Annotated in this window: 53 protein-coding genes (1 of these 53 cut by a window edge); 33 read left to right on the top strand and 20 right to left on the bottom strand. The window is 60.4% G+C overall.

Features of this window, described 5'->3' with window-relative positions:
• Positions 1-178: 178 nt before the first annotated feature.
• The 8 genes from IV89_RS16945 to IV89_RS16910 form a co-directional block, all read right to left on the bottom strand.
• Complete coding sequence (locus IV89_RS16945) at positions 179-544, bottom strand: response regulator (RefSeq protein ID WP_005848967.1); 366 nt, start codon at positions 542-544, stop codon at positions 179-181.
• 9 nt (positions 545-553) lie between these two features.
• A complete protein-coding gene (locus tag IV89_RS16940) occupies positions 554-2,206 on the bottom strand; it encodes an ATP-binding protein (protein ID WP_037941981.1) in 1,653 nt (550 codons plus the stop codon).
• A 135-nt stretch (positions 2,207-2,341) separates the two neighbouring features.
• Positions 2,342-5,458: a CHASE domain-containing protein gene (locus tag IV89_RS16935; protein ID WP_235183699.1), complete on the bottom strand. Its 3,117-nt coding sequence runs from the start codon at positions 5,456-5,458 to the stop codon at positions 2,342-2,344.
• A 269-nt stretch (positions 5,459-5,727) separates the two neighbouring features.
• Positions 5,728-6,990: a glycerate kinase gene (locus IV89_RS16930; protein WP_037941986.1), complete on the bottom strand. Its 1,263-nt coding sequence runs from the start codon at positions 6,988-6,990 to the stop codon at positions 5,728-5,730.
• A 58-nt stretch (positions 6,991-7,048) separates the two neighbouring features.
• Positions 7,049-8,026, bottom strand: coding sequence for a nitronate monooxygenase family protein (locus IV89_RS16925; RefSeq protein ID WP_037941987.1), 978 nt, complete (start codon positions 8,024-8,026; stop codon positions 7,049-7,051).
• A gap of 101 nt (positions 8,027-8,127) precedes the next feature.
• A complete protein-coding gene (locus IV89_RS16920) occupies positions 8,128-9,288 on the bottom strand; it encodes an acetyl-CoA C-acetyltransferase (protein WP_037941990.1) in 1,161 nt (386 codons plus the stop codon).
• Between the two features lie 24 nt (positions 9,289-9,312).
• Positions 9,313-10,074 (bottom strand): SDR family NAD(P)-dependent oxidoreductase, encoded by a 762-nt coding sequence (locus IV89_RS16915; protein ID WP_037941991.1) that lies wholly within the window; start codon positions 10,072-10,074, stop codon positions 9,313-9,315.
• A 124-nt stretch (positions 10,075-10,198) separates the two neighbouring features.
• Positions 10,199-10,879 (bottom strand): DnaA N-terminal domain-containing protein, encoded by a 681-nt coding sequence (locus IV89_RS16910; protein WP_037941993.1) that lies wholly within the window; start codon positions 10,877-10,879, stop codon positions 10,199-10,201.
• 504 nt (positions 10,880-11,383) lie between these two features.
• On the opposite strand from IV89_RS16910, the gene IV89_RS16905 reads away from it, so the two are divergent.
• The 4 genes from IV89_RS16905 (at position 11,384) to IV89_RS16890 (ending at position 14,515) form a co-directional block, all read left to right on the top strand.
• Entirely contained in the window at positions 11,384-12,682 is a 1,299-nt protein-coding gene (locus tag IV89_RS16905) for an AAA family ATPase (protein ID WP_005848979.1), read from the top strand.
• Positions 12,682-13,827, top strand: a complete 1,146-nt coding sequence (locus IV89_RS16900; protein WP_037941995.1) for a ParB/RepB/Spo0J family partition protein — start codon at positions 12,682-12,684, stop codon at positions 13,825-13,827. Before IV89_RS16905 ends, IV89_RS16900 begins: the two co-directional genes overlap by 1 nt.
• Before the next feature lie 164 nt (positions 13,828-13,991).
• Positions 13,992-14,213: a type II toxin-antitoxin system CcdA family antitoxin gene (locus tag IV89_RS16895; protein WP_037966680.1), complete on the top strand. Its 222-nt coding sequence runs from the start codon at positions 13,992-13,994 to the stop codon at positions 14,211-14,213.
• A gap of 8 nt (positions 14,214-14,221) precedes the next feature.
• Positions 14,222-14,515 (top strand): CcdB family protein, encoded by a 294-nt coding sequence (locus tag IV89_RS16890; protein WP_009824373.1) that lies wholly within the window; start codon positions 14,222-14,224, stop codon positions 14,513-14,515.
• Positions 14,516-14,528: 13 nt separating this feature from the next.
• Here IV89_RS16890 and IV89_RS16885 read toward each other — a convergent pair whose 3' ends face one another.
• Positions 14,529-15,164: a glutathione S-transferase N-terminal domain-containing protein gene (locus tag IV89_RS16885; protein WP_037942000.1), complete on the bottom strand. Its 636-nt coding sequence runs from the start codon at positions 15,162-15,164 to the stop codon at positions 14,529-14,531.
• 96 nt (positions 15,165-15,260) lie between these two features.
• Here IV89_RS16885 and IV89_RS16880 point away from each other — a divergent pair, with 96 nt between their 5' ends.
• Positions 15,261-16,010, top strand: a complete 750-nt coding sequence (locus tag IV89_RS16880; RefSeq protein ID WP_037942002.1) for an SDR family oxidoreductase — start codon at positions 15,261-15,263, stop codon at positions 16,008-16,010.
• Between the two features lie 72 nt (positions 16,011-16,082).
• On the opposite strand, the gene IV89_RS16875 is transcribed toward IV89_RS16880, so the two are convergent.
• Complete coding sequence (locus IV89_RS16875; RefSeq protein ID WP_037942005.1) at positions 16,083-17,768, bottom strand: thiamine pyrophosphate-binding protein; 1,686 nt, start codon at positions 17,766-17,768, stop codon at positions 16,083-16,085.
• Positions 17,769-17,960: 192 nt separating this feature from the next.
• On the opposite strand from IV89_RS16875, the gene IV89_RS16870 reads away from it, so the two are divergent.
• From IV89_RS16870 to IV89_RS16815, 12 genes are all read left to right on the top strand, one after another.
• Positions 17,961-19,592: a hypothetical protein gene (locus IV89_RS16870; RefSeq protein WP_037942006.1), complete on the top strand. Its 1,632-nt coding sequence runs from the start codon at positions 17,961-17,963 to the stop codon at positions 19,590-19,592.
• 56 nt (positions 19,593-19,648) lie between these two features.
• On the top strand, positions 19,649-24,511 hold the full coding sequence (locus IV89_RS16865) for a cytochrome P450 (RefSeq protein WP_152553137.1): 4,863 nt from the start codon (positions 19,649-19,651) through the stop codon (positions 24,509-24,511).
• A 192-nt stretch (positions 24,512-24,703) separates the two neighbouring features.
• On the top strand, positions 24,704-25,696 hold the full coding sequence (locus tag IV89_RS16860) for a transferrin-binding protein-like solute binding protein (RefSeq protein WP_235183700.1): 993 nt from the start codon (positions 24,704-24,706) through the stop codon (positions 25,694-25,696).
• 164 nt (positions 25,697-25,860) lie between these two features.
• Entirely contained in the window at positions 25,861-27,141 is a 1,281-nt protein-coding gene (locus IV89_RS16855) for a surface lipoprotein assembly modifier (RefSeq protein ID WP_037942009.1), read from the top strand.
• A gap of 220 nt (positions 27,142-27,361) precedes the next feature.
• Positions 27,362-28,849 carry an aldehyde dehydrogenase family protein gene (locus tag IV89_RS16850; RefSeq protein ID WP_037942011.1) on the top strand — a complete coding sequence of 496 codons (1,488 nt, stop codon included), beginning with the start codon at positions 27,362-27,364 and terminating at the stop codon, positions 28,847-28,849.
• Between the two features lie 30 nt (positions 28,850-28,879).
• A complete protein-coding gene (locus tag IV89_RS16845; protein ID WP_037942013.1) occupies positions 28,880-29,761 on the top strand; it encodes an NAD(P)-dependent oxidoreductase in 882 nt (293 codons plus the stop codon).
• Between the two features lie 88 nt (positions 29,762-29,849).
• The gene (locus tag IV89_RS16840; protein ID WP_037942016.1) at positions 29,850-30,830 is read left to right on the top strand and encodes a TRAP transporter substrate-binding protein; all 981 of its coding nucleotides are present in this window, start codon (positions 29,850-29,852) and stop codon (positions 30,828-30,830) included.
• Positions 30,831-30,882: 52 nt separating this feature from the next.
• Entirely contained in the window at positions 30,883-31,404 is a 522-nt protein-coding gene (locus IV89_RS16835) for a TRAP transporter small permease (protein WP_037942018.1), read from the top strand.
• Positions 31,397-32,680 carry a TRAP transporter large permease gene (locus IV89_RS16830; RefSeq protein WP_009824360.1) on the top strand — a complete coding sequence of 428 codons (1,284 nt, stop codon included), beginning with the start codon at positions 31,397-31,399 and terminating at the stop codon, positions 32,678-32,680. Before IV89_RS16835 ends, IV89_RS16830 begins: the two co-directional genes overlap by 8 nt.
• 126 nt (positions 32,681-32,806) lie before the next feature.
• A complete protein-coding gene (locus IV89_RS16825; protein ID WP_005849004.1) occupies positions 32,807-33,478 on the top strand; it encodes a sigma-70 family RNA polymerase sigma factor in 672 nt (223 codons plus the stop codon).
• A gap of 1 nt (position 33,479) precedes the next feature.
• Complete coding sequence (locus IV89_RS16820) at positions 33,480-34,928, top strand: flagellar hook-length control protein FliK (protein ID WP_037942020.1); 1,449 nt, start codon at positions 33,480-33,482, stop codon at positions 34,926-34,928.
• Between the two features lie 13 nt (positions 34,929-34,941).
• Entirely contained in the window at positions 34,942-35,613 is a 672-nt protein-coding gene (locus IV89_RS16815; RefSeq protein ID WP_037942021.1) for a flagellar hook assembly protein FlgD, read from the top strand.
• Between the two features lie 9 nt (positions 35,614-35,622).
• Here the strand turns inward: IV89_RS16815 and IV89_RS16810 are convergent, their stop codons facing one another.
• The 5 genes from IV89_RS16810 to IV89_RS16790 are packed head-to-tail and all read right to left on the bottom strand — an operon-like array spanning position 35,623 to position 39,061.
• Positions 35,623-36,078, bottom strand: coding sequence for a hypothetical protein (locus IV89_RS16810; RefSeq protein ID WP_037942022.1), 456 nt, complete (start codon positions 36,076-36,078; stop codon positions 35,623-35,625).
• Positions 36,079-36,092: 14 nt separating this feature from the next.
• Complete coding sequence (locus tag IV89_RS16805) at positions 36,093-36,830, bottom strand: flagellar basal body L-ring protein FlgH (RefSeq protein WP_005849010.1); 738 nt, start codon at positions 36,828-36,830, stop codon at positions 36,093-36,095.
• A complete protein-coding gene (gene flgA / locus IV89_RS16800; RefSeq protein WP_037942023.1) occupies positions 36,827-37,510 on the bottom strand; it encodes a flagellar basal body P-ring formation chaperone FlgA in 684 nt (227 codons plus the stop codon). The genes IV89_RS16805 and flgA overlap by 4 nt, the downstream gene beginning before the upstream one ends.
• Positions 37,511-37,522: 12 nt before the next feature.
• Positions 37,523-38,308 carry a flagellar basal-body rod protein FlgG gene (flgG, locus tag IV89_RS16795; protein WP_005849013.1) on the bottom strand — a complete coding sequence of 262 codons (786 nt, stop codon included), beginning with the start codon at positions 38,306-38,308 and terminating at the stop codon, positions 37,523-37,525.
• 21 nt (positions 38,309-38,329) lie between these two features.
• Positions 38,330-39,061: a flagellar hook-basal body complex protein gene (locus IV89_RS16790; RefSeq protein ID WP_235183701.1), complete on the bottom strand. Its 732-nt coding sequence runs from the start codon at positions 39,059-39,061 to the stop codon at positions 38,330-38,332.
• 118 nt (positions 39,062-39,179) lie between these two features.
• On the opposite strand from IV89_RS16790, the gene IV89_RS16785 reads away from it, so the two are divergent.
• The 4 genes from IV89_RS16785 to IV89_RS16770 all read left to right on the top strand — a co-directional run bounded on the left by IV89_RS16785 (position 39,180) and on the right by IV89_RS16770 (position 44,963).
• The gene (locus tag IV89_RS16785; protein WP_235183702.1) at positions 39,180-40,997 is read left to right on the top strand and encodes a hypothetical protein; all 1,818 of its coding nucleotides are present in this window, start codon (positions 39,180-39,182) and stop codon (positions 40,995-40,997) included.
• 129 nt (positions 40,998-41,126) lie between these two features.
• The gene (locus tag IV89_RS16780) at positions 41,127-42,428 is read left to right on the top strand and encodes a flagellar hook-basal body complex protein (protein WP_005849017.1); all 1,302 of its coding nucleotides are present in this window, start codon (positions 41,127-41,129) and stop codon (positions 42,426-42,428) included.
• Between the two features lie 26 nt (positions 42,429-42,454).
• Complete coding sequence (gene flgK / locus IV89_RS16775; RefSeq protein WP_037942028.1) at positions 42,455-43,873, top strand: flagellar hook-associated protein FlgK; 1,419 nt, start codon at positions 42,455-42,457, stop codon at positions 43,871-43,873.
• A gap of 10 nt (positions 43,874-43,883) precedes the next feature.
• Positions 43,884-44,963, top strand: coding sequence for a flagellin (locus IV89_RS16770; protein ID WP_037942030.1), 1,080 nt, complete (start codon positions 43,884-43,886; stop codon positions 44,961-44,963).
• On the opposite strand, the gene IV89_RS16765 is transcribed toward IV89_RS16770, so the two are convergent.
• Positions 44,964-45,668, bottom strand: a complete 705-nt coding sequence (locus tag IV89_RS16765; protein ID WP_005849021.1) for a response regulator transcription factor — start codon at positions 45,666-45,668, stop codon at positions 44,964-44,966. It lies immediately after the preceding gene.
• A gap of 174 nt (positions 45,669-45,842) precedes the next feature.
• Here IV89_RS16765 and IV89_RS16760 point away from each other — a divergent pair, with 174 nt between their 5' ends.
• From IV89_RS16760 to IV89_RS16745, 4 genes are all read left to right on the top strand, one after another.
• Complete coding sequence (locus tag IV89_RS16760; RefSeq protein WP_009824349.1) at positions 45,843-47,000, top strand: flagellar basal body P-ring protein FlgI; 1,158 nt, start codon at positions 45,843-45,845, stop codon at positions 46,998-47,000.
• Positions 47,000-47,302 (top strand): hypothetical protein, encoded by a 303-nt coding sequence (locus IV89_RS16755; protein WP_037942032.1) that lies wholly within the window; start codon positions 47,000-47,002, stop codon positions 47,300-47,302. The genes IV89_RS16760 and IV89_RS16755 overlap by 1 nt, the downstream gene beginning before the upstream one ends.
• Positions 47,299-47,790 carry a hypothetical protein gene (locus IV89_RS16750; protein WP_037942034.1) on the top strand — a complete coding sequence of 164 codons (492 nt, stop codon included), beginning with the start codon at positions 47,299-47,301 and terminating at the stop codon, positions 47,788-47,790. Before IV89_RS16755 ends, IV89_RS16750 begins: the two co-directional genes overlap by 4 nt.
• A 131-nt stretch (positions 47,791-47,921) precedes the next feature.
• Positions 47,922-48,761, top strand: coding sequence for a flagellin (locus tag IV89_RS16745; protein ID WP_037942037.1), 840 nt, complete (start codon positions 47,922-47,924; stop codon positions 48,759-48,761).
• 98 nt (positions 48,762-48,859) lie between these two features.
• On the opposite strand, the gene IV89_RS16740 is transcribed toward IV89_RS16745, so the two are convergent.
• Positions 48,860-50,251, bottom strand: coding sequence for a FliI/YscN family ATPase (locus tag IV89_RS16740; protein WP_037942039.1), 1,392 nt, complete (start codon positions 50,249-50,251; stop codon positions 48,860-48,862).
• A gap of 62 nt (positions 50,252-50,313) precedes the next feature.
• Between IV89_RS16740 and IV89_RS16735 the strand changes: the two genes are divergently transcribed.
• Genes IV89_RS16735 through IV89_RS16700 form a run of 8 tightly spaced genes read left to right on the top strand, consistent with a single transcriptional unit; the run spans position 50,314 to position 56,503 of the window.
• Complete coding sequence (locus tag IV89_RS16735; protein WP_037942041.1) at positions 50,314-50,667, top strand: flagellar basal body protein; 354 nt, start codon at positions 50,314-50,316, stop codon at positions 50,665-50,667.
• 14 nt (positions 50,668-50,681) lie between these two features.
• Complete coding sequence (gene flgC, locus IV89_RS16730; RefSeq protein ID WP_074636865.1) at positions 50,682-51,092, top strand: flagellar basal body rod protein FlgC; 411 nt, start codon at positions 50,682-50,684, stop codon at positions 51,090-51,092.
• A gap of 9 nt (positions 51,093-51,101) precedes the next feature.
• Positions 51,102-51,419, top strand: a complete 318-nt coding sequence (locus IV89_RS16725) for a flagellar hook-basal body complex protein FliE (protein ID WP_005849033.1) — start codon at positions 51,102-51,104, stop codon at positions 51,417-51,419.
• Between the two features lie 39 nt (positions 51,420-51,458).
• On the top strand, positions 51,459-51,728 hold the full coding sequence (locus IV89_RS16720) for a flagellar biosynthetic protein FliQ (RefSeq protein WP_005849035.1): 270 nt from the start codon (positions 51,459-51,461) through the stop codon (positions 51,726-51,728).
• Between the two features lies 1 nt (position 51,729).
• Positions 51,730-52,518, top strand: coding sequence for a lytic transglycosylase domain-containing protein (locus IV89_RS16715; protein ID WP_235183703.1), 789 nt, complete (start codon positions 51,730-51,732; stop codon positions 52,516-52,518).
• Between the two features lie 2 nt (positions 52,519-52,520).
• Positions 52,521-54,611 carry a flagellar biosynthesis protein FlhA gene (gene flhA, locus IV89_RS16710; protein ID WP_037942043.1) on the top strand — a complete coding sequence of 697 codons (2,091 nt, stop codon included), beginning with the start codon at positions 52,521-52,523 and terminating at the stop codon, positions 54,609-54,611.
• A gap of 6 nt (positions 54,612-54,617) precedes the next feature.
• Positions 54,618-55,373 (top strand): flagellar biosynthetic protein FliR, encoded by a 756-nt coding sequence (locus IV89_RS16705; protein ID WP_037942046.1) that lies wholly within the window; start codon positions 54,618-54,620, stop codon positions 55,371-55,373.
• Positions 55,374-55,375: 2 nt separating this feature from the next.
• A complete protein-coding gene (locus tag IV89_RS16700; RefSeq protein WP_005849043.1) occupies positions 55,376-56,503 on the top strand; it encodes a flagellar type III secretion system protein FlhB in 1,128 nt (375 codons plus the stop codon).
• On the opposite strand, the gene IV89_RS16695 is transcribed toward IV89_RS16700, so the two are convergent.
• The 3 genes in view from IV89_RS16695 to IV89_RS16685 are tightly spaced (at most 3 nt apart) and all read right to left on the bottom strand, a layout consistent with a single transcriptional unit that may run on beyond the window.
• Complete coding sequence (locus IV89_RS16695; protein ID WP_005849044.1) at positions 56,500-57,162, bottom strand: hypothetical protein; 663 nt, start codon at positions 57,160-57,162, stop codon at positions 56,500-56,502. The genes IV89_RS16700 and IV89_RS16695 overlap by 4 nt on opposite strands.
• Before the next feature lie 3 nt (positions 57,163-57,165).
• A complete protein-coding gene (locus tag IV89_RS16690; RefSeq protein ID WP_037942048.1) occupies positions 57,166-57,540 on the bottom strand; it encodes a hypothetical protein in 375 nt (124 codons plus the stop codon).
• Positions 57,521-57,671 carry the end of a flagellar motor switch protein FliM gene (locus tag IV89_RS16685; RefSeq protein WP_005849047.1) on the bottom strand. The gene runs 806 nt beyond the window's last position, so 151 of the gene's 957 nt are visible here — the last part of the coding sequence; its start codon lies off the right edge, out of view — the gene reads right to left on this strand; its stop codon occupies positions 57,521-57,523. Before IV89_RS16685 ends, IV89_RS16690 begins: the two co-directional genes overlap by 20 nt.

The raw sequence follows: 57,671 nt of genomic DNA, 5'->3' as shown, positions 1-57,671 counted from the left end.
TCAGATGGCTTCACCGGCAGGGTTTAAGCGCTCGCCATTATTTAACATAACGTTGACTAAAAATTTCTAATTCCCAAACAAACGCCCCACCCGTATCAACCTGACAAACCACGAAACCCACAAAGCAAAAAACCGCAGCATTTCCGCCGCGGTTTCTTCATCTAACGTCTGGCCCTATTCAGGCGATGGCTGCCTTGATCTGGTCGGCGAGCGACATGGGATCAAAGGGTTTGCTGATCACCTCTGTCGCGCCGATGCCGCGCAGTTCTTCCAGCTCGTTCGGTTGGGCACGGGCGGTCATGAAGATCGCGGGCACATTCGCGAAATCCGGATTCTCGCGCAGTTTCTCAAGCGTTTGACGGCCGGTCATGCCGGGCATCATCATATCCAGCAAAAACACGTCGGGGATATAGTCCAGCGTCTTTTCAAGCGCCTGTTCGCCGCAATCGCATTGCTCAACCACGAAATCACCCGACAGTTCGAGTGACATTTTGGCGATTTCGCGAATATCGGCGTCGTCTTCTACGTGAAGCAATTTAATCATACGGGACTCTTATCCAACGTTCTCTAGTCTTTCAAAATCAGTCTCTGGCCCAGAATGGCGCGTTTTGACAGGTAAAGTGAAGGTGAAAGTTGTCCCCCGCCCTTCTTTACTGACAAAATCGATCGTACCACCCAAACCTTCAACAATTGCTTTACAGATGCTCAGCCCCAAACCGGTACCGCCTTTGGTCGCCCGGTCGGAATTCGCCATATCTGCAAACCGCTGAAAGATCTTATGCTGGTCTTCGGGCGCAATGCCCATACCCTCATCGCGTACAGACACACATACGTTTTCGGGCGTTTTATCGACGGAGATCTCTACCGTGCCGCCTGGCTTGGAAAACTTCGCAGCATTCGACATCAAGTTGGTTAAAACTTGAATGATACGGTTGGCGTCGGTCTCGATATAGGTGGGCATATCCACCCCGTGGCATTTGATCTGCAAGCCGAACCGCTGATGCGCAGTCGCATTGGCGCGCAGGGATTCGGCCACCAGTTCTGACAGGTCGGCGGTTTCCAGTTCGAAATCCAGACGCCCGGAGGAGATCTTTTCCATATCCAGAATGTCGTTGATGATCAGCACCAGACGATCGGCATTGCGATGCGCGATCTCCAACAGGCCCTCGGCCTTGGGCGGCAGCTGCCCCGCGGCCTTCGACAACAGCAACCCCATTGACCCTTTGATCGAGGTCAAGGGCGACCGAAGTTCGTGGCTGACCATAGAGATGAAATCCGCCTGAAGTTGCTCTTGTTCAAGCCGTTCGGTGATGTCGTGCAGCATGATCAGCAGACGCCCATCGACTGTCCCCTTGTTGAGCCACTTGATCGACCCTTCAAAGTTCGTGCCCGATATCGTTGCGCTGAACGTCATATAGGTGTCGCCGATATCCATCATCCGTAGACAGGCGTCGAGCACATCCTCGCAGCCGCGTTCGGCCGCCATATCGCGCACCGTTTGCCCGTTCTTGGGCCGCGTCGACCAGCCGAACCGTGCCTTGGCGGCGAGGTTCATATAGCGCAACTCAAGGTTGTCTTCGGACACGATCCAGATGTCGTCGCGCAGCTCGTGCAAGGTCATCGCCGTGTCGCGCCGCGCGATCAGCTTGGTGGTAGAGGTGATGTCCGTCCGCGCCGAGATCGACCCGATCCAGCGGCCATTCGCATCCAGCAACGGGGTCACTGTCGTCTGTGTCACGCAGTTTGACCCGTCGCGATTGCGCAGCGTCGTTTCACCCTGCCAGCTTTTGCCCTGCCGCAGCAGATCGCGGATTTCAGTGGCGGTGGTTCTATTGTCCTTGGAATACAGCATCGCGACCGGTTTGCCGATCAGCTCTTTGCGGGTATAGCCGGTTGCCTCGAGCAACAGATCGTTCACCTCGACCAGCAGGTTATCGGTGTCGACCACGTTTACCATCGTGTGCATCTTTAGCACACGCAGCTGTTGGGCGACGCTGTCATCAACCGTCGCACGCGCCGGCGTGGCCCGCACGTTCGCGGCGATCAGCGGCACCAGACTGGCAATGGCGATGGCCCCGATAACCGGAACGGTTTGCGCCGGTGCGCCCGACAGCAGCGCCGAGGTCGCGGCGTACCACCCCCCAGCCAAGGCCGATCCGGCGACGAAACCGGTGGCACTATGGCGCTTCTTTCCGTTCCAAGACATATCGCGTCCTTACTTACAAAAAGAAGGCACCATCCCTAGCCAAGCACCCTCTCCATCCCTTGCGCCATCATAGACAAAAGTATCTAGACATTTTTAAGGCGATTTTTAGCAACTTTAGAAACAACCATAAGGAGATCAACTCGCTCTTTGTGTCGGACCTACAATACTTTCGATAATGTGGTTCAGATCGGTCTGCGACTTCACCAGATGGGTGCCCACCCGACTATCCTTCTCGCGCGCCGCGTCAGAGGTCAGCCCGACCACCCGCGCCGTTGGCTGAAGCTCAGCGATATCGTCCAGGACGGCAGCGGCGTCGCCATCTGGCACGGTCCAGTCAAGGATAATCACATCCAGCGGCCCCGCGCTCAGCGCTTCGTGGACCTCGTTCAGCCGCGTGACGTTATGGACATCGGCAAAGGGTCTCAGCCCTTCGCGCAGCACCTCTGCAAATTCTTCGTCATCCTCAAGGTGCAACACCCTAAGATTGTTCCTCGTGCCGTCGATCACTTCGAACGTGCGGGCATCGGGCAGCACGTCATACCCTTCGGCATCGGTGGCCAGCGGACAGGTGAACCAGAAAACCGTGGTCCCGCTCGGCTTGCTTTCAAAGCCAATGTTGCCGCCCTGACGCCAGACGATCTGTCGCGTGATATTCAGCCCAAGGCCTGTCCCGCCCTTGGCCCGCGTGTCTGATCCATCGGCCTGAGAAAACGCCTGAAAAATCCGGTTCTTGAAATTCTCGGGCACGCCGGGGCCGAAGTTCTGAACGTAAACAATCGCCATGTCGCCAATCGTCTCGGCCTTGATCGTGACGTCGGTGCCTTCGGTCGAGTACTTGCACGCATTCGACATCAGGTTCGCCAGCACCTGCATCATCCGTGACCAATCGGCGGTTACATTGATGTCGGTGTCGGGCAGATCCATCACCAGTTTGGTGTTATGGGTGACGGCAAAGGGCATCATCTCTTGCACGGCCGAAGAGATGACCTCGTTCAGGCTCATCGGGCTGAGGTCAAACTCGATCTTGCCCGACGATATCTTTTCGAGGTCGAGAATATCGTTGACGATGGTGGTCAGACGGTCGGCGTTGTTGCGCGCGATCTCGATCAGGCGCAGCGCCGAGGCAGGCATGGTATCACGCGCCGACATCTCGATCAGGCCAAGCGCCCCCTTGATAGAGGTCAGCGGCGTGCGCAATTCATGGCTGACGGTGGACACGAATTCATTCTTGATCTCGTCGATCTTCTTCTGGTCGGTGATATCGTTGACCTGCGCGATAAAGACATAAGCCCCTTCGTTTTTGTCGAAGGTCCAGGTGATGTTGAACAGCCCCCACCGCTGGCCGCCGTCCTTGTGCAGGATCGGATGTTCGCCGCGGTAAACCTCGTTCGACCCGCTTTCGGTGAACTTGGTCACGATATCACGCATCAGCTTCACATCTTCCTCGGGGATGATCTGCGCAAGGTTGAACCGGTCGGTCATTACCTTTTGCGAATATCCCGTCAGCTCGCACATGGCGTTGTTCACGCTGGTGAACTGTCCGTTGCTGTTCAGGGTCGCCATGCCAACGGGGGCCGCATCCAGCACGGTGCGGAATCGCTTCTCGCTCGCCTCAAGCGCGTTGCGGGCGTGACGCAGCCCGGTAATGTCGCTTTGCGTCCCGACCATCCGTATCGCCGACCCGTCGTCGGCGCGGTCCACGACCACGGCATCCGACCGCATCCAGCGCCAGCTTTCGCCGAACTGCATCCGGTATTCGGTCCGCGACCGTTCTGCCTTGCCGGTGATACAGTGCTGATCCGCCTCGATCAGACGGGGCAGATCGTCGGGGTGGATACGGCTCAGGAACTCTTCCTGCGTATCCTCGACCTCCGGACCGACCTCCATGATCTTGCGCCACGTCGGCGAGACCACCGATGTGCCCGACATCAGGTCGATCTCGAACACGCCAATCTCTGACCCCGCGAGTGCATGGTCATAGCGTTCCTTGATCCCGGCCAGTTCCCCGACGGCCCCGACCTCGACCGATACATCCCGCACAATAGCGGTGATGCGTTTGACGCCATTCAGCGTCTCCCATTCGTTATAATGTAGATCGAGGTGCAGCGTGGATCCGTCATGTTTGGTGCCCGTGGCGTTATAGCCTGCCTCTGCGGGCAGCCACCCCGCCTCTTTCACGAATTTCTTCAGGGGCAACCCGCCCATCCCGTCTTCACGCTTGTCGAAAATCTCAAGCGCGGCGTGGTTGGCAAACAGGATCTCGCGGCGTTCATCCAGAATGAAGATGCCCACGACACTGTTCTCGATGATCGACCGGTTTTCCTCTTCGCGGGCGCTGATCTGCTGTTCGCGCAGCGCGGCCACCTCGGCCAGAGAATCCCCGCGTTGGCGAATAGCGCGCAACACCACGATCAGCATCGCGGTCAGGGCAATCCCTGCGATCAGCGCGAGCAGCGGTGTTCCACCGGGGAACAACGCCTCGAACAAGGGGGTGCTTTCATATTGGACGGTCCAAGTCCGCCCGAAGAATTCGGTGGCATAGGCCACACTATACTTACCCGCCGCATGTTCGTGATCCTGACTAGCATAGATCAGAGCCTCGGGGTCGGTCGTGTCGCCGTCATAGACGTGGAAATCATACACATTGTTCTGGTTCGGCGTCAGATCCTGCAACAGGTTGCGGCCGATGAACGGCGCATAGACCCAGCCGCGAAACGTCCCCTCGCGCGGGCCGGAGGCATAGAACAGCGGGCGCAGCAGCAAGAACCCCGGTTCCTTCATCGCGTCCTGCACCAGCAGGATGCGCGGTGTCAGCTGCGGGGTGTTGGTTTCGCGCGCCCGATCCGCCGCCTCGCGCCGCCCTTTTTCAAAGCTGATGTCCAGCCCGACGGCTTCCTTGTTGGGCAGCACCGGCGCGATATATTTGATCACATATTTCTGGTCATGGTTCGTTTCAGGCCTGATCTCGAACCCCGGCGTCCCATTGGCACGCATATCGGCGACGAAAGCATCCTCGTCCACCTTGGCCACGGGTTCGACAAAACCGATGCCGTTGATGCCGGGCAGGTAGTTTTCGAAATCCAGACTTTCGACAAAGGTCTCGAAATCGTCGTATTCAATATTCTCCGACGATTGCATCATCCCTGCGGCGCCGTTCAGACTTTGCAGATAGATGTTCATCCGACGATCCAGCGCCTGAAGCCCGTCTTCGGTGATGCGGGCGAATTCGGCCTTGGCCGCGGCGCGGTTCATTCGCGCGCCTTCAGCGTAGATCCCGAAGGTCACGAGAAGGCAGGCAACGACCAAAATCAAATCTAAGCGCTTGAACAAAACTATACTCTCACATTTCGCGAAACTGAAAAAAGCGCCTAATCGATGAAAGCCACCCGCTGATCATGTTACCGGCATCCCTCACTTATAAGTAGCACCGGTTTCCCTGCCAACGTTAATTATTACTTGCGCACAGGATAAAGACAGAAACCTCAAGAGAATCTAAAGACGCCCCAACTCAGGGTTGCTGATCATACGGGATGCACAATCATAGCACGGAAGTCGTTGACGTTCGTCAGCGTCGGTCCCGTCACCACCTGACCGCCGATCCGGCCAAAGAAACCGTGGGCGTCATTTACCGCTAACGCCGATTCTGCGTCGAGGCGCGCGGCCCCGCCCCGTGCCAATGTGTCGGGCCCGATGATCGCCCCCGCGACCTCTGCCGCACCGTCGACGCCGTCGGTATCGCAGGCCAACCCCCAGATACCTGCCGCCCCGTTCAGGGCCAGCGTCAGCGCCAAGGCATATTCCGCATTCGGTCCACCAACGCCATCCCCGCGCCGCGTGACCGTCAGCTCGCCGCCCGACAGGATTACAATCGGCGCATCGCCGGGATGTAGACGCGCCTGTTCTTGCAGGGCCAAAGCGGCATGGACGCGGGCGACCTCGCGGGCCTCGCCCTCTAGGTCATTGCCCAGACGGATCACGCGAAACCCCTCTGCCTCGGCCAAAGCCTGTGCCGCATCCAGCGATTGCTTGGGGGCCGCATAAATCCGGTTCATCACACGCGACAGCCGCGCATCATCCGGCGGCACGACCTGCGACCCCGCAGCCAGCGCCCGCGTGACCGAGGCCGGAACCGCCACGCCCCACTGCGTCAAAATCGCCTGCGCGTCCTGCGATGTGGTGGCATCGCCGACCGTGGGGCCCGACCCGATCATCGCCATATCATCCCCCGGCACATCCGAGATCATCAACGTGTGCATCGCCGCCGGATAGGCCGCCGCCGCCAGTTGCCCGCCCTTGACCTGCGACAGATGCTTGCGCACCACATTCATCTGCGTGATCGGCGCGCCAGAGGCCAGCAACCCCGCGTTCACCGCTTGTTTCTCGGCCAGCGTAATTTCCCCCAAGGGCGCGGTCAGCAGCGCCGACGCCCCGCCCGAGATCAACGCCAGCACAAAGTCGCCCTCCCCCAAGCCGCTCAACAGCTCTAACATCCGCGCGGTTGCGGCCTGTCCGGCGGCATCGGGCACGGGGTGGGCGGCCTCGACAATCTCGATCCCCTGACAGGGGCGGGCGTATCCGTAGCGGGTGATCACCAAACCGTCGCAGGGGCCCCAAGCCGCCTCGACCGCCTCGGCCATGCGCGCGCTGGCCTTGCCTGCACCGATCACCACCACACGGCCCGCCGGTTTCGGCGGCAGATGCGCGGCCAGCGATTGCATCGGATCCGCCACAGCGACCGCGCGATCGAACAAGCGGCGTAAAGTCGTCTCCGGCGCGGTGTGCATGGCGATCCCTATCCCGTCATCAAAAAAGCCGCCCCCGAAGGGACGGCCTGTTTTACACTCACGCGGTCTGATCGAACAGCCTTTTGCGTGCCGCAGCGTATTCTGTCGCCATCCGCTCGACCACGTCGGCGGCGGGGCGCACATCCTTGACCGCACCGATGCCCTGACCGGCTCCCCAAATCTCTTTCCAGCTTTTGGGCTTTTCGCGATCGGCACCGAAGTTCATGTTCGACGGGTCGGACCGTTCAAGATTGTTCGGGTCCATGCCCTGCGCCTCGATCGAGGCTTTCAGATAGTTGCCCCAAACGCCGGTGAACAAATCGGAATACACGATATCCGAGGCCCCCGAATCCGCGATCATCTGCTTGTAGCGTGCATCGGCATTCGCCTCTTGCGTGGCGATAAACGCCGACCCGGCATAGCCGCCATCCGCGCCCATGGCCTGCGCCGCAAGAATGCTGTCCCCCTTGGCAATCGCCCCCGACAGGAACAGCGGCCCGTTGAACCATTCGCGGATCTCCTGGATCAGCGCCAGCGGCGACAAGGCACCGGCGTGCCCCCCTGCCCCGGCGGCCACAGCGATCAGACCATCAGCCCCTTTTTCAATCGCCTTATGGGCAAAGCGGTTGTTGATGATGTCGTGCAAGACAACACCGCCCGCGCCATGCGCCGCATCGTTCAGCCATTCCTGCGCCCCAAGCGACGTGATCCACAGCGGCACCTCGTGCTTGACGCAAATCTCTACGTCCCGTTCAAGCCGCGCGTTGGATTTATGCACGATCTGGTTCACCGCATAGGGGGCGGCGGGATTGTCGGGGTTCGCTTGGTTGTGACGGTCCAGCTCTTCCTTGATGCGCGTCAACCAGCGGTCCAGCTCAATCGGCTCCCCTTCCGCTTCACGTGCGTTCAGCGCTGGAAAGCTGCCCACTATACCGGCCTTGCACTGTGCAATCACCAGATCAGGGTTCGAGATAATGAACAGCGGGCTGCCAATCAGCGGGATACGCAAATTGTCGAAAAGGGCGGGTAGCGTCATCTTGTTCCTCCGGGACGTATTATTTTCCTGCAACTTGTCAGGATGTGCGCGCTTTGGAAATGACGAACGTTGCGTCCGTCACCCCCTTCTTGTGATCGGGGCTACAGCGCCTCGATGATGGTGACATTGGCGATGCCGCCGCCTTCGCACATGGTTTGCAACCCGTATCTTTGGCCGCGCGCATGCAGGCTGTGCACCAGCGTCGTCATCAGCCGCGCTCCAGAGGCCCCCAGAGGATGCCCAAGCGCAATCGCGCCGCCGTTTACATTCAACTTGGCCGGATCGGCCCCGGTGTGTTTCGCCCAGGCCATCGGGATCGGCGCAAAGGCTTCGTTGACCTCGAACAGATCGATGTCGTCGATCTTCATACCGGCCCGCTCCAGCGCGCGGTCGGTGGCGGGCAGCGGTTCCTCCAGCATGATCACCGGATCGCCTGCGGTCACCGTCAGGTTCACGATCCGCGCCTTCGGGGTCAGCTTGTACTTCTTGAGCGCGGCTTCGGACACGACCAACACGCCCGCCGCCCCATCGCAAATCTGCGACGCATTCGCGGCAGAGATCATGCCGTCCGGATCCAGCAGTTTAACAGAGGAAATCCCGTCAAGCGTCGCATCATCGCGGATACCTTCGTCGCGGGTGTGCATCCCGCCCTCGATGGCCAGCGGAATGATCTCTGCGTCAAAGGCCCCACCATCCCGCGCAGCGGCGGCGCGGCGGTGGCTTTCCAGCGCATAGGCGTCCAGTTCGGCGCGGGTGAACCCGTGCTTTTGCGCGACCATTTCCGCGCCGATGAACTGGCTGAAATTCTTGGTGCCGTAGCGCGCCTCGATCCGGTCGCTGAACGGGCCCTCGCCCAACCCCGCCTTGGCATAAAGCGATACATTCGACCCCATCGGCACCCGTGTCATGCTTTCGACGCCCATGGCGACAACCACATCCTGCGTGCCCGACATCACCGCCTGTGCCGCGAATTGCACCGCCTGTTGCGAGCTGCCACATTGCCGGTCGATGGTGACCGCAGGCACCGATTGAGGCAGATTCGACGCCAGCACACAGTTGCGCCCGAAGGCAAAGGATTGCTCTCCGCCCTGGCTGACGCAACCGACGATCACGTCATCAATCACCGCGCCGTCGATCCCGGATCGCGCCACCAGCGCATTCAACACCTCGGCCCCCAGATTGGCAGGGTGCCAGTCGCGCAGCGCGCCGCCACGGCGCCCCCCTGCGGTGCGGGCTGTCTCTACGATATAGGCATGTGCCATAACGCTTTCCCCTCTATTCAGTCTCTATTTCGGTGCCATGCGGATCGCGCCATCAAGGCGGATCGTTTCACCGTTCAGCATCGGGTTGTCGATAATCGCCCCAACCATCTTGGCGTATTCCGACGGATCGCCCAAACGGCTGGGGAAGGGCACCTGCGCGCCGAGCGAATCCTGTGCCTCCTGCGGCAGACCCTCCAGCAGCGGTGTGAGGAACAGCCCCGGTGCAATCGTCATCACCCGGATGCCATAGCGCGCAAGCTCGCGGGCGACGGGCAAGGTCATGCCCACGATCCCGCCCTTCGATGCCGCATAGGCCGCCTGCCCGATCTGACCATCAAACGCTGCGACCGACGCCGTGTTGATGATCACGCCGCGTTCCTCGCCCACGGGCTCTGCCTTGTGCAAGGCCGCGGCGAATTTCGACAACACGTTGAACGAGCCCAGCAGGTTCACATTCACGACATTGGTAAAGCTTGCCAAGGGCAGCGCCGCGCCGTCACGATCCACGACCTTGGCAGGTGGGCCGATGCCCGCGCAGTTTACCAGAATACGCGCCTTGCCGTGCAGCCCTTCGGCCTCTGCGATCGCGGCCTCTACCGCGCTTTCGTCGGTGACATCAACGCGCAGGAACTTGCCCCCGATGGCGGTGGCTTTTTCCTCGCCCAGTTCGGCGTTCATATCAAAGATGGTGACCTTGGCCCCGGCCTGCGCCAGAAACGCTGCCGTGGCCCCGCCCAACCCCGAAGCGCCACCGGTGACGATGGCGGCCTGTCCGTTCAATTGCATGGTATCCTCCCCTTCCCTGCTGACGCAGGGGCAACAGTTTAATTGCGGGGAATGTCGCCTGCGGTTTCGCGGATTACAATGGCAAAGCGTGGGGCCAGCGGCCCCCCCGTTCAGCCGATCCGGTTCAGGCGGTGATCACGACCTCGGACACGTCACTATCTACGGCCTGCAATGCGGCCAGCACGCGGGTGGTCAGATGGGTCTGCACATAGGCCCCGTGAAAACGGCTAGGGGCCTGAAGCGTGACACGCCCCCCTGCCCGATCCTGCCGCGTGAGATTGTGCAGCCAACTGCCATAGACACCGGCATCTTCGGCATGAAGCACAGCCTGCGCCAACGCCCATTCGCTGCCCCCTTCGACAGGCGGCGTCGGGGCGGTGCCACGCACGGGCAAAGGCACCACCCGCGTCGGTTCCGGCGCGCCCTGCATGCGCAGATCAAAGTCCGGGCCGACCTGCGGCCATTGCGGGCGGGTCTTTTCAAGGATCGCATCAAGGTCGAGCCCGTATTCCGTCACCCGTCCGCGTGCGCCCTGACGTTTGATCACCAGCCAGCCACAGCCGCGCAGCTTTGCCATCTCGCGTTTGACGGTGCGTTCATCAACGGACCAGAGCTGCGCGATCTCGCGCTGACCCACGGCCAATTCATTGCGCGCCCAGTTGTAGCGCGCCGTTACAAGTGTAATGAAGCGCAGCACCAGACGGTGATCATGTTTCCCGCCGGCAAGGGCATAGGCCCCCAAGGCGGTGATGATATCATACTTGCGCGCGGCGGCGTCACGCCCCACGGGTTTCGGTGAAAGCATAGCTGCTCCGATCTGGCACGGTGTGAATGTGCAGCCTCAGTTCGATCTCTTGATGGATCCTCGGGGCGTAGACAACGTCTTTTCCGCCTCTTCCCTGATTTGCGTCCGGAAACCCGATTCTGTCAAGGATTGGTTTTGCACCGACCCTCTTTCTTCCCCATTCAAATTTGAAAGTTGAGGTATCATTGGTATAGGGGGTCATCTAGAGCGTCCCCTATTACAGCGTTTTTGTCCCCCAATATGTCGCGGGGCCGATCCTGCTGTCCCCCTATATTTCCGCCCCGGAGCTATAGAGCCGCGCCTATCGCCCGAATCGCGCGGAGGCCCTGTGGTATAAGGGATATTGAAAACCTGTTTATAGAATAAATGTCTTTCCATAAGATGCAAATTCAGCGTAAATCCAAATTGAGTAGTAATTAGCGTTCTCTTTCGGGTTTTCCGGTGCCGCCACAGCGTGCGGGGCGGCGGTTCCCCGCGGGGAACGGGTAGGGAAAAGGACAGCTTATGTTTACCTATGCGGACCTGGCAAAGCTTCAGGCGCAGTCGCTCAAGATGCAGGGGCACATCCGGCATCAGACCTATTCGCCCGAGATGGAAAAGACCCTGCGCCGGTTCTCAAGCTGGGAAGTGGCGGAGCTGATCTTCAAGACCAACCCGTCGACCCTGCGCGGCCGGCTGGCCGCCGACCCGTCCCTGCCCGAGGGGCAGGTGGAAGAGGAAGGCCGCCAGCGCTGGTATTCGCTGGAAGAGATCAACGAGCTGCGGCGCAAGCTGAAGATCAAGAACCGGTCGCTGATGCCGCCACGCCCTGCGGGCAAGCGGGCGGTGCGTGCCGCGATTGCCAACTTTAAGGGCGGCGCGGGCAAGTCCACCGTGGCGCTGCATTTCGCCCATGCGGCCGCGCTTGACGGCTACCGCGTGCTGGCCGTGGATTTCGATCCGCAGGCCACGCTCAGCCATTCGATGGGGCTGTCGGATGTCTCGGAAGAGGTCACCGTCTGGGGCATCATGGCCCGCGACCTGATCCGCGAGACAGAGCGGATGAACGCGGTGCAAGGCGGCGCGGAAAGCGGGGCCACCCTGCCCCAACGCAAACTGCCTGCCTCTGTCACCGGCATGGGGCTTAGCGAATTGCGCGCCACCGATTTCATCAAGCCGACCAGCTGGCCTACGATCGACCTGATCCCCAGCTGTGCCAATGCCGCCTTCGTTGAATTTGCCAGCGCGCAGTATCGGCACCTGAACCCCGAATGGTCGTTCTTTGCCGCCGTGTCCCGTTATCTTGATACGATCCCGCCGGACGCCTATGACCTGATCATCTTTGATTGCCCGCCCGCCATTGGTTACCAGTCGATGAACGCGGTCTTTGCGGCGGATGTTTTGTATATTCCGTCCGGCCCCGGCTATTGGGAGTATGACAGCACCACCAGCTTCATCGGCCAGCTGTCTGAGGCGCTTGAGGATCTGGGCCGCTTCCGCGGGCGGCTGCCGTCGGGCACCGATCCGGTCAAGGCCTTTGCTGACATCAAGTTTCTATTGACCCGTTTCGAGCCTAATAACGATCTGCACCGTGCGATGCAGTCAGCATTTAATCAGGTCTTTAAGCCACATGTAGCAGAGCACCCGATTGAAATGACCCGCGCGGTTGAACAGTCAGGCCGGTTCCTGTCGTCGATCTACGAGATGGATTACCGCCAGATGACCCGCGAGACCTGGCGCCGCGCGCGGGCCTCCTTTGATCGGGCCTATGATGAATTCCGTGCCACGCTTGTCGATGCGTGGGATAAACTGGAGGATGAATAATGGTTAAGAAACGCTCTGTTTTCGATATCAACTTCGATCTGGATGAAGAGGAAGACGCGGGGTTCCCCGCGGGGAACGCACCTGCCGAACCGCCCGTTGTGAAAGAGTACAACATTCAGGGCCACCCGTTGCAGAACTCTGATCCTGTGCCCAACCCCCCTGCCCCGTCGCGACGCGGCCCGATGGCGAGCGCGATCTCGGAAACGCTTGAAGCCACTTCCGAGCGCGCCAGTGCAGAGGCCGCCATTCGCGCGGAAAACGACGCGCTGGCGCATGAGCATGTGCGGCTGAAACGGCTGGGGTTGATCACCGATCTGATCCAGACATCGGATGTGCATACCGACAAGCTGACCCGCGACCGGTCGGCCAATGTCGACCCCGAACTGGCAGAGTTGAAACAGTCGATCCAGTCGGTCGGCCTTTCCAACCCCATTCGGGTGGAGCAGACGGATAACGGGTATGAGCTTATTCAAGGCTTCCGCCGCCTCACCGCCTTCCGCGAGCTTGCGGCCGAAACCGGCGATCCGCGCTATTCCCGCATCCCGGCCGCGCTGGTTCCCCGCGGGGAACCCCTCGCGGATCTGTACCGCAAGATGGTGGACGAGAACCTTGTGCGCAAAGATCTGTCCTTTGGCGAGATGGCGCGGCTGGCCCTGTCCTATGCGCAGGATTCGGGCGTCGAGGTGAGTGACGCGGTTGGCACGCTCTATGCCTCTGCGCTGAAACAGAAGAAGACCTATATCCGGCAGTTCGCCCGTGTGCTTGCCGATCTGGACGGCGCGCTGCGCTACCCCGAGGCGATCCCGCGGGCGCTTGGGCTGGATGTCTATCGGTTCCTTGATGCGCAGGCGGGCAATGCGATGACGCTAAAAAAGGCGTTGATCAAACAGCCTGAACGGGATGCTGATGCCGAACTTGCGATTCTGCGGGCAGGGATCACGGCAAAGAAAGCCGCGCCAAAACCTGCCGGGCGAAGCTCTGCCAAGACTTCCTTGCGGCTTGGGTTGCCACAGGGGGAGATGCGGGTGATCGCGTCGGACGGGAAAGTAGAGATGCGCTTGCCGCGCGATTTCTCGGCTGTCAGCAAAGCGCGATTACAGCGCGGGATCGAGGCGTTTCTTGCAGCGCTGGATCAGAAAGACTGAAACTCGAAGGGGGCAGGGCGGATCGCCTTGCCCCTTCTTCTTTGCGATGTGTCGGGCCTAATGCCCGCGATAGGCCCACATATACGCGCAAACCCGCGCCACCTTGCCCGAATCCTCAGCCTCAACTATACTCCTGCCCTATACGCATAATGCGAGAGGGTGTCATGGGCCGTGTCAAAGTAAATCTTACATTGGATGCCAGCGTCGCCGAGACGGCGCGCGCGCTTGGGCTGAACATGTCGCGGTTGGCCGAGGCCGCGATTTCGGACGCCGCCAAGGCAGAACGCAACCGCCGCTGGCGGATCGAGAACCAGCAGGCGCTGGATACCTATGCGCAAGAGGTAGAGGCCGAGGGCCTGCCGCTTGAACGCTTTCGCAGTTTCTAGGGCGCGTTATGGCGCAGTTTGATGTGTACCGGCTTGCGGGCGGACAGCTTGTGGTGGATCTGCAAACCGACCTGATTGGCATCGACGCCTCGCGCGTGGTGGCACCGCTGCGCGAGGCGGGGCGGTACGCTGCCTTTCCCGGTCTGACCCCGCAGGTAGAGGTCGACGGCACCGCATGGATCGTGCGGGTGCAAGAGCTGGCCGCCGTGCCCGGCACCGCGCTGCGCGACAAGGTGACCTCGCTTGAGGCAGAGCGCGATGCGTTGAAGCGGGCCTTGGATATCCTGATCGACGGGCTGTGACACTGCCCGCGGCTTACGGTTCCCCGCGGGGAACCTCGCCCACATCTTTCGGCACCTGATACCCTTTGATCACCGCGTCGCGGGCACGCAGTGCTTTGTACCAGCGCAACACATTGGGGAATTGCGTCAGGTCCACCCGCTGCCATTCATAGCGCGCGACCCAGGGCCAACAGGCCATATCCGCAATCGAGTAGGCGCCGCAGATGAAGTCCTGCCCCTCGAGCTGTTTGTCGAGCACGCCGTAAAGCCGCTGGACCTCTGTCGCATAGCGGGTTTCGGCGTAGGGGGCCTTGCCCGGGTTGAACTGCAAGAAGTGATGCGCCTGTCCGGCCATCGGGCCCAAGCCCCCCATCTGCCACATCAGCCATTCATGCACCTTGGCACGTCCGATCGCATCGCTCGGCAGGAATTTTCCATATTTATCAGCGAGATACCACATGATCGCGCCGGATTCCATCAGGCAGAGGCCGTTGTCATGGTCCTTGATCGCGGGGATCTTGTTATTGGGGCTGATTTTCAGGAAGTCGGGCGCGAATTGGTCGTCCTTGGTGATGTCGATGGGGTGGGCGGTATAGGGTACGCCCAACTCCTCCAGCAGGATAGAGACCTTGCGGCCGTTCGGGGTGGTCCAGGTATAGAGGTCGATCATTGCGGCGTCCTTCGGCTTGCGTCAGGGGGGAAAACGGGTTGCTATGCCCTTGGTATAAATCAGCTTGCGCGGATCACAAAGGCGCAGATCGGGGGGATGATGGAGAGGAAGATTGCACTGGTTACCGGCGGGGGCAGCGGCGTCGGGCGCGCCTGCGCCGCGGCGCTGGCAGAGGCGGGATTTACGCTGGTGCTGACGGGACGCCGGATGGCCCCGCTAGAGGAGGCCCGCGCCGCGTTGGCGGGGGAGGGGCATCTGGCGATCACCGCGGATGTCGGGGTCGAGGCGGATGTGCTGGCGCTGTTTGACCAGATCGAGGCGCAGTTCGGGCGGTTGGACCTGCTGTTCAACAATGCGGGCGTCAACGCCCCCGCGGTCGAGATTGACGACCTGTCGCTGGACGACTGGAACGCCATTGTGGCCGCGAACCTCACGGGGTCGTTTCTATGCGCGCGCGCGGCCTTCGGGTTGATGAAACGGCAGTCGCCCAAGGGTGGGCGGATCATCAACAACGGGTCGATCTCTGCCCATGTGCCGCGCCCGTTCTCGGCACCCTATACGGCGACGAAACATGCGGTGACAGGGCTGACGCGGTCGCTGTCGCTGGACGGGCGGGCGCATGACATCGCTTGTGGTCAGATCGACATCGGCAATGCCGCCAGCGAGATGACAGAGCAGATGGCCCAAGGTGTGCTGCAACCGGATGGGTCACGTCGGGCGGAGCCGCGCATGGATGTAGAGGATGTGGGCCGCACGCTGGTCTATATGGCAAGCCTGCCACCCGGCTCAAACGCTATGTTCGTGACCGTGATGGCGACCAAGATGCCCTTTATCGGGCGCGGCTAGGGGAGGGGCCCCGCCCACGTAAAAACGAGCGGGCGGGGTGTCGATATGTGGCTCTAATCCGCTGTTTAGAGCCTACTTCTTTGCCGCATCGCGCAGTTTCGTGATCGTGGTGCGGGTAGAGATCTGTTCGGGGTTGGTAACCAGTTCAATCAAGGCCGGGCGACCGCTGGCGCGGGCACGTTCAAACGCGGCGGCGAAGTCGGCGGTTTTGGTCACGCGCTCCGCATGCGCGCCGTAGCCCTCGGCCATTTTGCAGAAGTCCTGATTGATCAGCGTGGTGCCTGAAATGCGTTCGGGGTGGTCGCGTTCCTGATGCATGCGGATGGTGCCGTAGATGCCGTTGTTGAACAGCAGCACGATCGGCGTTGCCCCGTATTGCGCGGCGGTGGCGAGCTCTTGCCCGCTCATCATGAAGCCGCCATCGCCGACGAATGACAGCACCAGTTGATCCTTATGCGCCAGCGCTGCAGAAACGCCCGCCGGAACGGAATACCCCATCGCGCCACAGGTCGACCCAATGATGCGCCCCGGGCGGCCAAAACGCAGATAGCGTTGCGCCCAGCCGGTGTGGTTACCCGCGTCCAGCGTCACGATTGTATCTTGCGGCAGGCTGTCGCGGATCTGGCAAAGGGCGACGCCCATGTCGAGCTCCCATTCCGCGCCATTGGGGCTGTCGGTGTCGGTCAGGTAATCGCCATGCAGCTTAGCGCACCAATCCTGCCAATCGTCGGCGCGGCCCAGATCAAGCTCACCAAGCGCCGATGCCGCAGCGGCGGGGGAGGCGGCAAAGCCGAGGTCGGGGGAATAGACGCGGCCGATCTCGTCCGCGTCAGGGTGCAGGTGCACCAGACGGGTATCGGGGTTGGGCGATTGCAGCGTGGTGTAGGTCTTGGTCGTCATCTCGCCCAAGCGGGCCCCGATGACGATCAGCAGGTCGGCCTCTTTCTGGTGGGCAAAAAGCGCCGGCGCGGTGGAGGTGCCGAAATCGCCCGCAAAGACGGGCGACAGGTTGTGCACGATATCCTGTCGCCGGAAGGAGGTGGCGACGGGGATGTTGTTGGTCTCGGCAAAGCGGGTGATCGCGGCGGCGGCATCCTCGGTCCAGCCGGAGCCGCCAAGCAGCATCAGCGGGCGTTTGGCCTGTGCGATCTCGTCTTTCAGCGCGTCTACATTTGCCGTGGAAAGCTGAGCCTGCGTGGCGGTATAGGGCCGCGCATCGGCGACTTCGACGATATCGGTGAGCATGTCTTCGGGCAGGGCGATGACAACCGGCCCGGGCCGGCCAGAGGTGGCGACGCGGAAAGCGCGGGCCATATATTCAGGCACCCGCGACGCATCGTCGATCTGGGTCGCCCATTTGGCGATAGGGCCAAACATGGCGCGGTAGTCGACTTCCTGAAACGCTTCGCGGTCGGTGGTGTCGCGGGCGATCTGGCCCACCAGCAGGATCATCGGCGTGCTATCTTGTTGCGCGATATGCACGCCAATGGCGGCGTGGCAGGCGCCGGGGCCGCGGGTGACCATGCAGATGCCGGGGGTGCCGTGCAGCTTGCCGTAGGTTTCGGCCATATTCGCCGCACCGGCCTCGTGGCGGGCGTTGATCAGGGTGAACCGGTCTTGCACGTCATGCAGCGCGTCCAGCACCTCGAGGTAGCTTTCACCGGGCACGCAATAGGCGGTGTCGGCCCCGTGGATCAAAAGCTGGTCCACAAGGACCTGTCCGCCGGTCCGGCGTTTGAGGGGGGCGTTCTGGGTCATTGGTCGGGCTCCGTCCATGTCATCTGGTATTTTCGATTGCCGAAGATGCAGCACGCCGGGGCGGGTTTTGCAATGCCGTTAGGGAAACATCGGCGTTGAAAAAAAATTGACGGATGGAAACGTATCCCGCACACTCAACCATGACGAAAGTGGTGGGTAGTTTTGGCGGATGGTTCTCATAAAACTCTAGGATTGCAGCTAAATGTCATCGGGCCGTTCGATTTGCGGCGCACCGATGGGTCACGTGTCACCATCACCTCGAAGAAGGCGCGCGCTGTGTTGGCGATGTTGGCGGTCGCCCCCGGTGGCAGGCGCGAAAGACGTTGGTTGCAATACAAGCTATGGAGCGAACGCGGAGAGCGTGAGGGTGCGGCGAGCCTGCGCCAGACGCTGTCTGCCCTGCGCCGTGCGCTTGCCCCGATGGGCGATGTGCTGCAAGCGGATCGCACCACGGTCACGCTGTCGCTGAGCGAGGTCGCGGTAGATGCGCTTGAGCTTTCGTCAGTGGCGCAGCGGTTGCCGGGGCAGGCGGAGTTCCTTGAAGGGCTTGATATCAGGGACCCTGAATTCGACAACTGGCTGCGCGAGCAACGCGCCTTCTGGTCCCGCCAGCTAGAGACCTCGCAGGGCGGTACCGACCCATCAGAGGTTGACTTCGCCCCGCCGCTGGATGTGCCTTGTGTGACACTCATGCCCTTTGCCAGTGCCGAGCCGCTGACCCCTCAGGCGCAAGAACTGGCAGAGCAGGTGTTGGACCAGCTGGCGCGGCATCGTTGGATCAGCTTTATGGATTGGGCCGTGCACAGTGGCCGCAGCGCCGCCGGTGCCGCGCGGCCTGCGACGGCGAATTACGTGGTGACCGGCCAGTTGCGCCAGAGCGGCGGGCGGTTGGTCTTGATGGTGGAGCTGACGCATCTGACCACGGGGCAATCGGTGAAACGTGCGCAGTTTACCGCGCCGCTGGCCGATGCTGCCGATATCGGGGCGGGGTTTGCCGCCGTCGCGCGGGATATGGCGATCGAGGTGGCGGGGAATTTTAGCTGTGCCTTGGCGCAATCCTACGAACAGCGGTCCCAGTCGCGGCCGGCACAAAGTGACGAGGCGCTGGTGTGGCAGGGGCGTTGGCATATCAACCGTCTCACCCCCGAGGATTTCGAGAAGGCGCAGGCGATCTTCGAGGATATCATCGCGCGCAACCCCGGTCATATAGAGGCCCATGTCTATCTTGCGCTGACCACGCTGTGGCGGGTCTGGACCTGCCGCGCCGATCCGCGTGACATCAAGCTGGCGCGGCGACAGGCGCAAAAGGCGATCAAGCTGGATGTGTCGGACGGGCGGGGCTATTGGATCGCGGGCTGTGCGGAATGTTGGCTGGGCAACAAGACGGCGGCTGTGCATTACACGGACGAGGCGATCCGGCTGTGCCCCTCGCTGGCCTTTGCCCATGACCAGCGCGGCACAAATCTGGCCTATGATGGCAACCCCCTGGCCGCGCTGGAGGCGCTGGAACACGCGATCCGCCTGTCGCCCCACCACCCGCAGCGCTTCTGTTTCGAGGGGGAGACAGCGCTTGCCGCGCTGCTGGCCGGGGATCTGTCGGCCGCGTTGCAGCACGCGGATCACGCCTTGTTGCTGCGCCCCGCCTATTGGTACGCCCATATGGTCAAGGTTCTGGCGCTGCACCGCATGGGCCGCCCCGACGCCGTGGCGCGTGCCAAGCGCGAGTTGTACGAGTTCGAGCCCCGTTTCAACCGCAGCTATATCAACTGGCTTCCCTTTTCGGACCGGTCGCTGAACGCGCGTATGATTGAAGAGATGTTCTAGGTACGGCGCGCCGGCTGGTGATCCCCCGGGGGGCCTTTGCAGAAGGCATCCGACGCATGACGAAATATGCAGAAAACTACGCTGGTATCCGGCAAGCGCAGGCGGAGGAGCGGGCGCATCCCTCTGATCTGGGAACGCGGCATTTCACGCTTGATGCGCTGAACGGCAGTTGGGTCGCACAGCTGCAAAGCCGGATCACGCAAGGGCTGATGAAACATGGCGGGCTGCGCCTGATGCAGCGGATTGCGCCGGTGGTGCGGTTGGGGCCATATCACTTTGTCACGCGCCACGCTGATATTGTCGCGGCATTGCATCGGCCCGATGTGTTCGGCGTGCCCTTTGGCCCCGAGATGGAAGAGATGGCAGGCCCGCCGGTGTTTGCTTTGGGCGATGATGCACAGACCCATGCCGCGCAGATGGCGATTTTGCGCGATCCTTGGGCGGCGATTGATCCGGTGACCCATGTGCGCCCTGTGGTGCGCCGCGTGACCGAAGCCTTGCTGGAGGATAGCGGCGGGCAGATCGACATGGCGCGCGATGTCTTTATGCGCGTCACGGCAGAGGCCTGTCTGAAGACCTTTGGCATCGCGGCACCGAGCGCGGAAAACTTTGCCGCGTTTTCGGCGGCCTGTTCCTCGCTGATCTTTGCCGACCCCTCGGGCACGCCTGCGGTGCGTCGGCAGGCGATGATCGGGGCCAAGCGCATCTGCGATCTGCTGGATGCCAGCATCGACGCCTATGCCAATCTGTCCGCCGACGAACGGGCGGACCCCGCACAGGCGGGTTTCTTGCAAGGGTTGATGGATCAGGTCGCGCGGCAGGGCGATGGCGGGCCGGTTTGGGAGCAGTCGGACAAAGACACCGTGCGGGTGATCCTGTTCGGGGTGATCACCGGCTTTGTGCCCACCACCGCGCTTGCGGCGGGCAAGATACTCGATCAGATGCGCCGCAAGCCGGACCAGTTCCATCAGGCGCTGCGCTGTGCCGCGCGGGCCGAAGCCGCCCCCGATGACCCGCAGGCCCGCTTGGCCCTGCGTGACATATTGTTCGAGATCGCCCGCTTTAACCCCTCGCTTTTTCCCGGCCAGTTCCGCCTGCGCAAAGAGGCCGGCGATACCCAGGGCCTGCCCGAGGCGCTGCGGCGGATCAAACCCGGTGCCGTGGTCATTCTGGCAACAGCGCAAGCCCTGCATGATCCGCGGGTGGTGAAACACCCCAACCGCTTCATGCCCGGCGAAGGGTTCCTGGCCAAGGACGGCACCGCGCTGCCGGATCTGTCCTTTGGGTTGGGGATGCATCACTGTCTGGGGCACGAGATGGCGCATGAGATCATCACCGAGGCATTCCAGATCATCCTGTCGCGCCCCGGCATCGCCTTTCTGCCCGAGCGGCCAAAGTTCTATGGCCCCTATCTGGGCCGCTTGCGGATGCGGTTCGACATGGTGGAAGGCCACGCGGCACAGTCGACGATCGTGGCACCAGTGCCCTTGAAAGAGGGTGTGGATATAGAGGCGCTGCGCGCGGTCTTGGCGGGGTTGCAGGAGGAGACATCGGATTTGAAGCAGGGGCTTGAGGGCACGGGGATCGTGCATTTCGCAAGCCTCAATCTGGTCAATCTGGGGGCCGAGACGCGGCTTGATGCGCGGCCCACGCATCTGCTGGCAGAGTTCAACACCGATGGCATGCCGCGGGACGCGCTGGCGCGGCTGGCACAACGGATCGACGCGCCCTGTTCGACCGTGCTGCCGTTTCTGAAAGATGCGCAGGGCGGGTTTATCGCGGCGGTGCGCGCGCATTTGCTACACCCCGATACCAAGCCCTGGGGCACCATCGGGGTGAACTTCAACGGCACCGAACATATGCCCGTACGCCAGATCGAGGCGGAGAAAAACCTGTATGACTGGGCCGAGGCGCAGGTGCGGCAGCGCGCAGCCGAGGGGACCACGGACCCTGCCGATCTGGTGGCCGATATCCGCAGACAGATGCAGGAGGACCCTGCGAAAGCGGCGCTGCTGTACCGCCCATCCCATCGCTATCCGCGCTTCTCGCGGCACAAGGATTTCCCCTTCTCGGGGTTTATCGCGAAATATGCGGGGCTGGGGCTGAAGCCCTTGGCGGTCTTTGCGCTGCTGGCGTTGGTGCTGCCTGTGGGGCTGGTCGCCTTTGGTCTTGTCAGTCTGCTGCAGGCGGCGGATGTCTATGTCTCGCTTTGGATGGTGCCGCTGTTGCTGGCACTTACGGTGGCGGGCGGGGTGCTGGCGTGGTTGCGGCGGGTCGAGACGCGCGAGGCACCGGATGACCGCTATGCGCCTCATGATCACGTCGCCGCCGTGCAAGCGATGGAGGATCTGCCCGGCTATGCGCAGAACCACATCACCTCGGTCAGTGCCTTGAAGCCCGGCCTGCTGCGGCGGCTGACCACGGCGCTGGCGTTTCACATCATCAAATATATGAAAATCCTGTGGTTCCGCCCCGGCTTTGTCACCGATTTCGCCACGATCCATTATGCGCGCTGGTACTGCCCCAAAGGCAGTCAAAAGCTGATCTTTCAGGGCAATTACGACGGCAGCTGGGAAAGCTACCTAGAGGATTTCATCACCAAGGTGCACCGCGGCCAGACGATGGCGTGGAACAACTGCGTGGGGTTTCCGCGCAGCCGGTGGTTTTTTCTGGATGGGGCGCAGGACGGTGACAGGTTCAAACGCTGGGTTCGGCGCCAGCAGGTGCAGACGCAGGTCTGGTACAGCCGCTTTCCGCAGCTGACCACAGGGACGATCCGCACCAATGCGCTGGTGCGCGACGGGCTGGCGCGGGCGCTGACCCATGACGAATATCGCGCGTGGGCCACCCTATTCTACACCGCGCCGCGCCCCGCCGATGCGATCGAGACGGACCAGGTGCAGACCTTGCTGTTCAACGGGCTGGGGCGGCATCCGTTGATGACCGCGCGGGTGCTGCGCTTTGACACGGGGCAGGGGGGCAAACGCCTGATCGCGCAATTGCTGCAAGAGGCGCGCAATGCCGAGACCCCCGGTGCGCCCTGGGATGCGCGGCTGAGCTTTGGCGACGCCTATCCCGATTATCCGGCGCATTTCATTGCCCTGTCCTCTGGCGGGCTGTCGCTGCTGGGGTTTCCCGACACGCCCCACGACGGGCGCGCGACGTTGCCCCATGCCTTTGCCAGCGGCATGGCGGCACGGGCGCGGGTGTTGGGCGATGCGGGCACGCCCGCCGATCCCGCCCGCTGGCGGTGGAGCGACGGCGCCGCGCACGCTTTGCTGCTGTCCTATGCCCGCGATCCTTCGGAGCAGGCGGCGACCGACGACACGCTGACCGTGATGTTCGAGCAATATGGCATCGCGGTGGACAGTATCGTGCGGGCGGATCTGCAACGCCGCGGCTTGGCCCATAGCGACGGGTTCGGCACGCGTGACGGTATCTCGCAGCCGATCATGCGCCACACCCAGGCCTTTGCCAAAGGTAAGGCCGCGCCGGATGATGTGGTCGGCGCGGGGGAGTTCATCCTGGGGTATCCCGATTCCCGGGGCTACCTGCCGCTGGCGATCACCGTGCCCGCCGATACGCCGGCGGCGCAGGGGCTGTCGGCGGTCGAGCGGCCGGTGACGGATCTGGTGCCGCGCTTTGGGCGGCTGCATCTGGGGGACCAGCGTGATTTTGGCCGCGGCGGGAGCTTTCTGGCGGTGCGGCAGATCTTGCACAATGACAAGGCTTTGAAGGATTTTGTGGCGGCCAAGGCGCGCGGGCTTGAGGCGCGACATCTGCCGAAAAAGGGCATCGCGGATGCGATCCGCGAGGATATTCAGGCTGACATCAGGATCCGGCAGGGCGACCGCATGCCCGGCGACAAGGATATCGTGCTGGGGGATATGCAACGCGGGCAGATGGATCATTCGCCCTATGGCGATGTGCCTATGGGGCCGGATGCACGGCAGATCTGGATGGAGCAATGGATCACCGCCAAGATCATCGGTCGGTGGGCGGACGGCAGTTCACTGGCGCGCAACCCGTCGGTGTCGCGCAGCCTGCGCAACCGTGCGCGCTATCACGCGGTCGTGCGTCGCTATGTCGGGGTGCGCCTCAAGGCATTGCAAGCCGCGACGGACCAGCGCCCTGCAACCGACGGCCATCTTGTTGCGCTGCAGCAGTTCCTTGACCGGACACGCACGCCAAGGGGAAGCGGCCGTTTGGGCGTGCATGGCGGGCTGAGCATGGATGAGACGATCTGGACGACGCAGGGCTGGGCCGCGTTCAACGATGCCTTGTCAGAGCTGGAGCATGAGGTCGGCCCCCTTGGCATACCACGTGATCTGCTGCGGCCGGTGATCCCCGACAATGATTTCCGCCATGGCGAGGACGACCCCTTGGGGCTGTATTGCCCGATCGGGTCGCATATCCGCCGCGCCAACCCGCGCGACAGTTTCCGCCCCGGTCACGAGATCACATTGCAGATCAACAACCGCCATCGGCTGTTGCGGCGGGGCCGGACCTATAGCAGCGCGTTTGACGCGCCGCAGGACGCAGGCTTGATCGACGCGGGCTGGGTGCGGCGCGATACCGAGACCGTACCGCCGGTTGAGCAAGAGGAAGGCACCTTCTTTATGTGCTTTAACGCCAATATCGAACGGCAGTTCGAGTTCGTGCAGCAGACCTGGATCAACGCAGACGGGTTCCACGGCGGGCGGCATGGGCCGGACCCTTTGATCACGCCGAAACAGAAGGGTGATACGTTCATTATTCCGGGGTCGGAGGAATCGCTAGCACTGGATATGTGCCCGATGTCCCGCGCGGAAGGGGAGGGGGGCGCACAGCCTGCGCCCGTGGATTTCACCCGAACGGTGGCGGGGGGGTACTTCTTTATGCCAAGCAAACAGGCGCTGGCATATCTGTCGCAACTATAGGTTAGGCCCCTGAGCGTTTAGCGATAGAAAACCGCCTGATGCGTTCTTTTTTCACGATTTTTTCACGGAGCGCCGCGCAAAAATTTACGGTACGTTTACGGTCGATTTTTAACCTTTCTTAACCTGCTGCGATTTCGGCAGGCACCCGCCCGCTTGGGGCTATTTAGAAAGGGCATTGAAATGAAACTTTACATGCAATTGATGACAACGACCGCGCTGGCGCTGAGCGTCGCGGCCTGCGGGTCATCGAACGGGGTCGACAAGGTGATTGATGTGACAGACATCACCGAAGAGGCGCAGGCCAAACGGACCTTTGCAACAGACGAGGATGGTGATCCGGTCGATGCCGGTGCAGCGATTGCGTCCGGCAAGACGCTGACCGCGCGCGCCGTGGGCGTCGCCTTGCAGAACCTGAACTATCACACCGGGGAAACCAGCACGACGACTGATGTCACCGCGTCGATCAAGCGCAATAATGATGGCGCGCTGACCGTGACCATCGACGGCGAAGAGCTGGCGTTCACCCCTGCCGACGTGAATGGCGAAGGTGACGGCTACGAGGTCGAAGTGGATGGCAAATTCGCCGGGGTCTATAACTTTAATGGTCCGGTCGAAGAACTGCTGACGGCGGGCAATGGCTTTGCCCAGGTGGTAAGCATTTTCCGGACATCCGAGAACGCCGAAGGTCACGTCTCCGGCGACAGTACCTTTGCGATCTTTGGCACAGAGACGGCGGATGAAGATCTGAAGGATCTGCCAAAAGCCGAATATACGGGCCGGTCGCGGATCAATGTTGTGCCAAACAGCGGCTTCGAATCGAACAGCGAAAGCCGGTACAAGGTGCGTAGCGAGATTGCGATGACGGCAGACTTTGGCGCCGGCGAGATCTGGGGCACCATCGGGAACACCACCATCGAAGACCCCGAAGACGGTGAACGTGACGCCGTTGAAGGGACCATCGCGATGGATAAAACCACGTTCGATAACAACGGTTTTGCCGGGACATTGACGGCAGATGCGGACTTCATCAGCGATATCGACGTCAATAGCGCCGAAGGGACGTACTCCGGTGCGTTCTATGGGCCAAACGCCGAACAGGTTGCCGGTGCGCTGACATTTGGTATCGGCGCTGACGACGGGTCGCTGAACGGGAACGGCTACTTCTCGGCCGACAAAGTCGACTAAGGTCGACGAAAAAGGGATAGAGAAGCGTCGATCAAATTACGGGTCCCGCTTCTCTGGGCGTGGGCATGACCTCAAGCCATGCCTGCGTCTCCCCATTATTTCATGTGGGAGACGCAGTGCAGAGTTCAGGTTTCACGCCGATTTAACTGCTTGAGGGTTAATCCATGAAACATCTTCTTTTTGCCGCCCTGATGGGCGTTCTTTTGGCGTGCCAATCGCCCGGACAGGCGCAGGCCGCGACACCACAGGATTATCTGGAACAGGGAAACTATGACGCCGCGCGGGCCAGTCTGGCGCAGTTGGTCAAGGGGGATCCGAACGGGCCGCTGCATCAGGCCTATCTGGAAGGTCAAATCCTGATGCGCCAGAACCAGCCTGCGGCGGCGGTTGATCTGTTTCGCGATCTGGTACGCATCGCGCCCGATTATGAACCCGCAAGACGAGAGCTGACCCTGCTGCTGGCCTATCGCGGTGATGTGACCGCGGCGCGCTATCATGCGGAACGGTTGGTCGCGGAAACCGCCGACGAACAGCTGCGCGCCGGATTGCAGACCTTTATCCTGAACAACACCTCGCGCAAGCCCGGCGGCTTTGCCCTGCGGTTCGCGCTGTTGCCGTCGTCGAACCAGACCCGCGGCAGTGCCGAGCAGGAGATCCTGATTGGCGGGGTGCCGTTCACGTTGAACCCTGCGTCGCGCGCGTCTTCCGGGGTGGGACTGGCGATTGGCGGCACCGCGTGGCGGCGCTGGCAATGGAATGAAAGATGGTCCGGCGTGGGCACCGCCAGTCTGGATGCGAAATTCTACGATTCCGCGCTGAACACGGAAACCACGGCCGTCGCACGGTTCGATGTCATTCGTGGCGGGCAGCGGGGGCGGTTCTCTTTCGGGCCGATTGCCGAGCTGAGCTTTTCTGATTCAGACATCGTGCGACGCCGGTGGGGGGCGGAGCTGCGCGGCGCCTATCAGCTGCGTCCGCGTGATCTGGTGTCGGGTGCGCTTCGGTTTGATCGGCAGACCTATGACCAAAGCCCGTTTCGGGACGGGCACCGGATGCGGGCTTCGGTCTCGTACCAACATCGGTTGACGCCGACGCTCGGGCTATCCTTCGGCCTGTCGCAGCTGCGCGAGACGACACAGCGCGCGCATCTGGATCACCATGAAACCGGCGTGTCGATGGGGATCGACAAACAGTGGAAATCGGGCCTCTCGACCGGAGCGATACTGGCATACGAACAGGACAGATACGACGGCATCTTCCCCGGCACCACGACCCCGCGCGAGGATGACACCACCAGCCTCACCTTCACCGTGCAGCACAACAAGGTGCAGATCGGGAAATATGTGCCGCGCATCACCTATACCTACACGCGGGCGAAATCGAATGTGGCGTTGTTCGACTATGACAGCCACGACATCGGGGCGAGTCTCTCGCTCAAGTTCTGACGTGGGGCGGGCAGCCTGATGGTGTGCCCGTTCCTGCAAACACCAAAGAGACGGCCCGAATATCCTGACAAAACACAGGTTTGCGGGCTATTCGGGCATACCCTTGCCGTAAAACTTTCAAAAAGTTGGATTAATTCGCCTGCCTTACCTTGCGGCGCCTCGATCCGAGGTGCAGAAAGACGCCATCTACGCGGTGGTCTGCAAAGCAAGGGAGACACGTATGAAAGACTGGAACGCTTTGGCGAGCGCGCTGTATGACGGCAGCTTTCGCCCCATGTTCATCAACGGTAAATGGTGTCCGGCCCAATCGGGCGCAGAGATGGATGCGCGCAATCCGGCGAACAGGTCTTTGCTGGCGACTGTACCGCAGGGGGGCGCGGCGGATATTGATGCCGCCGTAAAAGCCGCCCGCGCGGCGTTCGAGGGGCCTTGGGCCAAGTTCACCCCGTTCGAGCGTCAGGCGCTGCTGCTGCGCATCGCCGACAAGTTCGAGGCAGAATGGGAACGCCTGTGCCTGTCGGACACGTTGGATATGGGTATGCCGATCCAGCGCACGCTGGCCAACAGCCGTCGCGTGTTGGGGATGTTGCGGTTCTATGCGGGGCAGGCGGTGATGATCCACGGCCAGACGATCCCGAACTCCTTCCCCGGCGAGATTTATTCATCCACCGTGCGTGAACCCGTGGGCGTGGTCGGGGCGATCATCCCGTGGAATGCGCCAATCGCCGGTTCCGTCTGGAAGATCGCGCCCGCGCTGGCGACCGGCTGCACCGTGGTGTTGAAACCGTCCGAGGAGGCGTCGCTGACCGTGCTGATGATCGCGCGGTTGATGCAAGAAGCGGGGCTGCCCGACGGGGTGCTGAATGTGGTGACCGGATTGGGGGCCGATGCCGGTGCCGCGCTGGCGGCGCATCCGGATGTGGACAAGATCGTGTTCACCGGCTCAACCGCCACCGGTCAGGCGATTGCCCGCGCGGCAACGGGCACGTTGAAACGCGTCTCGCTTGAGCTGGGGGGGAAATCGCCGGTCATCGTCTGCAAGGATGCGGATATCGACAAGGCGGTGCCGGTCGCGGCCATGTCGGTCTTTGCCAATTCGGGTCAGATCTGCATCGCCGGATCGCGGTTGTTTGTGGCGCGCGAGATCCATGATGAATTCACCCGCCGCGTGGCGGAGTTTGCCGCAGGGCTGAAGATCGGGCAGGGGATTGATGAGGGCACGGATATCGGGCCCATCATCTCGGCCCGTCAGGCCGAACGGATCGCCGGTTTCCTGTCGGACGGTCCGGCCGAGGGCGCAACGGTTCTGACCGGCGGGCAACGCGCCGAAGGGGCGGCTCTGGAGGGTGGGCATTTCATCCAGCCCACCGTTTTTGGCGGCGTCACCGACGACATGCGCATCGCCCGCGAAGAGATCTTCGGCCCCGTGATTTCCGCGCTGCCGTTCGATGATCTGGACGAGGTCGTGACACGCGCCAATGACACGCCCTATGGGCTGGCTGCTGGTGTATTCTCGACCAATCTGGGGACGGCGCACAAGCTGGCGCATCGGCTGAAAGCAGGGTCCGTCTGGGTGAATATGTATCACGCCATTGATCCAGCAGTGCCCTTTGGCGGGGTCAAGATGTCGGGTTATGGCCGCGAAGGCGGGACCGAGCATCTGGAAGAATATCTGGACACCAAAGCGATCTGGATCAACGCGGATTAAACCGCGCTGCGGGACAAAGGGAGGAACGCGATGAAAGTTGGCATTATCGGTGTCGGTCTGATGGGCCACGGCATTGCGCGGAACGTCTTGCGCAAGGGCAAGTTCGAACTGGGCTTTCTGGATCACCCCGGCAACCAGCCGGTAGACGAGATTACGGGCCTTGGCGCGGTGGCGTATGACACGCCTGCCGCGCTGGCGGCGGTGAGTGATGTGATCATTCTCTGCGTCACCGGATCGCCTCAGGTGGAGGCGATTGTCACCGGCGATCACGGGCTGGTGTCGGCGGTGAAACCCGGTGCGGTGGTTGTCGATTGTTCGACCGCGCTGCCCGACAGCACCCTGCGTATGGGCGACGCGGTGCAGGCCGCAGGCGGGGCCTATCTGGATGCGCCGATGACGCGCACGGCGAAACACGCCCATGACGGGGCGTTGAACCTGTTGGTCGGGGGCGACGCCGCGGTGCTGGAAAAGGTCCGACCCGTTCTGGCGAGCTTTACCGATACGGTCGACCACGTCGGGGCGCTTGGCCACGGGCACCGGTTGAAGCTGCTGCATAATTATGTGTCGGTCGGGTTCATGACCCTGCTGGCCGAGGCCGCAGCGCAGGCCGCTGATGCGCAGATCGATCCGCAGGTGTTCGTGGATGTTCTGGCTGGCGGGGGCGGGGCCAGTGTCGCGCTGGACCGCCTTGCCCCCTATATCACGCAAGGCGACCGCGAAGGGCTGCCCTTTTTCGTTAGCAATGCACAAAAAGACATCGACTATTACCGTGCCATGTCGACCGCATCGGGGGCGCAACAGACCGTCGCCGATAACGTCTCTGCCGCGCTCGCCCGAACGGTCGAGGCGGGGCATGGTCAGGCCTATGTGCCCGAGCTGGTAAAGTTGTTCCGGAAATCCGCGCAGGGCTAAGTCAGCGTTGCGCGGTGCCACGAGGGCTGCATCTTGTCAGCTTTGGTGGGTTTAGATAGCACATCCACAAGGTTACTGGGAGGTTACCATGAAATTCAATCTGACACATTTTGCGGCCGCAAGCGCCTTTGTCGCGCTGGCGGGTGCCGCCGCCGCGCAGACCGAGATCAAGATCGGCTATGCTCTGGCCCCCGACAGCCACTACGGCGTCGCGGCGCAGAAATTCGAAGAGGTCGTGCTGGCGGAGACCGGCGACCAGTTCAGCTTCAAGCATTTCCCGTCTTCGGGTCTGGGCGGCGAACGCGAAGTGATCGAGGGGCTGCAACTGGGCACCATCGAGGCAACAATCGTGTCCTCGGGCACGCTGGCGAACTTCGTTCCCGCCACCGGTGTTTTTGACATTCCGTTCCTGTTCAGCGGGTTGGACCACGCCCGCGCTGTGCTTGACGGGCCCATCGGTCAGGAAATTCTGGGCGAGTTCGACACTGTCGGTCTGCACGGTCTGGCATGGGGCGAACAGGGCTTTCGCCACATCACCAACAACCGCAACGCGATCCACACGCCTGCCGATGTCGAAGGGCTGAAGATCCGTACGATGGAAAACCCCGTGCACCTCGCCGCCTTCGACGCCATGGGGGCCGCCCCCACGCCGATGGCCTGGCCCGAGGTGATTTCGTCGTTGCAGCAAGGTGTGATCGACGGTCAGGAAAACCCGCTGTCGGTGATCGTTTCTGTTAAGCTGAACGAAGTTCAGAAATATCTGACCCTGTCGGGCCACGTCTATTCGCCCGCGATGCTGCTGGTGTCCAAACCTTTCTGGGACGGGCTTGACGACGATCAGAAAGCCGCGATGGAGAAAGCTGCAACTGAAGCGGCTGCCGCGATGCGGGGCTATGTCGACAACGTGGAAACCTCGGGTGTGGAAACGCTGAAAGAGCGTGGCATGGAAGTGAACGCCCTGTCCGCCGAAGAGAAAGCCGCGTTTCAGGCGTCGATCAAATCGGCCTATGAAGGCTACTATGACACCTACGGCCAAGAGCTGGTCGACTCGATCGTAAACTTCGAGTGAGCAATACCGCCGGCATCCAACGGGTGCCGGCGACATCGGGCGAGGGGAAGCCGTGAAGAGACTGGAAACCATTTTCGTGGCGTTGAACGGTTGGGCGCTGATCCTCATGCTTTCGGCAATGACGCTGGTCGTCGGTGCCAATATCACCCTGCGGTATGTGACCGCGCATTCGCTGCCTTGGGCGGATGAGGCGGCGCGCTATCTGATGATCTGGATGACCTTTGGCGGCGCGGGACTTGTGTTGCGCACCGGCGGGCATGTCGCGATCACCAACCTACAGGATGCGCTGCCCAGCATGGGGCAAAAGCTGCTGCGGGCGGGGATTGCCTTGGGGCTTTTGGTCTTTTTCGGTTTCATGGTCTACGTCGGCATCCAATATGCGCAGCGCATGCAGTATCAGGTGACGCCCGCACTGCGGATGCCCTTCCTGTATGTCTACGCCGCGATGCCGGTCGGATTTGCGCTGCTGATCGCCCACCTGCTGCTGATTGCGCGCCCCTTCATCATGGCGGGGGATTACAAACGTATGGATGGGGCCACCGCCGATCCGCTGCCCGGAGGCGCAAATGGCTGAGATCCTTTTTCCCGCGCTTTTCGTACTGCTCGCCCTGGGTCTGCCCGTGGCCTTTGCGATGGCGATATCCGTCTTTGTCGCGCTGAGCTTCGGGTCGTCCTACCCCAACCTCGTTGTGGTGAAAGAGATGTTCTCGGGCCTTGATAGTTTCCCGCTGCTGGCAGTGCCGTTCTTTATACTCGCGGCAGAGATCATGACCGGCGGGGCGGTGACCCTTGCGATGCTGCGCTTGGCACAATCGCTGGTGGGGCATCTGAAAGGGGGCTTGGGTCATGCGAATGTCGTCAGCTCTGCCATGTTCGCGGGGATCTCCGGCTCGGCGCTGGCCGATGCTGCGGGGCCGGGGACGATGATGATCCGCATGATGGAGAAGGGCGGCTATGGCCGTGCTTATGCCGGTGCGCTCACCATCTCGAGCTCGGTCGTGGGGCCGATTATCCCGCCGTCGATCACGATGATTATCTACGCCATGCAGGATCAGCAGGTATCGGTCGGGTCGCTGTTCATGGCGGGTGTGCTGCCGGGTATTCTGATCACCGCAGCGGTGCTGCTGGCCAACGCGCGGGTCAGCCACAAACGCGGCTATGCCAGCGGCGCGCCGATGCCCCCCTTGGCCGAGATCGCGCGGATCGCGCTATACGCGCTGCCCGCGCTGATGCTGGTGGTGCTGATCGTCGGCGGTATTCGTTTCGGCGTGTTCACCCCGACCGAGGCGTCGGTGATCGCGGTCTTCTACGCGCTGTTCGTCGGCATGTTCGTCTACCGGTCGCTGCGGGTCGCGGATCTGCCCGCGATCATCCTGCGCGCGGCCCTTGTGTCGGGGGCGGTGCTGTTGATCCTTGGCGCGGCGCGGGCCTTTGCCTGGGTGTTGATCATCGAAGGCGTGCCGCAGTTTCTGGCAGAGACGATCATTGCCTGGGATCTGTCGCCGATTGTCTTTTTGCTGGCGGTGAATGCGCTGTTGCTGGTCTTTGGCCTGTTCATGGACCCGCTGCCCGGGGTGATGATCCTTGTGCCGATCCTTGCGCCGATCAGCTTTGCGCTTGGGATCGACCCGGATCACTTCGCGATTATCGTGATTGTGAACCTGACCCTTGGTCTGACCACACCGCCGGTGGGAAGCCTGATTTTTGTCGTCTCGTCGGCGGTGAACATCAAGCCATCGGCCCTGATCAAGGAAATGCCGCCGTTCTTTATCGCATTGATGGGGGCGTTGCTGTTGATCACCTTTATCCCTGCGCTGTCCACGTGGTTGCCGACGCTCAGCGGGTTCTAGGGGAAACTGTCCTTTGATATCGGGTTGTTTGCCAAGGATAAAACCCAATTTAACCGTGCCTTAAGCAAAATAAACTTTCCCAGATTCGTGAAGTGTGGTCATGTTGGGGAAAAAGTTGGGCAGGCAATGACAATAACTTATGCAGCAGCGCGCAATGCGCCGATGTTGGCGTTGGAAGATGAACGTGTCCTGTTAAAGGATTGGCAGGTCAGCAAAGATAAGTTCGCGCTTGAATCCTTGGTGCTGTCCCATGCGCGTATCGTGTTCTACTGGGCGCGTAAGCTCAGCGATGATCAGGCCGAACGCGAAGACCTGATTTCCGAAGGGATACTGGGGCTGATCCACGCCGCCGATCTGTTTGATCTGGATCGGGACGTGCGGTTTTCAACCTATGCGAAATGGTGGGTCAAGAACGCCACGATGACCGCCCGCAACCACCTGCGCGCCATTGTCGAGACTCCGGCGGGCGTGCAGAAAACAGTGCAGCATTCCATTGACGACGATGACAGTTTTGCACTGCTGGCCTCGGAAGACCCCAACCCCGAAGAGGCCGTGATCGCGCAGTCGTCGCAAACCCTGATCCGCGCGCGACTGCTTGAGGCGATGGAACGGCTTCAACCGATGGACCGCGAGGTGCTGCGGGCGCGGACCTTGCAGCAGCCCCCCGAAAGCATTCAGGATCTTGCCACGCGGATGGAGGTCACCCCCGCCAAGCTGCGCCAGATCGAACGCCGCGCGATGTCGCGGTTGAAGTATGAGCTCGCGGCGCGTGGCGTCATGACAAGCAAGATGCACTGAGATGAATGTCGCTTTATCCGCATTGATGACGGGGCAGGCTGGCGTAAAAGCCGGCAAGGGCTCCAGCGCCGTACCCGAAGGGTTTGCCGCGCTGATGGGGACCGTCGCAATTGGGGAGGCAGGCGCTGCGGTGCCGCCCTTCACTCTCGGCCCCGATGGTGAGCCTATTCTGCTGGGTAGTGACGATTCCACCCCCGAAGGGATGTCAGATGTGCTGGGGCTTTCGCTGACCACAGAGCAAGCGGGCGATCCGACGGCCCTGTCGATGGAAGCCTCCTTCACCGGTCTGATGTCGGCCGCCCAACCGACGGGCGAGGGGGCTACCGCTCAAGCAACGGGGGCGGTGACCACCGCGACCACGGTCAGCGCCCCCGCAGTCGCTGTGCCACAGGCATCCGTACAAGGTGTCGCGGGCGAAACTGACCCCCAGTTGCCGTTGGCCGCGCCGACATTGGCCGCTGACGCGGTAGCGGCCAATGTGACGCAATCCGCTGTTAAGGTCGCGCCCGAAACGGCTGCACCGGCGGCGCCATCCCCTGTCGAGGCGAAAGCCGATGTCAAAATCGCGGTACCCGCACCGCAAACCTCTGTTGTGCCGCAGCCCGTTACTGCCCCCGCGACACCAGTAGCGGCACAGCAACCAATCGCTGCCACGGCAGAGGTTCAAAGCGTTGCGCAAACGCAGGGGGTGGCGGGGGTGCAACCTGTCCCTAAACCGCAGGTTAGTGACAAGGTTTCGACCCCGCCGCGTGCAGCACCCCAAGCCGCGGCCGCGGCTGAGGGAACCGCCCCGCCAGAACCATCGATCGACGCGGATACGCCCGTCGCGCCGTTGCGACAGGCCGCTTTCGGGGCAGAGCAGCCGACCTTCTTGAACGCAGGTCAGAATGGCGCAGCCGCACAGGGCAAAGCGCCCGTTGATGTCACCGCGACCTTCCGGCCCGCCGAGGTGGTTCAGGCGCAGCCCGTCGAAAGCAACGCGCTGATCCTCGCCGACCAAGCGAGCGATCTGAAAGCCGCCGCGCCAAGTGCCGAGACGCAGGCCAAACCTGCACCGAAACCCTTTGCCGATGCGCTGATCTCGCAAGTGAAGGCCGTCGAGGCGAAAGAGGGCCGCACCTCGGTCAGCTTGCATCCGCGCGGGTTGGGGCAAATCGAGATCGAGGTCGTCACCGACAAGGATAGCGGCACCCGCGTTGTTGTCCGTGTCGAAAACCCTGCCGTGCTGCAAACGCTGCGTGATGAACGCCAGCTTTTGGCGCAGGGGCTCGGGTTTACCGATGCGGGCAGCTTTGAATTCCAGCAGGGGTTCTCGGACGACGGTGCGCGCGATCAAAACCGCTCTACCGCGGGGTTCGGTGGGGGCATTGATGACGGCGCAGGCCCTGTGACCGCTGGCGTTCAGCACAAAAATGTGGTGGATGACGGACAACTTGATATTCTCACCTAAGGGGGTGTGATCCATGCTGACAAGCCAGACACTGTTGAACAATTTCACAAGCACGAACCAAAGCTCGGCGCAGGATTCACTGGGTCAGTTGGGCGAGGATTATACCAAGTTCCTGACCCTGCTGACCGCGCAGATCCAGAACCAGGATCCGCTTGAGCCGGTCGATAGCACGCAGTTCGTCGCACAGCTTGCGCAGTTGTCGCAGGTGGAACAAGCGGTGCAGACAAACACGCAGCTTGAGACATTGACCAGCCAGATCAGCGGCTTGCTGAATCTGGGGGGCACCGATCTTCTGGGGCGCGATGTCACGGTGCAATCCGATGTGGTGATGCTGGAAGATGGCACGAGCTCGACCTCATACGAGGTGGGGGCCGGCGCAGCCGAGGTCAGCGCGAAAATCTATGATCCGCTGGGACGCAATGTGCGCACGATCAACGGCCTGTCCACGGTATCGGGCACCACGAACCCGCTGGGGTGGGATGGCAAGGACGATTACGGCAACGCGCAGTTGGCGGGGAAATACACCGTGGTGCTGACGGCGAAAGATGCCGCTGGCAACAATATCGCGATCCAGCCGTCGCGCAGTGCCCGCGTCGAAGATGTACGTTTCCGCGAGGGAGAGATCATCTTTGGTCTGGACGGCGGCGAAACGGCGTCGTCGATCACCGTGAAATCGGCGAGCTGATCGGGTCCGTCAGTTGCGCAGGCTGGTATTGGCGTAAAAGCTGTTCAGTCGCGCCGTACGGACCGCCGGGAAATTAACGTAGAGCTTGCGCACGATTTGCGCGGCAAGCTCCGCTTTGCGGGCTTCTTCTTCGATCGGTTGGGCGAGGCTCAGGTCGGTTTCTGCAAGCTCGGCGATCGCTGACACTGTGGCGTCACGCAAACGGGCGCGCCCGACGGCACCGTTGATCTCGTGAAACGACGAAGCCCCCATGACATAGACATCCATGTCAAACACCAGATGCAGGATTTTGCGGCTCTGGATGATCTGCATGGTGAATTTGCCCAAGGGCATCTTGAACATCAGCTCTTGCGACGCCGCCTGATCCGAGGGGGCCGATGTCGTTGGCCGCATAAAGCGTTCCCCGACATAGCCCATGGCCCCCGCACCAATCACGCAAACGGCGATGATGATGTATTTGATCACACCCGCGTCCCGCCTTAGTAGGGCAGGAACACTTCAAGCGCGTCCTGACCGTAGCGCGCGGTTTGCACCGTCGAAATCTGCCCGCGTCCGCCATAGGTGATCCGTGCCTCGGCGATCTTGTCGTAGTCGATGGTGTTCCCGACGTTGATATCGGACTGGCGGATGATGCCAGCGATGCGCAGCTCGCGCAGTTCGTTGTTCACCTTGACCTCTTGCCGTCCGGCGATCACGAAATTCCCGTTGGGTAGGGTCTGGATCACAAGGGCGGCCACCCGCAGACGTATGGTCTCGTTCCGGCGGATCGACCCTTCGCCTTCGCTGGACGAGCTGCTCGACAGGCCAATCAGCTGCCCGCTGTCGGTCGAGGTGTCGAAGTTCAGGATATCGGGGTCGTCCACCCCAGTGGAGGAGGACCGGCTGCGCCCTGTGGCATTTTGCAACTGCGCGCGGTCATCGATATCGATCAGAACGGTGACCAGATCGCCCACGTCGCCGGCGCGACGATCCTGAAACAGACGCGGTGTTGAATTGCTCCAGAGGCTGGCCTGATCGGCGCGTTTGGGCTGTTCGGGCGCTTTGGGCAGAGGCATCGGGATGCTCACGCGGTTGACCTCGCCCATGTGGTCGGGGCTGAGCGTCAGATCGCTGACCGTGGGGTTGTGGGTTTCCTGAAAATCACCACAGGCCGCCAGAAAAAGCGCCGAAGCTGCAAGCAGACAGCCGAGCCGAGCGGGAAAACGAAGGGATGTCATTGTACGACCTCGACGACGCCTGCTGCCATCGCGATGGTCGACAGGGCCTTGTTGCTGGAAAGATTGACGACGCGCAGTTCCTGACCCTTATGGGCATCATCCAGGGCACGTCCTTTGGCCGTTAGCTGCAGCCCGCCGTGGGTCAGGCGGATTTTGACCTTTTCACCGCGGCTGATGATACGGGGCGGCATGACCGAATTGCGCGGGACGGGGCGGCCGGTGACCAGCATACGACGCACCTGCTGGCCGACGAGTTGATCATACTCATTGATCGCATAGCTACCGACCCGCTGCATCGGCATTTCGACCAGCGATACGTCCTGGGCGCGGACGATTTCATCGGGCACGATGCGCCGGTTGGGAACAGGCACGGTCAATGTCACCATCGCCAGACCCCATACGCGTTGCGGGACACCGCTGTCGGTGACCACATTTGCGATGAATTGGCCCGAGTCAGGGTCGATCCAGAACTCCTGCACGAAGTTACCCTTCTTGATCATCCCCTCGGCCATGCGGATATCCAGCTTGGCTTTCGCGGGCAAAGTTGCCCCCAGTTCGGCGACGGCGCGTTCCTCGATCAGGTCGGTCACGGGCACGGCTTGTGCAAGCGCAGGGCCCGCCACCACAAGAGCGGCGGCAAGCTGGAACAACACGAAAAGGGCAATGGCAACACGTTTCATCGGTTCAACCCGTTACTTGATCTGGTTCGTGGTGGTCATGATCTGATCGGCGGTCTCGATCGCCTTGGAGTTCATCTCGTAGGCGCGCTGTGCCGAAATCAGGTCGGTGATCTGCTGGATGATATTGACGTTCGACTGTTCAAGATATCCCTGCCGCGTGATGCCGACGCCGGGGGTGCCGGGGACGTTCTGCACAGGCTCACCCGACGCGGCGGTCTGCTCCATCAAGTTGTCACCGACAGGTTTCAGGCCCGCTTCGTTCAGGAAGGTCGCAAAGTTCAACTGGCCCAGTTCCACCGGTTCAGGGTCGTTTTCAACATAGGCCATGACCACGCCTTCTTGGTTGATTTCAACCTGACGGGTCAGTTCGGGCACGATGATCGCGGGCTCTACCTCATAGCCGTTCAGGGTGACCAGCTGGCCTTCGGCGCTCAGCTGGAAGTTCCCGTCGCGGGTAAAGGCCTGTGTGCCATCGGGACGGTTCACGGTGAAATAGCCGCGCCCCTCGATCGCGAGGTCCAACTGGTTTTCGGTCTGGATCAAGCCGCCCTGGATGTTGTGACGGATCACGCCCGCCGCTTGCACGCCCAAGCCGATATCAGTGCCTACGGGCCGCGCAGTGCCTTCTTCGGAGGTCAGCGATCCGGCGCTCGCAAAGCTTTGATAGACCAGATCCTGAAACGCGGCGCGCCCGCTTTTAAAGCCGGTGGTATTGGCGTTGGCGATGTTGTTGGCGATGACGTCAACGTTGGTCTGTTGCGCCAACATGCCCGTGGCCGCGATCCCGAGTGCTTTCATCTTATGCTCCTTCCGGCGGCGTTATACGCGCCCAAGTTTCTGGATGGCCGTGCGGGTCAGATCATCGTCCGACCCCATCAGTTTGACCGAATTCTCGTAGGCCCGTTGGATGTCGATCAGACGGGTCATTTCAAGGACGGCGTTCACGTTGCTGCCCTCGATAAAGCCCTGCTTGACCTGTGGGTTCTCCATCTGCTGCGGCTGGCCTGCGTTCGGGGGCAACTGGTACATGCCCGCGCCCATGGGCAGCATCTGCGCCGCCTCGTTGATCGCGACAACGCTGACCGCGCCAAGCACCGCGCCTTGGGGGTTGGTCACGGTGCCGCTGGTGGTGATCACCACTTCGTCCCCCACATCATCGGGCAGCACGACAGGCCCGCCGCCCACGCCAAGCAGGGGCATACCACCTGCGGTTTTCAATTGGCCGTCGACATCCACAACAAGGCGCCCGTGACGGCTGTAACCGGTTTCGCCGCCGGGCAGCTGGAAGCTGAGCCAGCCATCACCGGCCACGGCGATGTCCATCGGGTTGCCGGTCTGCATCAAGGGGCCGTCGGCAAGTTCAAGGTATGTCCCGCTTTCGCGCACATAGTTGATCGCGTTGTCGCCGCTGCCATCGGGCACGGATTCAAGCACGGGGTGGATCGCCTTGTAGCCCGAGGTCGTGGCGTTGGCGAGGTTATGCGCCGTCGTGTCCATGCTGCGGGTCAGCGCGGTTGCCTGAGAAAGCGCCACATAACTGATATTGCTCATCTCATCCTCCGGCGGTGCTGAAGCATCACGAAAAAACGCATTGTACATGTCATTGCAAATACAAATTTTCATGAATACAAGGATAAGGCAAGTTCTATTTACACTCTCAAGGATAGGTGTGCGCCAGTATATTTGCATAACGGTCGTTAAGGCGTTGCTGGTTCTTGCGGTTCCGGCGGGTGTACTTGTGGCCGCGCCCTCTGATGCGGTTGATACGCTGGATCACAGCGCGTTGGACGCAGGGCAGACATGGCGGCGGGATCTGGATTTGCGGCGCTGGTCTCCGGACGGGTTGCGCGATGATTTGCGGCACAGCATTGCCAAGCTCGGCAGCCAACGGGGCAGCGACCAGACGCGGGTGATGATGGATGTGGCCGAACTGTATATGGCCCATATGCTGCTGTTCGAGGCGGGCTCTATCCTTGCCGAAGTGACCCCTGATACGCCGGTTCATAAGCGCCGTCACCGTGCGCTGTCCGACGCGGTGCGTCTGCTGGCGGGGGAGGCACCGACCGCGGTAACGCCCCCATTCAACACGTCTCCGCTGGCGGGCAACCGACCGGATCGCGCCTTTTGGGCCAGTCTGGACGCGATTGCCACCTCCGACGTTCGGCGCTTGTCGGATAATATCGAGCCAAGCTTTGGCGGGCTGAGCACACAGCCGGAGTCCGTCGTGCGGGCCGTTCTGCCGGTGTTGCTTGAAGCGGCGATTGAGCTGGATAAGCGCGAATATGTCGACGCGACCCTGCGCCTGCTGGACGAAATGCCAGAGCTGGCCGGGGCTGAATCCGGTACATTCCTGCGTGCACGCGCCGCGCAAAAGCGGGGGGACGCGGCGACCGCGCTCAAGATCTATCTGGAAGCGGCAGAGGGCTGGGACCAATACGCCGTGCGCGCCCGTTTGGCGGTTGCGGATATGGCGCTTGCCGATGGCGGAAGAGGCGCGCTGCTGGCGGCACAATCGACCCTAGAAGGCGGATCAGAGGCGTGGCGCGGCGGGCGGTACGAGCTGGAAGTATTGCGCCGGCTTGAACGGGTGTACCACGCATTGGGCAATCATCCCGAAGCCGTGTTGACCCTTGGCCGTATTCTGCTGCGGTTCCCCGAACCTGCCGAAGCCGCCCCGATTGAGGCGCAGGCGCAAGAATTGCTGGCAGATATCTATAAAGCAGGGGGCGAGGGGCAGTATCCGCTGTCGGCTTGGGTCGCGCTGCATCTGCGTTTGCTGCCCTATTTCCGCTATACCGACGGGTTCACGGCGCAGATTGAAACACTGGGTGACTACGTCTTGAAACTGGGGTCGACCGATCTGGCGGCCAAGGAATACCGTCGTGCCGTGCGTATCTTGCAAGAAAAGCAGGAAGAACAAGGCACCTCCCGCGCGGCCGAGATTTTTCGCCTGAACATGAAGCTTGCGCAAGCGCAGGTGCAGGGGGGGCAATTCGCCGATGCACGGCTGACGTTGGAACTGATGGACGTCAGCGTCGCCCCCGAGATGGAGGAGGCGCATCAGAGTTTGCTGGCGCAAACCCTCTCGAAACTGGGGGATAAGCCTGCGTTGCTGAAGGCGTCCGTCGATGCACCAACGGCGCAGCATTTGCGAGATGTGGGGCTCGCGCTATCAGAAGAAGAGCGCTGGCCGCAGGCGGCGGACGTTCTGTCGCAGCTTTGGCGGACATATCCGCAGGATTTTTCCTTGCAGGATGCCACACGCCTGTTGATCGCGGCCTATCGGTCCGAAGACCAAGAGACGCTACAGCAGGTGACGCGTTCGTTTCCCAGTCTCACGCCATCTAAAGATTTGATTTCGCTGGCAAATAGCATATCCGAGGTGCGCGATAACGTGCTGCCGCTGAGCGCGGGCGGGGCGGCGAAGCGGCTGGAGCAGCTAGAGAATGCCTTTGAAAGCATCGCGAATTCAGGGATATCTCCATGAATTCGGCTGCAAATTTCGGCTAAACCAAGGTTAGACAAAAATAAATCGAGAAAATTTAACCTTCTTTAAACCAATTCGATTATTTGTCCTGTTAGGCAAGAATACCAAGAACGACAACGAGGTAGGAAAATGAGCATTTCAAGTGCGCTTCAGACGGGTGTCAGCGGGCTGCGCGCCAACTCCAAGGCGGTTGGCAGCATCTCCGAGAACATCGCAAACTCGAACACGGTGGGGTACCGCCGCGGGTTCGCGCATATGGTCACGACCACTGCCTCGGGCGGGAATGGCGACGGGGTCCTGTCGGTCAACGCTGTTGAAGAGTTGGACATCGCGACAGCAGGCGGCCTGATCTCGACCAACTCCTCTACCGATCTGGCGATTGGCGGGAACGGTTTCTTCGCGGTGTCGATGAACCCGAACGAGACAGTGCAGACCAACTACATGCTGACCCGCGCGGGGTCGTTCCTGCCGGATGAACAGGGCAACCTGAAGAACGCGGCGGGATACTATCTTGCGGGCTACCCCTACGGGCTGGAAGGGGACATCGGGTCGGTCGACCGGACGTCCTTCAAGGATATGGAAACGGTTAACATCGGCAATCTGAACATCTCTGCCGGCGTGACGTCGACCATCACCGCCTTTGGCAATCTGCCATCGCAGGACACAGGCCAAGCCGATCCGGGCGCACCTTTTGTCACCTCGTCCGAAGTGTTCACCGCCTTGGGTGAAAGCCAGCGCGTGAGCTTTTCCTGGGCACCTGGCACCACGGCGAACACATGGGATCTGGCGATTGCGGATCAGAACGGCAATGGGCTGGGCAGTGTCACGATCGAGTTCAATAACGCCGGACCTGCGGCGGGCTCTCCGCTGAGCTATAGCAACATCAATTCCACCGCGACGGCACCTGCCGCCTTTACCGTGGACCCTGCGACAGGCGTGGCGACGATCACCCTTGATAACGGGGTTGTCCCGCAAGAGATCGACATCACTCTTGGCAAGCCCGGCGCATTTGACGGGATCAGCCAGTTCGCGGGGGATTTCAGCCTCGCGTTTGATCGGGACGGGTCCAGCGCGGGCGAGCTGGTGCGCACCGAGATCACCGAAGACGGTACATTGTTCGGCGTTTTCGATAATGGCATGCGCCGCGCGCTTTATGACATTCCCGTCGCTGTCGTCGCCAACCCCAACGGGCTGGTCGAAGTGAAGGGCAACGCCTATCGCCTGTCGGGTGAAACAGGGTCGTTCTCTGCGTTGCAGGCCAATTCTTCGACCGTGGGGTCGATCAACGCCGGTGCCCTTGAAGGGTCTAACGTGGACATTGCGCAAGAGATGACCGACCTGATCAAGGCGCAACGGGCGTTTTCGACCAATGCCAAAGTGATCACCACCGTCGACGATATGATGGATGAAACCACCCGTCTGAAACGATAAGCCAGACGGTCTGACCGGAGCATGACATGAGCCTTTCGGGCGCGCTGAATTCGGCCACAGCCGGTTTGCATACGACACAGGGTCAGTCGCGGATCGCGGCGGATAACGTGTCGAATGCGATGACCCCCGGTTATGTCCGGCGCGAGGCGGTGCTGGTCACCGCCAGCGGCGGGCAGGGCGGTGCCGTCATCAGCGAGGTCCGCCGCGAGGTCGATGCGACGCTGCAACGGATGTCGCGGCTCGAAAACAGTCGGATGACACAGTATCAGTCTATTCAGGAAGGGCTGACCACCTATACCGCCTATCTGGGGCAACCCGGTGACGGCACATCGCCCGCAGACCGATTTAACGATTTCCAGAACAGCCTGACAACATTGGTCAATATGCCGTCGTCGAACGGGGCGCAGACATCCGTTGCGCTGGCGGCAGAGGATTTGGTGCGGTCGGTCAAAGGGGCGGCGACAACGCTGTCCACGACGTTGAACGACGTGAATATGGAAATCCGCTATGAAGTCGCGGACCTGAACACGGCCCTATACCAGTTGCGCGATCTGAATGCCTCGGGCAGCGGCTTTACCCCCGGTTCGCTGGAGGCCGCGCAGTTTGATGAAAAGGTCGACACGATCCTTGACCAGATTTCCGGGATCGTTGACACGCGGATACATCGGTCTTCGAACGGATCGATCAGCCTTTATACGGTCAGCGGGGCCGCATTGCTGGAGGGGCGCGTCGTACAGGATGTAACCTTTAACCCCAGTGACGGCACATTGATGGCGGGCAATCAGGATATCACCCCGTTCAAAGACGGTGTGCGTGGTATTCAGCACGGCAGTCTTGCGGGGCTTTCCGAGCTGAAGAGAGAGACTATACCGCAGTTTAGTCAACAGTTGGACGAATACGCGCGGGGGCTGATCCAGACCTTTGAAGAGGCCGATGCCAGCCTTGCGCCGGGCGAGGCGGGGCTGTTCACAGATAATGGGATCGCGTTTGATCCGGTAAATATCACCGGTCTGGCAAGCCGTTTGCAAATAAACAGCAAGATCTCCTCTACCGGCGATGCGGAAGTTTGGCGTATCCGCGATGGTCTGGGGGCCACGTCCCCCGGTGCAGGGTCTGAAACAGTGCAGATCAACGCATTTCTGGCAGGGCTCGACACAGCGATGAATGCGGCGACGGGCACGGGTATTCCCGCCGAGGTCACTTTGCGCGATTTTTCGGCAGAGATGATCACCAGCCAAGCGGCCACGCGCGCGCGGGCAGAGAATGACTTTAACGCCGCGGCCTCTGCGGCCGAGGTCGTGATGTCCGCGCGGCGCAATTCTGAGGGTGTGAATATTGATGACGAGATGCAGCAACTGCTGTTGATTGAACAAAGCTATGCGGCAAACTCCAGAGTGCTTACAGCAGTGTCAGAGATGATCGACACGCTGATCGCAGCGGTATGAGGCAGGGACAATGGTTCTAGGTATCAGCAGTTTTTCGTCGTTCCAGTTTAACCTTTTCAACCGTCAGAACGTGCAGCGCACGACGCTGGAATTGCAACGGGTGAGCGAAGAAGTCTCTACCGGAAAAAAGGCCGACATCTATGCCGATCTGGGCCCGCGCGCGGCCTCGGTGATGAAGCTGCACGGGCGCGAGGCGAATACCCAGACCTTCATGACATCGAACGAGGTGCTGGCGAGCAAGCTTGACGCGATGCTTGCGTCCGTCGATGCGGCACGCACGCAGGTACAATCGGTGCTGGAAAGCGCGCTGGTCAATGCCACACGCAATGGCAACGGGGCCGAGGTGTTGCAGATGCAGGCCCGCGCCGCGCTGGAAAGCCTCGTGTCGACGATGAACACGTCGTATAATGGCGAGAACCTGTTTTCGGGGCTGGAATCCAACAAGACTTCGCTGACCCGCTGGCCCGAAACCAGTGCCGACACAGGCCGTTCACCGCAATCGGTGGTCGAAGAGATTTTTGGCGCCGGTCCAACCGACCCAGCCAGCGCCCAAGCCATCGCGGATCAGCTAGAGACCGTGTTCAACTCGCAAGACGCCGACGCCAGCCGGAACTTTCAGGGCACCTTCTATCAAGGCTCGCCCGAGCGTGATGCCAGTGGGGCCGAGACAAAGCAGATCAGCGCCTGGGTGAATACCGGACAAGAGGTCGTCTACGGTGTGCGCGCCAACGACCAGTCTTTCCGCGATGCCTACAAAGGGTTGGCGATGCTGGCCGTGACCGACGTGAGCCAGATGGACGAAGCGGCCTATAGCACCTGGATGTCAGAGGTGGTCGATAGCCTGTCGGCGTCGCAAGAGGGTATGTTGGATATTTCGGCGCGGATCGGGTTCAACCAGCAGATCGTTGAGAAGACCCAAACGCAGCTGAACGATCTGTCGCTTGTGCAGCGGACGCAAATCTCGAACTACGAAAGTGTTGATCCCTACGAGGCGATCACGCGCATGAATAGTCTGGAGACACAGTTGCAGGCGAGCTATCAGGTCTCCTCGCGGCTTTCGAGCCTGTCGATCCTGAATTACCTGCGCTGATCAGCCGGCTTTCGACGTCACTTCGGGCGAGCTTAGCTTGTAGCCGCGGCCATGGACGGTCTCGATATACTGCCAGCCTGATTTTGACGCGGAGGCGAGCTTTTTGCGCAGTTTGCAGATGTAGACGTCGATGACCTTATCGAAGGGCTGATCGATGCTGCTGCCGTAGATTGCGTCATAAATCGCGTCTTTAGAGATGACTTTGTTCGAGTTCAGCGCAAGATGCTGGAACACCGAATATTCGCGTTTTGACAGTTTGATGCGGCTGCCTGATACAATCGGATCGCGCCCGTCGAAATAGGCGGTCAGTTCTCCGACGATCACGCTTTCAGAGGCATGGCCATAGTGACGCCGGATGATCGAATTGGTCCGCGACAGAACTTCGGCCCCACGGATCGGGCTGACGATCACATCATCCGCGCCAAGGTTCAGCAGGTCCGACGTATCCTTGGCGTTGCGGAAATCCTTGAGCACGATGACAGGGTTAACGCAGCCTGCGGTACGCATCGCGCGGATATATTCACGCGTATCGTCGCATTCACCGATCAGAACCGCATTGGTCTGGTGGCCGGGTTGCAGCAAAGGGCCAAGGCCCGTCGTGAAAAACTCGGCGGTGACGAACTGAAGCTCGATACCTGCGCTGCGCAGCTCTGCCGTAAGGCCGGCGCATCGTTCTTTCCGCTGTTCGAAAATATACATGCGCATGTTTGTGTGCCCTAAACCCTGACTATTCCTATCGGTAGCAAGTATATTCTGCGGTAGCAACAATTAATAGATGATTTAACTTGTATAAATCCGGTTATTACGTGATTATGCCAAGGATAGTTGAACTGTTCTTGTACCGGAGATTTCGCAATGGCGCACGGCCAGCGACGCCCCATGACCCGCCTGCTGCGCTGTCTGCAGGCCCTTGCCGCCGCAGCACTGTTGGTTGTGCCCGCGATGCCGTCCTGGGCCGAGGTCCGGATCAAGGATATTGCGCATTTTGAAGGTGTGCGGGAAAACCATCTGATCGGATATGGCCTCGTTGTTGGGCTTTTGGGGACGGGGGACAAGCTGAACTCCAGCCCATTCACCCGTGAATCCATTCGCGGGATGCTTGAACGGCTTGGCGTTGCGAACCTTGATGGCGAGGCGCTGAAAACCAAGAACACCGCCGCCGTGATGGTGACGGCCAAGCTGCCCCCGTTTGCGCGGCGCGGCTCGCCCATCGATATCACCGTCTCTTCGCTTGGAGATGCGACAAGTCTGCGGGGCGGCACCTTGTTGATCACCCCGCTGACGGGCGCGGATGGTGAGGTCTATGCCGTGGGGCAGGGCGCCGTTGCGGCCTCGGGCTACCGGGTGGATGGCAATGCCGCGAGCGTTGTGGATGGCGTGCCGACCATTGCGCGGATCGAAAACGGGGCTATCGTCGAACGCGAGATCGAATTCAGCCTCTTTCAGCTCGACAGTATCCGGATTGCGCTGAACAACCCTGATTTCACCACGGCGGATCGCGTGCGCGAAGCCATCGCGAAACACCTTGGGTCCAGTCAGGTCGAGGTGCTGGATTCCGGCACGATCGAGGTCTGGGTCGGTGACAAACGCAACGCGCCCGAGACGATCATGGCGGTGGAAAACCTGCTGGTCACGCCGGACGCCGTAGCGCGGGTCGTGATTGACGAAAAATCGGGCACCATCGTCATGGGCTCGGACGTGCGGATCGCGCAGGTCGCGATCAGCCAGGGGGGGCTGACCGTGCGCGTGCGCGAGAATTTCGGCGTCAGCCAGCCCGGTCCGATCAGCCTTGGCGGGAATACGGCCGTGATCAGCGAGGAACCTATCTCTATCGGGGGGACGACCGTGATCGTGCCGGAAACCGAGATTGATATCGAAGAAACTGACGGCAGCTTTACCATTCTCAACGGTGACGTGAGCCTGCAAGAGCTTGTCGACGGGCTGAACGCCATCGGCGTCGGCGCGCGGCAAACGATTGCGATTTTGCAGGCCATCAAGGCCGCAGGGGCGCTTCACGCCGATCTGGAGATTATCTGATGACCGGTTCAATCCCCCCGTCCCCGCCCGTATTCGATATCGCCAAACCCGACCGCGCGGCGCAGACAGGTAAAGAATTCGAAAAGGTGTTCTTAACCCAGTTCGTCGACGAGATGATGAAAACCGCCGGTGCCTCTGCTTTCGGCGGGGAACAGCAGGCGGATATGTGGCGGTCCTTCATGTCCGAAGCCGTCGCCGGCCAGTTGGTAGAGCAGGGCGGTTTGGGCTTTTCCGGTAGCGTGTCGCAAATGCTGGACGCCTACGGGCAGGGCAAAGCCAAATTTTCGGAGCAGGGCGAATGACCCCGCGCACCTTCCGTTTCGGTCAACGCGGCACCGCGCCCGAGGGCGAGGCCCCTGACCAGCTGGTGCTGACCCCGCAGGACGAGGAAAACATCCACGCTTATGTGGCGAAAATCCACGACACCATCGACGTGCTGAACCGCGAGGTCCAGGCGATCAAAGCCGGCAATCTGGATGTCGTCAGTGCGATCTTCGACGAAAAATCCCGCGCGTTGAAGTGGCTGGAGCTACAAACCCCGCTGGTCGAACCCTTTATGGATCACCCGATTATGGTTGAGCTGGAGGTGAAGGCACACCTCAAGCAGTTAAAGGGTGCGATTGAAGAGGATAGCGCAATTTTGTCGCGCATGGCCGTCGCCGCCCGCACCATTCTGCGCGAGGTCAAAAAGATCAGCAATCGCAATGCGCTAGACGGAAATTATGGCAAGATGGGCCAGCGTGTGAGCGGCGTTGCGGATAAGAATATGCACGTCGATCAGAAATTCTAACGCGCGTTCCGTCGATTTTACCCAATTTGTTAACCCTGCTTTAACCTGAACTGCTATGTAGTTCAGGTTAGCCTTTACGGCTGACCTCAGTCAGAAGACTGGATCAATACGAGAAGCAAGGAGAACATTAAATGTCGTCCATTCTCACCAATAGCTCCGCAATGAACGCTCTGGCCACGTTGAAAGACGTGAACCGTGGGCTTAACGATACCCAAACCCGTGTTTCCACAGGTCTGAAGGTTTCTTCCGGTAAAGACAACGCTGCCTATTTCGCCGTCTCCGAGACGATGAAAGGCGACAGCGGCATGTTCAAAGCCATCAACGAAGGCATGACCGCGACCAAGAACTCCGTTGCGACGGCCCGTCTAGGTGCCGAAACCGTTTCCGACATCGCACAGCAGATGGTCGAACGCATCGCTTTTGCTCAAAGCGACGGTATCAACAAGCAAGATGTTCAAGATGAGCTGGTTGCTCTTGCTAAAAATATGCAATCGGCGATCGATCAGGCGACCTTTAACGGGGATAATCTTGTAGACGGGGTTCAAGCCGCGGCTGGCCCTGTTACAGTTGTTAATGGTGTAAGCCGTGACGCCACAGGTGCATTTGGCGTTACCTCGTCCACTTTTAATGCAGTAGATTTGCAGACAATCCAAACTACGCTCGCTGCGATTGATGTTACTGATTCTGCGACAACAATGGATGCAAAGCTTATCGCCGCAGAAGGCGAGCTCGGAAAGGCGATCTCGGCCGCCACATCTCTGGGCATCACCGAGAACACCCTCGACGGCCAGATGCAGTTCATCGAAAGCCTGACAGACACGCTGGATTCCGGCGTGAGCTCGATGGTTGATGCGGATATGGAAGAAGAAGCGGCGCGTTTGCAGGCCTATCAGGTTCAGCAGCAGCTGGCGACGCAGTCCTTGTCGATTGCAAACCAGGCGCCTCAGAACATCCTGAGCTTGTTCCGTTAATTCGGCTTCGGCTTTTTATGAAAAACCCCTCTCCACCACTGGTGGGGAGGGGCCCTGACGAAGCACCTACCGGCTTGGACAGAGGTCCCGCCGGTTTTTTATTGCGCCTGACCAGCCTCGGCGCGGGCGCGTTCTTCGAAAAAGCTGCGCAGCGGGTCGTCGATGCCGGATTCCAGTATCATCCGGTAGGTGTCGGCAAAGCCTTCGGCGGCTGGGGTCTTGTCGCCGCGGCTTTGTGACAGAAATGGGCTGGCCGCGCGGAAAAATGTGATGGCTTGGTCCGTTTCCGGGTCGGACCCCGCTTTATACGCTCCCAATCGGATCAGATCTTCCATATCGGCGTAGCGGCCCAAGGCCTTGCGCGCGACTTTGGTGATCTCGTATTCTTCGGGAGAGTGGCAGCCCGGCAGCATCCGTGACAGCGATTTTTGCAGGTCGATCGCGGGGAAACGCCCCTGTTCGGCGATGCGCCGGTCGAGCACCAGATGCCCGTCCACGATCCCGCGCACCGCATCCGCGATGGGTTCGTTCATATCGTCCCCATCTACCAGCACCGTATAAAGACCGGTAATGTCACCTTCTGCCGCCATGCCGGGGCCCGCACGTTCCAACAAATGGGGCAATTCGCTGAACACCGACGGCGGATAGCCCCGCAGGGTTGGCGGCTCGCCGCGGGCGAGGCCGATTTCACGCTGCGCCATCGCAAAACGGGTGACGCTATCCAGCAGCAGCAGCACCTGCTTTCCCGTCGATTTGAAGTATTCGGCAATTGCGGTCGTGGTTAATGCGGCCTGTTTGCGCAGCAGCGGTGCCTCGTCCCCGGTAGAGACGACGACAACGGCGCGGGCCATGCCTTCTTCGCCCAGATCCTCCTGGATGAACTGTTGCACCTCGCGGCCGCGTTCGCCGATCAGCCCGATGACAATCACATCGGCATCCGTATTGCGGGCCAGCATGGCCATCATGGTCGATTTGCCGACACCTGAACCCGCGAAAACACCCATCCTCTGGCCGCGGCAAATCGGTGTGAAAATATCAATACATTTGATCTGTGTTTCCAGCTTCTCGCCCACTTTCTTGCGGTCGAATGCACCGGGTGGGTTGGCGCGAAAGCGGGTTTTGCGGCGCGGGCGGCGCGCGCGGGTGTATTGCGTGAGCGGGCGGCCAAGCGCATCGACCACCGTGCCGATCCAGCTGTCGTCGGGGGATACCATATCGTCATGCTCAATCAATTCGACGGTATTCCCGACGGACACGCCCTCCCATGTGCCGAACGGCAGAACGCAAAGATCACTGCTCTGTGCGCTGACGACTTCGCCATCGATGTGTCCTGCGGGGGTGTGCACCCGGCATTGGCTGCCGATCGCTGCCATCGCCTCTAGCCCGCTGACGGTGAGGGTCATGCCAGTGATGGACCTGACGGTGCCCGAGATCTTTGCGCTGGCGCATGAATAGATGGACTTTTGCAGGTTTGCGAAGGCAGAAGTCAAAATATACTCTTTCGAAAATATTCTATCCTTGCTATATAACAAGGATAAATAATGAGTCTAGTATGAATACAGATCCCACATCCTTGTTCAGTCTTGCACCCAAGCGTTTGCAGTGGCTTGCCACGCGGCAGAATGTCGTGTCGGAGAACATCGCGAATTCTGACGTTGCGGGATACCGCGCGCAGGATGTGCAAAGCTTTGCCAGCTATTTGGAAGACGCAGGTCGGTCGCAACGTTTGCAGGAGGCCGAGGTGGTTGAGGCGCGGGTTCTGGGTGGCACTACGGCAACCGGGAATAACGTGAACCTGGAAGAGCAGTTGGTCGAGGCGAACAGCGCCTCGGGTCAGTTTCAAATGGCCGCGAGCCTGTACCGCAAAGCGCACGAGATGGTTTACGCCGTCGCTGGCCGGAAATAACGGAGAGACGCGCGATGGATTCCCTTTCCAGAATTTCGGCAACAGCAGCCAGCGGGATGCGGGCGCAGGGTGATCGGTTGCGCATCGTCTCTGAAAACCTTGCTAATGCCAGTTCGACCGCGCAAACGGCGGGGGGCGACCCGTATCAGCGCAAGACGATTTCTTTTGAAAGCGCTACGGATCCGTCAACGGGGGCAGCGATTGTGCAATCTGCAGGCGTGCTGCGGGATGATGCCGATTTCACACTGCGGTATGAACCATCCCACCCCGCGGCGGATCAGAACGGCTATATCAAGATGCCGAACGTGAACCCGCTGATCGAAATGAGCAATATGCGTGAAGCCGCGCGCAGCTATGAAGCAAACCTTTCGATGCTGGACAAGGCGCGTGACATGCGCCGTCAGTTGGTCGAGCTGTTGAAGTAAGGTGCCAGAATGACAGATTTTTCCGCCATCCGATCGTCCTATGTTGAAGCCGCCTATGCAAAGACGGTGCAGGGCGAAACGCGGGGTGCAAAACCCGCTGGTCCCGCCCCCAAGGATTTTGCCCAGATGGTCGGCGATGCCGCGTCGCAGGCCGTGGATTCGGTGCGCGAAGGCGACCAGATGGCGATCAAGGGGCTGACAGGGCAAGCCAGCCTGCAAGAGGTTGTTCAGGCCACCATGGCGATGGAGCAGACAGTTCAGGTTTCGGTCGCGCTGCGTGACAAACTGGTGGAAGCGTACCAAGAAGTTATGCGTATGCCGGTTTAACGTCAGGTTAACACGCGCCATGTTTTTCGGAGGTCCGCTGTGGATTCTGTCACTATCTACGAAATCATCCGGCAGACGTTAACCGTGACATTGATCGGATCGGCACCTGTGCTTGTTGTGGCGCTTGGCGTCGGGCTTGCCATCGCGTTTTTCCAGGCTTTGACACAGATTCAGGAAATGACGCTAACGTTCGTGCCCAAGATCGCTGCGATTTTTGTGACGCTCGCCATCAGCATTCCTTTTATTTTTTCGACACTTGTCGGGCTCTCGGACCGGGTGTTTGATCTTGTCTCCAACGGGGGGCTCTAGGGTGCGCCTCACCGTCTTGTTCATGGTTCTCTTGCTGCCCGTCTCTGCCTTGGCGGACAAAGGCGGTTGGACGGGGTTTTACACGTCATCCGCTCCTGCCGTGAAGTTGGGTCGGCAAAACGCCACGTCAAACCCGATGCGCGTCTGCGTGGACGAGATCCTTTTGGCTGAACAGCGCTATAACATTCCCGGTAACCTGTTGCTGGCGATCGGGATTCAGGAAGCTGGCCGTCAGGTGAACAACAAGCTGGTGGTATGGCCGTGGACCGCAAACACAAACGGTACCGGCACGTTCTTTGGCAGCAAGCTCGCATTAGAAGCGCATGTGCGCGAGACAGAGGGCCGCGGCATCCGGTCCACGGATGTGGGATGCATGCAGATTAACCAACGGTGGCATGGCGACCAGTTCTCCTCGCTGGAAGAGGCGACGACGCCAGCGCATAACGTCGATTATGCCGCACGTTTTCTGACCGCGCTATATCACGAGACAGGCGATTGGTGGCAGGCCGCCGGCCGGTACCATTCGTCTAACCCCAGCTACAAAGCTGTTTATCTGCAGAAGTTGCAGCAGAACCAGCGCATCGCCCAGGCATTCCTGACCCGCTTTGCAAGTGATGTCAGCCCGGGCAATAGCACCCCGCAGCAGGTTGCAGTCACCCGCGAGATGCCCGATTTCAACTGGAGCGCCGATCTGAGCGGTGCAAACTCCGGCAAAGCGGGCGGCGCGCTGTCTATCTATTCTACGCAGGCGTTGGCCCCCATCCTGCCCCATTACGCAGAGGTCAACTGAGCGTGGCGACACCAGACACAAATCCGCAGCCCTTCAGCTTTGCCAAGCTTAGCGGTGCCAATCGCGACATCGGGTTCGCCGTGGGGATGGTTCTCATCCTGGCGATGTTGTTTATTCCTTTGCCTCCCTTCTTTCTGGATCTGGGTTTGGCGATTTCCCTCGCGTTGTCCGTTCTGATTCTCATGGTGGCCCTGTGGATCGGTACACCCTTGGAATTTAACTCCTTTCCGACGCTTTTGCTGGTCGTCACGATGCTGCGTCTGGCACTCAACGTATCCTCCACCAGATTAATTTTGAGTGAAGGCCATAACGGACCAGGCGCTGCGGGGAATGTCATCGAGGGATTTTCGCAGTTCATTCTGGGCGGCGACTTCATCATCGGCATTATTGTTTTCACAATTCTGGTGATCATTAACTTTATCGTCATCACTAAGGGCTCTACTCGAATCGCGGAGGTTGCGGCGCGATTCTCGCTGGATGCGATGCCGGGCAAACAAATGGCGATTGATGCCGATCTCGGCGCCGGTGCCATTACGGAGGAGGAGGCGAAACTACGGCGTAAAACGGTCGAGGAAGAAAGCTCGTTCTTCGGGGCGATGGACGGTGCGTCCAAGTTCGTCCGCGGGGATGCTGTTGCAGGGTTGATCATCACGCTGATCAACGTTTTTGGCGGCATTATGATCGGTATGATCAGCCACGGACTGAGCGTGGGCGACGCGATGAGCCGCTATACAGTGCTAACGATCGGTGACGGTTTGGTCACTCAAATCCCGGCGTTGGTCGTGTCTCTTGCCGCTGGTTTGTTGGTGACCAAAGGCGGAACACTGGGTGCGGCGAACGAAGCCGTCTTGGGGCAGCTCAGCAATTTCCCCAAGGCTTTGTATGTCGCGGCGGGACTGACATTCTGTATCGGTTGGCTGCCCGGCTTTCCGTTGATGATCTTTCTCGCGCTCTCTGCCGGGATGGCGGGCTTTGGCTATATCATGCAGAAGTCTTTTCTGGAGCGCGACAAAGCCGAGAAGCTCGCCGCCGCGCGCGACGCGGCACCTGTTGAGAGTGCTGAAGACAAGCTGTCGGATATGCTGCGCGTTGATGATGTCCGGCTGGATCTCGGCTCTGGTCTCGTGCCGATGATTACCTCGGTGAATGCGGCGCTGCCGGGTAAGGTAAAAAGCCTGAGGTCGTTGTTTATAAAGGACTTCGGGTTTGTCTTGCCGTTGGTTCGGATCAAGGACGATGCGGAGCTTCCCGCCTATACCTACGCCATTTCCCTGCAAGGGGTGGAGGCCGCCCGTGGGGAAGTGGACCCGATGATGATGATGGTGATTAACCCGTCGGGCCAAGAAATTAACCTTCCCGGCAAACGCACGCGCGAACCGACCTTCGGGTTGGAAGCGATTTGGGTTGACGAAACGCGCGCATCCGAAGCAGAGCTCATGGGGATGACTGTCGTTGATCCGGAAAGCGTGATTACCACGCATCTGACCGAGGTGATCAAGGAGCATATGCCCGAGATCCTGACCTATGCCGCGACGCAGGAATTGATCGAGGGGCAGGGCAAGGAATATCAGAAACTGCTTTCAAGCGGCTCTGACAGCAGTTCTGCTGTTATGTTGCAGCACGTCTTGCAGGCGCTGCTTGCAGAGCGGGTGTCGATCCGAAATCTGTCGATGATCATCGAAGCGGTCGCGGAGGCAAGCGCCACGTCCAAGAATATCCGCACAGTGATCGAGCACGCCCGTAGCAAACTGGCTAAACAAATTTGCCAATCCTTGAAGGATTCTCAAGGATATGTGCCCGTCATAAATCTGGGTGGAGATTGGGAGCGCGAGCTTGCGAGTTCGATCTCTAAAGCGAACGGGGAAGAGACCTTCTTGATGTCGCCGTCGCGGGTGCAGGAGTTTGTTCTTGCAGTACGCAAGGAAATCCAGAAGTTTTCGAGCGCAGATGAATGGCCGGCCATTTTGGTCAGCCCGCAAGCGCGGCCCTACGTCCGGTCGATCCTCGAACGGGTGAGCCCCATGACCCAAGTGATTTCGCACAACGAAGTCCACCGCAAAGCGTCGCTACGTACTGTTGGCACCGTCGGTTAACCGATCGTGGCAATCGAACCCTTCATCTCGACGCTATTTTTCTCTTTTTTTGTGGTGTTTGCCCGCATTGGCACGGCGCTGATGTTTATGCCCGGGTTTGGGGAGGTGCAGATTCCGGTGCGCCCGCGGCTGTCCTTGGCGGTGCTGATCAGTCTTTCCCTGCTTCCGCTGACGCCCATTGCAAGCGCGCTGCCTGATAGCGCGGTGACCGCGGTGTTCCTGTTGGGCGCCGAGGTGCTGATCGGGCTTTGGATTGGTCTTTGTGCGCGTATCCTATTGTCAGCATTGCAGTTTGCGGGGTTCCAGGTCGGGCAGGTGTCTGGTTTGGCAAACGCTTTTGGCCCGTCGTTCGGGTCGTTTGAAGGCGCGACGATGGTGGCGACCTTGCTGCTGATGAGCGCGGTGACCATGATCTTTGTCACAGACACCCATCATCTGATCATCCGCGCATTGCTTGCCAGCTATCAGGTGTTCCCGCCCGGACAGTTCGTGCTCGCCGATCTTGCTGATCAAATACTCCGTGTCGCGAGTGCGAGCCTTTACATCGGGACGGCAATTGCGGCCCCCTTCTTTGTGATGGGGGTGATTTTGAACCTTGGCATGGGGCTGGCAAACCGGATGATGCCACAACTGCCCGTGTTTTTCGTGGCGGCATCGCTGTTGATCGGGGCAGGGCTGATGATCCTTGCTATCGCCCTGCCGGCCATGCTTGATTACTTTCTAGTGCGATTCCAGGAGTGGATCATGGGCTTTAGGATCTAATCATGGCCGAGAATAGCGACAGCACGGAAAAGACCCTAGAGCCGACCGAAAAGAAGCTTAAGGACGCGCGCAAGAAAGGGGATGTCCCGTCGTCAAAGGAGACGGGAAACATGGTCGTTGTCGTGGCGATGTTAGGGATCGCCGCCTTGGTCTTGCCCTATCAGGCCCCGCAAATCGTCGTCGCGCTGTCGGTTCTGCTGGACCATTCCCCAAATCTGATGGTCGCCACGGGGGAGCCGGGGGTGATCCGGCTGGGGCAGATCATGAGCGAATTTTTTTATATGATCGTGTGGGCAGTCCTTCCTATCTTTGGCGTTTTGTTTTTGGGCGGCGCGATTGGCGCTGTGATTCAGGGTGAAACCGTCGTTGCGGCAGAGCGTATCAAACCTAAGCTTTCCAAATTGTCACCGTTGGAGGGGTTGAAGCGTCTTTTTTCGGCCAATGCGCTGGTCGAATTCGCAAAAAGTATCGTCAAAGTCTTGGCGATCGGTGGGCTTGCCGTGTGGTTCACGAATGAAGCGGTGCGGCGTATCTGGACCTCGTCGGGCTTTATCCCTGAGCACCTGCCGGGCTATCTGACCGCCGCTGCTGTTAAGCTGTTGATTGCGGCTGCAATTCTGCTTGTGCCAATCGCGATTGCCGACATTCTGTGGCGTCGTTTTGATTGGCGGCGCAAGCAAAGGATGAGCCAGAAAGACATCAAGGACGAGCATAAGGAATCCGAAGGCTCCCCCGAAATCCGGCAGAAACGGGCGCGTCGCCGGCGCGAACTGTCACAACAGCGTACAATCACTGCTGTGCCTTTGGCGGATGTCATTCTGACCAACCCGACCCATTATTCAATCGCGCTGAAATACGACCCGGCGCAGGATATGGCCCCGGTCTGTATCGCCAAAGGCGCAGATCATCTGGCGCGGCGCATCCGCGAAGTGGCTGCGGAGCACGATATTCCGATGATCGAGAATAAACCGTTAACGCGAATGCTGTATGACGAGATCGACGTCGATCAGGTCATTCCCGTCGCCCATTGGGAAATTGTCGCCGAGATCATCAGCTTCGTCTTTGACCTGCGCAACAATAAAAAGCGGGCGGCACCGCAGGGGTCTACCCTGCGGACCGATCCATATTAACGAAGCTTGATACCTGTAAGATCTTGATCCGCCGGAAGCTGCGAACGTTCCAGAATGATTTTGGAGACGGCGCGCGCCCGTACAGGCGGGATCTTTGCAAGGATAGGCGCAGCTGTTCTTGGCTTCATGGTGCCAAGGATCATAATCGTCGTCTCGATGTCCAGATCATCCATGATACGCGCCGCATCGGTCGGCTTCATATTCGTGTAAAGCTGGATCAGACGATCAAGGTCTTCGGTCTGCGCGGCATCAACGCGACCCAGCAGATCCTCGATAGAGGTCTTGAGCTCGGTCAGAGATGCTTTTTCGATGTTAAGCCGTTCGCGGGCCAGCGCAAACTCAGCACGTTGGTTTTCCAGCTCTTCCTGCTGCAACCGCACCAATTCGCGCTCTTTCGTGAGCGAGATCAAAACGTCTTCGGGCGCTTCGCAGCCGTTTGATAGTTCGGGCAGGTTGCCCACCAGCGGCGGTGCATCCTGAACTGGTTGCAGGCCCGTTTCCTCTTTGGTTTCAGCGGCAAGAACGACCATCGGCTGCTGCGGCAGCGCGCTATCCTTGAACAAGGGCAATTCAGGAAAGGATAGCGCGGCTTTGGCGCAGAGCGTCAGGGCCAGCCCCCCAAGGATAATTTTCCCGTTCAACATACCTGGTCCAAACATCTATCAGCCCTTTGCCGCAGAAGAATTTTCGAAAAACGCGCGCACCATCTCTTTTTTATCCCGTACCACACGCACGCCGTTGCGTTCTGCCGACGCTTGCTTGGTCGCGCGGCGGCTGGCGAAAGAGGCGGCTGTTTCTTCGGGCGGAGGAGGCGCTTCGACGGGGGCCGGCGCACGTTGCGCGGTTTCGATGCTTTCGCGCATGTGGTGCACAGATTGTTCGGATTTATCGACCGCAGAGGAAAATTGTTCGACCAGCGGTTCAAGCTGTTTCAACGTCGCCGTCAACTTGCGCAATTTCATCGAAACCACGTAGCCATAGCCGATGCTGCCGATCAGCAATACGACGATCAGGCTGTCAATTATCGTTGCCATCATCTTCGTGGTCCTCCAGAATTTCCAGCTTTTCGGTAATTTGCACAGCCACATAGCCGTTGTTGCGTTTGCCCAACGACACGTTGAACATCGGGGTGTCGGCACAGGTCACAGTGGCATCGCGGCCTTCCTCG

The organism is Sulfitobacter sp. CB2047 (assembly GCF_000735125.2).
GTDB classification, from domain to species: Bacteria; Pseudomonadota; Alphaproteobacteria; order Rhodobacterales; family Rhodobacteraceae; genus Sulfitobacter; species Sulfitobacter pontiacus.
The sequence above is the reverse complement of the archived record's forward strand: the minus strand, read 5'-3'. Positions and strand labels throughout refer to the sequence as shown.

Coding starts and splice junctions, on each gene's coding strand:
- IV89_RS16945 (WP_005848967.1), bottom strand. CDS start 544: ATGATTAAATTGCTTCACGTAGAAGACGACGCCGATATTCGCGAAATC.
- IV89_RS16940 (WP_037941981.1), bottom strand. CDS start 2,206: ATGTCTTGGAACGGAAAGAAGCGCCATAGTGCCACCGGTTTCGTCGCC.
- IV89_RS16935 (WP_235183699.1), bottom strand. CDS start 5,458: ATGAACCGCGCCGCGGCCAAGGCCGAATTCGCCCGCATCACCGAAGAC.
- IV89_RS16930 (WP_037941986.1), bottom strand. CDS start 6,990: ATGCACACCGCGCCGGAGACGACTTTACGCCGCTTGTTCGATCGCGCG.
- IV89_RS16925 (WP_037941987.1), bottom strand. CDS start 8,026: ATGACGCTACCCGCCCTTTTCGACAATTTGCGTATCCCGCTGATTGGC.
- IV89_RS16920 (WP_037941990.1), bottom strand. CDS start 9,288: ATGGCACATGCCTATATCGTAGAGACAGCCCGCACCGCAGGGGGGCGC.
- IV89_RS16915 (WP_037941991.1), bottom strand. CDS start 10,074: ATGCAATTGAACGGACAGGCCGCCATCGTCACCGGTGGCGCTTCGGGG.
- IV89_RS16910 (WP_037941993.1), bottom strand. CDS start 10,879: ATGCTTTCACCGAAACCCGTGGGGCGTGACGCCGCCGCGCGCAAGTAT.
- IV89_RS16905 (WP_005848979.1), top strand. CDS start 11,384: ATGTTTACCTATGCGGACCTGGCAAAGCTTCAGGCGCAGTCGCTCAAG.
- IV89_RS16900 (WP_037941995.1), top strand. CDS start 12,682: ATGGTTAAGAAACGCTCTGTTTTCGATATCAACTTCGATCTGGATGAA.
- IV89_RS16895 (WP_037966680.1), top strand. CDS start 13,992: ATGGGCCGTGTCAAAGTAAATCTTACATTGGATGCCAGCGTCGCCGAG.
- IV89_RS16890 (WP_009824373.1), top strand. CDS start 14,222: ATGGCGCAGTTTGATGTGTACCGGCTTGCGGGCGGACAGCTTGTGGTG.
- IV89_RS16885 (WP_037942000.1), bottom strand. CDS start 15,164: ATGATCGACCTCTATACCTGGACCACCCCGAACGGCCGCAAGGTCTCT.
- IV89_RS16880 (WP_037942002.1), top strand. CDS start 15,261: ATGATGGAGAGGAAGATTGCACTGGTTACCGGCGGGGGCAGCGGCGTC.
- IV89_RS16875 (WP_037942005.1), bottom strand. CDS start 17,768: ATGACCCAGAACGCCCCCCTCAAACGCCGGACCGGCGGACAGGTCCTT.
- IV89_RS16865 (WP_152553137.1), top strand. CDS start 19,649: ATGACGAAATATGCAGAAAACTACGCTGGTATCCGGCAAGCGCAGGCG.
- IV89_RS16860 (WP_235183700.1), top strand. CDS start 24,704: ATGCAATTGATGACAACGACCGCGCTGGCGCTGAGCGTCGCGGCCTGC.
- IV89_RS16855 (WP_037942009.1), top strand. CDS start 25,861: ATGAAACATCTTCTTTTTGCCGCCCTGATGGGCGTTCTTTTGGCGTGC.
- IV89_RS16850 (WP_037942011.1), top strand. CDS start 27,362: ATGAAAGACTGGAACGCTTTGGCGAGCGCGCTGTATGACGGCAGCTTT.
- IV89_RS16845 (WP_037942013.1), top strand. CDS start 28,880: ATGAAAGTTGGCATTATCGGTGTCGGTCTGATGGGCCACGGCATTGCG.
- IV89_RS16840 (WP_037942016.1), top strand. CDS start 29,850: ATGAAATTCAATCTGACACATTTTGCGGCCGCAAGCGCCTTTGTCGCG.
- IV89_RS16830 (WP_009824360.1), top strand. CDS start 31,397: ATGGCTGAGATCCTTTTTCCCGCGCTTTTCGTACTGCTCGCCCTGGGT.
- IV89_RS16825 (WP_005849004.1), top strand. CDS start 32,807: ATGACAATAACTTATGCAGCAGCGCGCAATGCGCCGATGTTGGCGTTG.
- IV89_RS16820 (WP_037942020.1), top strand. CDS start 33,480: ATGAATGTCGCTTTATCCGCATTGATGACGGGGCAGGCTGGCGTAAAA.
- IV89_RS16815 (WP_037942021.1), top strand. CDS start 34,942: ATGCTGACAAGCCAGACACTGTTGAACAATTTCACAAGCACGAACCAA.
- IV89_RS16805 (WP_005849010.1), bottom strand. CDS start 36,830: ATGACATCCCTTCGTTTTCCCGCTCGGCTCGGCTGTCTGCTTGCAGCT.
- flgA (WP_037942023.1), bottom strand. CDS start 37,510: ATGAAACGTGTTGCCATTGCCCTTTTCGTGTTGTTCCAGCTTGCCGCC.
- flgG (WP_005849013.1), bottom strand. CDS start 38,308: ATGAAAGCACTCGGGATCGCGGCCACGGGCATGTTGGCGCAACAGACC.
- IV89_RS16790 (WP_235183701.1), bottom strand. CDS start 39,061: ATGAGCAATATCAGTTATGTGGCGCTTTCTCAGGCAACCGCGCTGACC.
- IV89_RS16780 (WP_005849017.1), top strand. CDS start 41,127: ATGAGCATTTCAAGTGCGCTTCAGACGGGTGTCAGCGGGCTGCGCGCC.
- flgK (WP_037942028.1), top strand. CDS start 42,455: ATGAGCCTTTCGGGCGCGCTGAATTCGGCCACAGCCGGTTTGCATACG.
- IV89_RS16770 (WP_037942030.1), top strand. CDS start 43,884: ATGGTTCTAGGTATCAGCAGTTTTTCGTCGTTCCAGTTTAACCTTTTC.
- IV89_RS16765 (WP_005849021.1), bottom strand. CDS start 45,668: ATGCGCATGTATATTTTCGAACAGCGGAAAGAACGATGCGCCGGCCTT.
- IV89_RS16760 (WP_009824349.1), top strand. CDS start 45,843: ATGACCCGCCTGCTGCGCTGTCTGCAGGCCCTTGCCGCCGCAGCACTG.
- IV89_RS16755 (WP_037942032.1), top strand. CDS start 47,000: ATGACCGGTTCAATCCCCCCGTCCCCGCCCGTATTCGATATCGCCAAA.
- IV89_RS16750 (WP_037942034.1), top strand. CDS start 47,299: ATGACCCCGCGCACCTTCCGTTTCGGTCAACGCGGCACCGCGCCCGAG.
- IV89_RS16745 (WP_037942037.1), top strand. CDS start 47,922: ATGTCGTCCATTCTCACCAATAGCTCCGCAATGAACGCTCTGGCCACG.
- IV89_RS16735 (WP_037942041.1), top strand. CDS start 50,314: ATGAATACAGATCCCACATCCTTGTTCAGTCTTGCACCCAAGCGTTTG.
- flgC (WP_074636865.1), top strand. CDS start 50,682: ATGGATTCCCTTTCCAGAATTTCGGCAACAGCAGCCAGCGGGATGCGG.
- IV89_RS16725 (WP_005849033.1), top strand. CDS start 51,102: ATGACAGATTTTTCCGCCATCCGATCGTCCTATGTTGAAGCCGCCTAT.
- IV89_RS16700 (WP_005849043.1), top strand. CDS start 55,376: ATGGCCGAGAATAGCGACAGCACGGAAAAGACCCTAGAGCCGACCGAA.
- IV89_RS16695 (WP_005849044.1), bottom strand. CDS start 57,162: ATGTTTGGACCAGGTATGTTGAACGGGAAAATTATCCTTGGGGGGCTG.
- IV89_RS16690 (WP_037942048.1), bottom strand. CDS start 57,540: ATGATGGCAACGATAATTGACAGCCTGATCGTCGTATTGCTGATCGGC.